Origin of the sequence: Burkholderia sp. AU33803, from assembly GCF_002223095.1 — a bacterium.
Taxonomy (GTDB): domain Bacteria; phylum Pseudomonadota; class Gammaproteobacteria; order Burkholderiales; family Burkholderiaceae; genus Burkholderia.
The window spans coordinates 55688-113358 of record NZ_NKFJ01000002.1; the positions used below are offsets into that span (position 1 = coordinate 55688).

The 57671-nt window shown below is 65.6% G+C and carries 49 protein-coding genes (2 of these 49 running past the window's edge); 39 read left to right on the forward strand and 10 right to left on the reverse strand.

The annotated features are described in order from the left end of the window. On the reverse strand, positions 1-2150 hold the 5' portion of the coding sequence (gene gspD, locus CFB41_RS00340) for a type II secretion system secretin GspD (RefSeq protein WP_089455323.1). Its footprint begins 163 nt before the window's first position; only the first 2150 of its 2313 coding nucleotides appear in the window; it begins with the start codon at positions 2148-2150; its stop codon lies off the left edge, out of view. 387 nt (positions 2151-2537) lie between these two features. Between gspD and CFB41_RS00345 the strand changes: the two genes are divergently transcribed. Then, positions 2538-2987 (forward strand): lytic transglycosylase domain-containing protein, encoded by a 450-nt coding sequence (locus CFB41_RS00345; RefSeq protein WP_069246751.1) that lies wholly within the window; start codon positions 2538-2540, stop codon positions 2985-2987. A 159-nt stretch (positions 2988-3146) separates the two neighbouring features. Continuing rightward, positions 3147-4460, forward strand: a complete 1314-nt coding sequence (locus CFB41_RS00350; protein ID WP_089455324.1) for a GTP-binding protein — start codon at positions 3147-3149, stop codon at positions 4458-4460. A gap of 118 nt (positions 4461-4578) precedes the next feature. On the opposite strand, the gene CFB41_RS00355 is transcribed toward CFB41_RS00350, so the two are convergent. Then, complete coding sequence (locus CFB41_RS00355; RefSeq protein ID WP_006401505.1) at positions 4579-4857, reverse strand: HU family DNA-binding protein; 279 nt, start codon at positions 4855-4857, stop codon at positions 4579-4581. 388 nt (positions 4858-5245) lie between these two features. Here CFB41_RS00355 and mnmC point away from each other — a divergent pair, with 388 nt between their 5' ends. The 7 genes from mnmC to CFB41_RS00400 all read left to right on the forward strand — a co-directional run bounded on the left by mnmC (position 5246) and on the right by CFB41_RS00400 (position 14135). Further along, positions 5246-7192 (forward strand): bifunctional tRNA (5-methylaminomethyl-2-thiouridine)(34)-methyltransferase MnmD/FAD-dependent 5-carboxymethylaminomethyl-2-thiouridine(34) oxidoreductase MnmC, encoded by a 1947-nt coding sequence (mnmC, locus tag CFB41_RS00360; protein WP_089455325.1) that lies wholly within the window; start codon positions 5246-5248, stop codon positions 7190-7192. A gap of 672 nt (positions 7193-7864) precedes the next feature. Further along, entirely contained in the window at positions 7865-9079 is a 1215-nt protein-coding gene (locus CFB41_RS00375) for a cation:proton antiporter (protein ID WP_089438900.1), read from the forward strand. A gap of 14 nt (positions 9080-9093) precedes the next feature. Beyond that, positions 9094-10209, forward strand: a complete 1116-nt coding sequence (locus CFB41_RS00380) for a YbdK family carboxylate-amine ligase (RefSeq protein WP_006490006.1) — start codon at positions 9094-9096, stop codon at positions 10207-10209. A gap of 508 nt (positions 10210-10717) precedes the next feature. Then, positions 10718-11356, forward strand: a complete 639-nt coding sequence (locus tag CFB41_RS00385; RefSeq protein ID WP_027788730.1) for a MarR family winged helix-turn-helix transcriptional regulator — start codon at positions 10718-10720, stop codon at positions 11354-11356. A 28-nt stretch (positions 11357-11384) separates the two neighbouring features. After that, positions 11385-12095 (forward strand): glutamine amidotransferase, encoded by a 711-nt coding sequence (locus CFB41_RS00390; protein WP_089455439.1) that lies wholly within the window; start codon positions 11385-11387, stop codon positions 12093-12095. 215 nt (positions 12096-12310) lie between these two features. Continuing rightward, the gene (locus CFB41_RS00395; RefSeq protein WP_089455327.1) at positions 12311-13423 is read left to right on the forward strand and encodes an NADH:flavin oxidoreductase/NADH oxidase; all 1113 of its coding nucleotides are present in this window, start codon (positions 12311-12313) and stop codon (positions 13421-13423) included. Between the two features lie 181 nt (positions 13424-13604). Further along, positions 13605-14135, forward strand: a complete 531-nt coding sequence (locus CFB41_RS00400) for an SET domain-containing protein (protein ID WP_089438902.1) — start codon at positions 13605-13607, stop codon at positions 14133-14135. Positions 14136-14271: 136 nt separating this feature from the next. Here CFB41_RS00400 and CFB41_RS00405 read toward each other — a convergent pair whose 3' ends face one another. Together CFB41_RS00405 and CFB41_RS00410 are read right to left on the reverse strand one after the other, a co-directional pair. Further along, positions 14272-15756, reverse strand: a complete 1485-nt coding sequence (locus tag CFB41_RS00405) for a sensor histidine kinase (protein WP_089455328.1) — start codon at positions 15754-15756, stop codon at positions 14272-14274. A gap of 119 nt (positions 15757-15875) precedes the next feature. Continuing rightward, entirely contained in the window at positions 15876-16568 is a 693-nt protein-coding gene (locus tag CFB41_RS00410) for a response regulator transcription factor (RefSeq protein WP_006401494.1), read from the reverse strand. Between the two features lie 122 nt (positions 16569-16690). Between CFB41_RS00410 and CFB41_RS00415 the strand changes: the two genes are divergently transcribed. Beyond that, on the forward strand, positions 16691-16921 hold the full coding sequence (locus tag CFB41_RS00415) for a DUF3717 domain-containing protein (protein WP_089455329.1): 231 nt from the start codon (positions 16691-16693) through the stop codon (positions 16919-16921). A 92-nt stretch (positions 16922-17013) separates the two neighbouring features. On the opposite strand, the gene CFB41_RS00420 is transcribed toward CFB41_RS00415, so the two are convergent. Together CFB41_RS00420 and phhA are read right to left on the reverse strand one after the other, a co-directional pair. Further along, on the reverse strand, positions 17014-17322 hold the full coding sequence (locus CFB41_RS00420) for a 4a-hydroxytetrahydrobiopterin dehydratase (protein ID WP_011350499.1): 309 nt from the start codon (positions 17320-17322) through the stop codon (positions 17014-17016). A 161-nt stretch (positions 17323-17483) separates the two neighbouring features. Further along, positions 17484-18377 (reverse strand): phenylalanine 4-monooxygenase, encoded by an 894-nt coding sequence (gene phhA / locus CFB41_RS00425; RefSeq protein ID WP_089455440.1) that lies wholly within the window; start codon positions 18375-18377, stop codon positions 17484-17486. A 139-nt stretch (positions 18378-18516) separates the two neighbouring features. Between phhA and CFB41_RS00430 the strand changes: the two genes are divergently transcribed. Beyond that, positions 18517-19002 (forward strand): Lrp/AsnC family transcriptional regulator, encoded by a 486-nt coding sequence (locus CFB41_RS00430; RefSeq protein ID WP_006408082.1) that lies wholly within the window; start codon positions 18517-18519, stop codon positions 19000-19002. A 65-nt stretch (positions 19003-19067) separates the two neighbouring features. Here CFB41_RS00430 and CFB41_RS00435 read toward each other — a convergent pair whose 3' ends face one another. After that, entirely contained in the window at positions 19068-19601 is a 534-nt protein-coding gene (locus tag CFB41_RS00435) for a class IV adenylate cyclase (protein WP_069246759.1), read from the reverse strand. A 236-nt stretch (positions 19602-19837) separates the two neighbouring features. Then, positions 19838-20737 (reverse strand): LysR family transcriptional regulator, encoded by a 900-nt coding sequence (locus CFB41_RS00440; RefSeq protein ID WP_089455330.1) that lies wholly within the window; start codon positions 20735-20737, stop codon positions 19838-19840. Positions 20738-20906: 169 nt separating this feature from the next. Between CFB41_RS00440 and CFB41_RS00445 the strand changes: the two genes are divergently transcribed. From CFB41_RS00445 to CFB41_RS00470, 6 genes are all read left to right on the forward strand, one after another. After that, on the forward strand, positions 20907-22592 hold the full coding sequence (locus CFB41_RS00445; protein ID WP_089455331.1) for a GMC family oxidoreductase: 1686 nt from the start codon (positions 20907-20909) through the stop codon (positions 22590-22592). A gap of 471 nt (positions 22593-23063) precedes the next feature. After that, positions 23064-23843, forward strand: coding sequence for an ABC transporter ATP-binding protein (locus tag CFB41_RS00450; protein WP_021160426.1), 780 nt, complete (start codon positions 23064-23066; stop codon positions 23841-23843). Next, on the forward strand, positions 23840-24595 hold the full coding sequence (locus tag CFB41_RS00455) for an ABC transporter ATP-binding protein (RefSeq protein ID WP_039351472.1): 756 nt from the start codon (positions 23840-23842) through the stop codon (positions 24593-24595). Before CFB41_RS00450 ends, CFB41_RS00455 begins: the two co-directional genes overlap by 4 nt. 77 nt (positions 24596-24672) lie before the next feature. Next, positions 24673-25872 carry an ABC transporter substrate-binding protein gene (locus CFB41_RS00460; protein WP_089438907.1) on the forward strand — a complete coding sequence of 400 codons (1200 nt, stop codon included), beginning with the start codon at positions 24673-24675 and terminating at the stop codon, positions 25870-25872. A 128-nt stretch (positions 25873-26000) separates the two neighbouring features. After that, a complete protein-coding gene (locus tag CFB41_RS00465) occupies positions 26001-26885 on the forward strand; it encodes a branched-chain amino acid ABC transporter permease (RefSeq protein ID WP_011350508.1) in 885 nt (294 codons plus the stop codon). Continuing rightward, the gene (locus CFB41_RS00470) at positions 26885-27859 is read left to right on the forward strand and encodes a branched-chain amino acid ABC transporter permease (RefSeq protein ID WP_039351467.1); all 975 of its coding nucleotides are present in this window, start codon (positions 26885-26887) and stop codon (positions 27857-27859) included. The genes CFB41_RS00465 and CFB41_RS00470 overlap by 1 nt, the downstream gene beginning before the upstream one ends. Positions 27860-28381: 522 nt before the next feature. Here CFB41_RS00470 and CFB41_RS00475 read toward each other — a convergent pair. Continuing rightward, entirely contained in the window at positions 28382-28666 is a 285-nt protein-coding gene (locus CFB41_RS00475) for a hypothetical protein (RefSeq protein WP_089455332.1), read from the reverse strand. Positions 28667-29001: 335 nt separating this feature from the next. On the opposite strand from CFB41_RS00475, the gene CFB41_RS00480 reads away from it, so the two are divergent. The 19 genes from CFB41_RS00480 (at position 29002) to CFB41_RS00575 (ending at position 50201) form a co-directional block, all read left to right on the forward strand. Continuing rightward, positions 29002-30159 (forward strand): ABC transporter substrate-binding protein, encoded by a 1158-nt coding sequence (locus CFB41_RS00480; protein WP_089455333.1) that lies wholly within the window; start codon positions 29002-29004, stop codon positions 30157-30159. Positions 30160-30366: 207 nt separating this feature from the next. Beyond that, a complete protein-coding gene (locus CFB41_RS00485; RefSeq protein WP_089455334.1) occupies positions 30367-31422 on the forward strand; it encodes a branched-chain amino acid ABC transporter permease in 1056 nt (351 codons plus the stop codon). A gap of 4 nt (positions 31423-31426) precedes the next feature. Next, complete coding sequence (locus tag CFB41_RS00490) at positions 31427-33211, forward strand: ATP-binding cassette domain-containing protein (RefSeq protein ID WP_089455335.1); 1785 nt, start codon at positions 31427-31429, stop codon at positions 33209-33211. Then, positions 33211-33966 (forward strand): ABC transporter ATP-binding protein, encoded by a 756-nt coding sequence (locus CFB41_RS00495; RefSeq protein ID WP_089455336.1) that lies wholly within the window; start codon positions 33211-33213, stop codon positions 33964-33966. The genes CFB41_RS00490 and CFB41_RS00495 overlap by 1 nt, the downstream gene beginning before the upstream one ends. A 590-nt stretch (positions 33967-34556) precedes the next feature. Beyond that, a complete protein-coding gene (gene mnmG / locus CFB41_RS00500; RefSeq protein ID WP_089455337.1) occupies positions 34557-36527 on the forward strand; it encodes a tRNA uridine-5-carboxymethylaminomethyl(34) synthesis enzyme MnmG in 1971 nt (656 codons plus the stop codon). Continuing rightward, on the forward strand, positions 36524-37210 hold the full coding sequence (rsmG, locus tag CFB41_RS00505; RefSeq protein ID WP_089424148.1) for a 16S rRNA (guanine(527)-N(7))-methyltransferase RsmG: 687 nt from the start codon (positions 36524-36526) through the stop codon (positions 37208-37210). The genes mnmG and rsmG overlap by 4 nt, the downstream gene beginning before the upstream one ends. A 56-nt stretch (positions 37211-37266) precedes the next feature. Beyond that, complete coding sequence (locus CFB41_RS00510) at positions 37267-38046, forward strand: ParA family protein (RefSeq protein ID WP_089438916.1); 780 nt, start codon at positions 37267-37269, stop codon at positions 38044-38046. Between the two features lie 31 nt (positions 38047-38077). Beyond that, on the forward strand, positions 38078-38971 hold the full coding sequence (locus CFB41_RS00515; RefSeq protein ID WP_089455441.1) for a ParB/RepB/Spo0J family partition protein: 894 nt from the start codon (positions 38078-38080) through the stop codon (positions 38969-38971). A 10-nt stretch (positions 38972-38981) separates the two neighbouring features. After that, complete coding sequence (locus CFB41_RS00520; protein WP_089455338.1) at positions 38982-40112, forward strand: SLC13 family permease; 1131 nt, start codon at positions 38982-38984, stop codon at positions 40110-40112. Between the two features lie 565 nt (positions 40113-40677). Further along, positions 40678-41202 (forward strand): ATP synthase subunit I, encoded by a 525-nt coding sequence (locus CFB41_RS00530; RefSeq protein WP_089438918.1) that lies wholly within the window; start codon positions 40678-40680, stop codon positions 41200-41202. A gap of 109 nt (positions 41203-41311) precedes the next feature. After that, positions 41312-42163 (forward strand): F0F1 ATP synthase subunit A, encoded by an 852-nt coding sequence (gene atpB / locus CFB41_RS00535; RefSeq protein WP_089438919.1) that lies wholly within the window; start codon positions 41312-41314, stop codon positions 42161-42163. A gap of 75 nt (positions 42164-42238) precedes the next feature. After that, entirely contained in the window at positions 42239-42508 is a 270-nt protein-coding gene (atpE, locus tag CFB41_RS00540) for a F0F1 ATP synthase subunit C (RefSeq protein ID WP_006482730.1), read from the forward strand. A gap of 129 nt (positions 42509-42637) precedes the next feature. After that, positions 42638-43108 carry a F0F1 ATP synthase subunit B gene (locus tag CFB41_RS00545; RefSeq protein ID WP_039351436.1) on the forward strand — a complete coding sequence of 157 codons (471 nt, stop codon included), beginning with the start codon at positions 42638-42640 and terminating at the stop codon, positions 43106-43108. A gap of 2 nt (positions 43109-43110) precedes the next feature. Then, entirely contained in the window at positions 43111-43650 is a 540-nt protein-coding gene (locus CFB41_RS00550; protein WP_089455339.1) for a F0F1 ATP synthase subunit delta, read from the forward strand. Positions 43651-43694: 44 nt separating this feature from the next. Continuing rightward, on the forward strand, positions 43695-45236 hold the full coding sequence (gene atpA / locus CFB41_RS00555; protein ID WP_021160444.1) for a F0F1 ATP synthase subunit alpha: 1542 nt from the start codon (positions 43695-43697) through the stop codon (positions 45234-45236). Between the two features lie 69 nt (positions 45237-45305). After that, a complete protein-coding gene (gene atpG, locus CFB41_RS00560; protein ID WP_089438921.1) occupies positions 45306-46181 on the forward strand; it encodes a F0F1 ATP synthase subunit gamma in 876 nt (291 codons plus the stop codon). Between the two features lie 66 nt (positions 46182-46247). Beyond that, on the forward strand, positions 46248-47642 hold the full coding sequence (gene atpD, locus CFB41_RS00565) for a F0F1 ATP synthase subunit beta (RefSeq protein WP_089455340.1): 1395 nt from the start codon (positions 46248-46250) through the stop codon (positions 47640-47642). A gap of 151 nt (positions 47643-47793) precedes the next feature. Further along, complete coding sequence (locus CFB41_RS00570; RefSeq protein WP_006477288.1) at positions 47794-48219, forward strand: F0F1 ATP synthase subunit epsilon; 426 nt, start codon at positions 47794-47796, stop codon at positions 48217-48219. 254 nt (positions 48220-48473) lie between these two features. Further along, entirely contained in the window at positions 48474-50201 is a 1728-nt protein-coding gene (locus CFB41_RS00575) for an AMP-binding protein (protein ID WP_089455341.1), read from the forward strand. 722 nt (positions 50202-50923) lie between these two features. Here CFB41_RS00575 and CFB41_RS00590 read toward each other — a convergent pair. After that, the gene (locus tag CFB41_RS00590; protein WP_089455343.1) at positions 50924-51724 is read right to left on the reverse strand and encodes a transporter substrate-binding domain-containing protein; all 801 of its coding nucleotides are present in this window, start codon (positions 51722-51724) and stop codon (positions 50924-50926) included. A gap of 149 nt (positions 51725-51873) precedes the next feature. Here CFB41_RS00590 and hemE point away from each other — a divergent pair, with 149 nt between their 5' ends. From hemE to putA, 3 genes are all read left to right on the forward strand, one after another. Beyond that, a complete protein-coding gene (gene hemE / locus CFB41_RS00595; protein WP_278190121.1) occupies positions 51874-52968 on the forward strand; it encodes a uroporphyrinogen decarboxylase in 1095 nt (364 codons plus the stop codon). Positions 52969-53422: 454 nt separating this feature from the next. Beyond that, complete coding sequence (locus CFB41_RS00600) at positions 53423-55684, forward strand: primosomal protein N' (protein ID WP_089455344.1); 2262 nt, start codon at positions 53423-53425, stop codon at positions 55682-55684. Between the two features lie 391 nt (positions 55685-56075). Further along, positions 56076-57671, forward strand: partial view of a trifunctional transcriptional regulator/proline dehydrogenase/L-glutamate gamma-semialdehyde dehydrogenase gene (putA, locus tag CFB41_RS00605; RefSeq protein ID WP_089455345.1) — the 5' portion only. Its footprint extends 2337 nt past the window's final position; the window shows 1596 of its 3933 coding nt (coding positions 1-1596); it begins with the start codon at positions 56076-56078; its stop codon lies beyond the right edge, outside the window.

Genomic DNA, 57671 nt, shown 5'->3' on the forward strand with positions numbered 1-57671 from the left:
TTGCCCGCGGCCGTGCCGCCCTGGCTCGGGCCGATCGGCATCGGCGGGACGACCGGATCGTCCTTGTCGCGGATCACGTTGTTGTCCGACTTGTACGCGCCCGTCACGCCCTGGATGTAGTCGTAGCGGTTGGCCGTGACTTCCTGCGCGGTGCCGCGATCGGCGATGATCACCGGGCGCAGGAACACCATCAGGTTGGTCTTCTTGCGCTGCTTGCTTTCGGAGCGGAACAGCTGGCCGATCCACGGGATGTCACCCAGCAGCGGCACCTTGCTGTTGGACACGTTGTACGCGTCCTGCATCAGGCCGCCGAGCACGATGACTTCGCCGTTGTCGGCGAGGATCGTCGACTGGATCGAGCGCTTCGTGAACGACGGGCCCGTCTGCGCATTCGACGTCGCGGTGTCGACCGCGGAATCCTCGGTATACAACTGCAGCTTCAGGATCCCGCCGTCGGTGATCTGCGGTTTCACGTGCAGCGTGAGGCCGACGTCGCGGCGATCGTAGGTGTTGAACGCGTTGCTCGTCGTGCCGCTCGTCAGGTTCGAATACGAACCGGTCGGAATCGGCACGTTCTCGCCGACGACGATCTTCGCTTCCTCGTTGTCGAGCGTGATCAGGTTCGGCGTCGACAGCACGTTCGCGTCGCTCACGCCCGCGAAGTACTGCAGCAGTGCACCGAGCCCCTGCACACCGAACATGTTGTGCAACCAGCCGATGTTGAGGCCCTGGTTCAGATTCGCGAGGTTCCCCGGCAGCCCGATCGCGGTGCTGCCCGCGGTGCCCGTCGTCAGGTTGATGATGCTGTTGCCGGCCACGGTGCCGGCGGTGGCCGCGAGGTTCGTGCCGGCGAGGAGCGCGCCGCTCGCGACCTGCCACTGGATCCCGAGCTGGCCAGCCGTCGTCGAGTTCAACTCGACGATCAGCGCCTCGATGTAGACCTGCGCGCGGCGCCGGTCGAGCTGGTCGATCACCGAGCGCAGGTTCCGGTAGACCGGATCGGACGCGGTGATGATCAGCGAGTTGGTCGCCGCGTCGGCCTGGATCATCCCGCCCGGCTGGTTGTCGTCACCGCTCTTGTCCTTGTCGCCGCCGAGCAGGCCGGCATTGCCGAGGCTGCCGCTGCCCGAAGCGCCACTGCCATACGAGGACGACGAGCCGCCGAGGCCGCCCGACGGCAGCGGCGGCGTGCCGGAGGTACCGGTCGAGAAGTTGCCGCTCGACGACGAGCCGCCGTTCTGGTTGAAGCTGTTCGCATCGTTGGACGACGCCGACGAGCCGCTGTCGCTGCCGCTGCCCTTGCCGAGCATCCCGCGCAGCGTCTTCGCGAGCTTCACCGCATCGGCGTTGCGCAGCGGCACGACGTGCATGTTGCCGGGCACCGCGCTCGGCGCATCGAGCTGCTGCACGAGGCGCTTCGCGGCCGCGAGGCGCGACGCGCTCGACGCGCGCAGCATCAGCGAGTTGGTCCGCGGGTCGGCCGTGACCGACACCTTCAGCGTCGCGTCGCTGTTGCCGATCGCGCCCGGGTCGAGCATTTTCTGCAGCTGCGCGGCAAGGTCGATCGCGTTCGCGTTGCGCAGCGCAACGACCTGCACCTGCGCGCCCGCGGCGCTGTCCACGCCGGCGATGATCTGCGCGATGCGCCGCACGTTGTCCGCGTAGTCGGTCACGACGATCGTGTTGTTCGCCGGATAGGCGGTGACCGTGTTGTTCGGCGAGATCAGCGGCCGCAGCACGGGCAGCAGGTTGTTCGCCGATTCGTTGTGCAGCTCGAACACCTGCGTGATCACCTGGTCGCCGCGCGCCTGCGGCGCATTGCCGACGTAGGTCGGCACGCCCTGCAGCTTCGCGTCGGCCTCGGGCACGACCTTCAGCACGCCGTGATCCTGCACGAGTGCGAAGCCCTGCATGCGCAGCGCCGACTGCAGCGTCTTCAGCGCCTGGTCTTCCGGCACCGGCCGTTCGGCCACGAGGTTGAGCTGCCCCTTCACACGCGGGTCGACGATGATGGTCTTGTTGGTTGCGGCGCCGATCGCCTTGGCGACCTGGTCGATATCCGCGTTCACGAAGTTGAGCGTGACCTGAGCGTAGGCGGCCTGCGAGACGATGATGCCGGCGACGATCAAGGTCGTGGCGACACGCCGCATAACGAAGCGATTTCTTGTCATGGATGAATGGGTCGATGCCGGCTCAGGCCACTTCCGGCGGTAGTGCTGGGATCCAAGTCCGAAAGAGGCGACATTAGCAGTTTTTCATGTCCGAAATATCACATTGATCCGAGGACTGTCTCACATACGACATGTGTCCGGCGAACCGTATGCAATCTGTAAGATTCGGCATTGTTTTCGGCGAGCGGCCATCGCCCCCGTTTCAAGATGAACCGACACGGAAGTGCGGTATAACCGGGCGGCCGTATTCCTGACTGTCGCAAGCTGACGGACTGTCGGTATGATACGGGCGGCACGATTCTCGTCGCACGAATAACAGGCACGGGTTTTCCCGACCCTCACGCAATTTCTTGTCGATTTCGCACCATGAACAGACGGTTCGTTTCGATCGTGTTGATCGCCGCCGGCGGGTATTTCGCCAGCGCGAACGCTCGCGCGGACTGTTTCGACGAGGCCGCTAAATATCAGCAGGTCAATCCGCTGATCCTGCGCGCGATTGCGTGGCAAGAGTCGCGCAACCGGCCCGGCGCGCTGAACAAGAACACGAACGGCTCGGTCGACTACGGCCTGATGCAGATCAATTCGATCCACCTGCCGACGCTGTCGCGCTATGGAATCGGCCGCGACACGCTGATGGAGCCGTGCAAGAACGTCTATATCGCCGCGTGGCATCTCAAGCAGAAGATGAACCGTTACGGCAACACGTGGCAGGCGGTCGGCGCCTATCATTCGGAAACCCCGTCGCTGCGCGACAAGTATGCACGGCAGATCGCCGGCATCCTGACGCAGTGGAAGCTGCTGCCGCCCGTGCAGTGACGCCGCGGCGCAGCGCGGCCGGATGCCGTACCGGCCGGCCGGCGCGCGTTTGATGCACAATGCGGATCTCACGCCGCAATTTCGCCCGTCCGCGGGACGATCGCGCCCCGGAAGGGCATCGCGGCCGCTTTTTCAATTTTTCCGTTGGTGCATATCGCTATGAATCCGGCAATGAACCAGCCGTTGCCCGTCACCGTGCTGTCCGGCTTCCTCGGCGCCGGCAAGACCACGCTGCTCAATCACATCCTCGCGAACCGCGCGGGCCTGAAAGTCGCCGTGATCGTCAACGATCTCGCGGCGGTCAACATCGATGCGTCGCTCGTGCGCGACGCGCAGGCGCTGTCGCACGTCGAGGAACGCCTCGTCGAGATGTCGAACGGCTGCATCTGCTGCACGCTGCGCGACGACCTGCTCGTCGAGATCCGCACGCTCGCGTCCGAAGGCCGCTTCGACGCGATCATGATCGAATCGACCGGCATCGCCGAGCCGATGCCGATCGCCGAAACCTTCACGTTCGTCGACGATGACGGCACGTCGCTGTCGACCATCGCGCGGCTCGACACGCTCGTCACCGTGGTCGACGCGTACAACTTCCTGCGCGACTACGGCTCGGACGATGCGCTCGCGACGCGCGGCATCGCCGCGTCGGAAGAGGACGACCGCACGCTCGTCGAGCTGCTGATCGAGCAGATCGAATTCTGCGACGTGCTGGTGATCAACAAGGCCGACCTCGTCGCCGCGGACGACCTTGCCCGCCTGCAGCACATCCTCGCGCGACTCAACCCGCGCGCGCACCAGGTCGTGTCGACGTTCGGCAACGTGCCGCTCGACGAAGTGCTGAACACGGGCCGCTTCGATTTCGACGAGGCCGCGAACGCACCGGGCTGGCTCGCGTCGCTCGATCACGATCGCACGCATTGCGACGACCCCGACTGCCATGACGAACATCATGCGCACGTGCACGGCGAAGCCGACGAATTCGGGATCGGCAATTTTGTTTACCGCGCGCGCCGGCCGTTTCATCCGGCGCGACTCTGGGCGCTGCTGCATCAGGAGTGGCCGGGCGTGCTGCGCAGCAAGGGTTTCTTCTGGCTCGCGACGCGCAACGACATCGCGGGTTCGCTGTCGCAGGCGGGCGGCGTATGCCGGCATGGCCCGGCGGGGCTGTGGTGGGCGGCGCAGGATCGTGCCGAATGGCCGGACGACGACGAGCTGCTCGGTGAAATCCGCGCCGAATGGCACGGCGACATCGATGATCGCGCAGTAGGCGACCGCCGGCAGGAACTCGTGCTGATCGGCATCGCGCTCGACGCGGAGGCCTGGCGCGCGAAGCTCGATGCGTGCCTGCTGACCGATGCGGAATTCGCGCTCGGCGCGGCCGGATGGCACGCGTTCGACGATCCGTTCCCGGCATGGGATATCGATTCGCACGACGACGACGATCACGGCGACACGCAGATCGTGCACGCGTAACGCGTTGTAAAAAGAACCGTTAAATCTTGCAAGAGGGGCGCGGACTGTGGCGAAAATGCTGCGCGCGCCCAACAAAAAACCCGCCGAAAGGCGGGTTTTTCTTGGAACAGGCGCTGGTTTAACGCTTGTTGACGGCGTCCTTGAACGCCTTGCCAGCCGTGAACTTGACCGTCTTGGCTGCCGGGATCTTGATGGTTTCGCCGGTCTTCGGGTTGCGGCCCGTACGTGCTGCGCGCTTGCCCGAACCGAAGCTGCCGAAGCCGATCAGCTGAACCGCATCACCCTTCGACACGGCCTTCTTGATGACTTCGAGCAGCGTGTCCAGCGTTTCGCCGGTTTGAGCCTTGCTGGCGCCCGTTTGGGCGGCGACGGCGTCGATCAGTTCCTGTTTGTTCATTAAGGTTCCTTTATCAGGTTAGGTTGACACGAACAGCGCGAACGCGCCGATTATACGTGCGCGAACCGTGCCGTCGAGAGTCAGACTCCGACGACACAGCGCCGAATCCTGGCCCGCGCGACGCGCCCTCCGGTGAGCCGGTGGCCACCCCGCGGTACGGCGTTGCTATGATAGCGCAGCGCAAACCCAATAACGACAAGGGTTTCAAAGATTTTCATCGGTATTTCGCCGAATGAATCATCGACTGCCCGTTTTTTGACCAGCGCCAACCGGACAGGATACGCAGCGCGGTCCGCCCGTGCGCCGCGCCGTTGGCTTTTTCCAACGACCGGTCGGACGGCCCGGCGCAATCCCTTGCCAGGCTTGGCTGCCACGCTTTTTGTTTCGCATGACCGACCGACTTGTTCCCGCCACGCTCGCGCTTCGCGACGACGGCACGCTCGTCTCGCCCGAGTTCGGCGATCTCCATCGCGGCGCATCCGGCGCGCTCGCGCATCGCGTGTTCGTCGCGGGCAACGGGCTGCCGGCGCGCTGGCAGGGCCGCCGCACGTTCACGATCGTGGCGACCGGATTCGGCGCGGGCGGCAGCTTTCTCGCGGCCTGGGCCGCCTGGCGCGACGATCCCGCGCGCTGCGAGCGGCTGCATTTCGTCGCAGTCGAACCGCATCCGTTTTCACGCGACGACCTGCGCCGTGCAGCTTCCCATATTGTTGCGGACACAACCATATCGGCGGATGTCGATGCACTAGCAGACGCGTGGCCGATGCGCGTACCGGGCCTTCATCGGCTCGAATTCGATGAAGGGCGCGTGGTGCTCACGCTTGCGTTCGGCGATGCGATCGACATGCTGGGGAAGATCGTCGCGCGCGCCGATGCGTTTTGTCTCGACCGCTTCGCGGCATCGAACGACGCGGATCTCCGATCGGTCGACGTGGTCCGCACGCTCTCGAAAATCGCCGGCGAACACGCCACCTTTGCAGCGCATGCGCGTTCGGACGCGTTGAAACACGCGCTCGACACATCGGGTTTCACGTATCGCGAGGTCGACGATCTGCTCGTCGGCGAATATGCGCCGCGCTGGCGCGCGCGCCGGCACGAGCCGCCGCTCCCACTGCCCGTTGCGACACGCCGTGCGATCGTGATCGGCGCGGGGCTGGGGGGCTGCGCGGTCGTCGAACGTCTGGCCGCGCGCGGCTGGGACGTCACGCTGATCGAGCGGCACGAGCGGATCGCGAGCGACGCGTCGGGCAATCCGGCCGGCGTATTCCATCCGCTGATGACACGCGACGACAACGTCGCGAGCCGGCTCACGCGCGGCGGCTTCCTGCACGCGATCGCACGCTGGCAGGCACTCGAACGCGCGGGCCACGCATTCGCGCGCAGCACGCGCGGGATGATCCATCTCGCCGAATCGGCTGGCGACTTCGAACGGATGCGCGACGCATTCGATGCGTTCGGTGCGCCGTCCGACTATGTCTCGCTGCTCGACGTCCAGGCCGCGCGCGCGCATCTGAACCTGCCGGTCGCGCAGGGCGGCCTGCTGTTTCCGCACGGCGGCGCCGTCTGGCCGGCCGGGCTGTGCGCGGCCCAATATGCGGCGGCCGGCGAGCGCGTACGCCTGCTCGCGTCCACCCGCGTTGCCAAGCTCGAACGGCGGGGCGACGCGTGGCATGCCCTCGACGATGCGGGCGGCACGCTGGCCGAAGCGCCCGTCGTCGTGCTCGCGAATGCCGGCGACGCCGCGCGTCTTGCCGGGCTGCAATATGTCGCGCTGCAACCGGTGCGCGGCCAGCTCACGTTGCTGCCGGCCGGCAGCACCGCACCGCTGCCGTGCCCGACGATCGGCAACGGTTACGCGGTGCCGCTCGACGACGGCACGCTGCTGATCGGCGCGACCTTCGAACCCGACGACGTCGATCCCGCGATGCGTGAAGCCGGCCACCTCGAAAACATCGAGCGCGTCCGGCATCTGCTACCGGGCCTGATCGGCGACCTGCCGGACGCCGCCACACTGCGCGGCCGCGTTGCGTTCCGCTGGGTCGTCGGCGACCGCCTGCCGCTGCTCGGCCCGCTCGCGGACGAAGCAGGCGCCGTCGCCCATGCCCGCGCGCTGAGCGGTGCGCAGGCGCGCGACCTGCCGCGCATGCCCGGGCTCTACGGCGCATTCGGGTTCGGCTCGCGCGGCCTCGTATGGGCGGCGCTCGGCGCGGAACTGATCGCGTCGCAACTCGAAGGCGAGCCTTGGCCGCTCGAGCGCGAACTTGCCGATGCCGTCGACCCCGCACGCTTCCTGATCCGCGCGTTGCGCGCGCGCCGCGTCGGCCAGGCCGGCTGACCGCTCACCCGAGTCGCTCACAGGTTCCCGACTTTTTCGCGCAAGGTTATCCACTCGACGCTGTGGATAACCGCGCGAAATCCGCGCGCACTTCGTGTGTAATCACAGTGGACGTAAACTGGGCAACTCGGCACAGCTGTGAGGCGGCCCCAAAGTTGCTCAACTCAAACCTCTGTGCACGAACAGTCTGTGCAACGGGTTATGGGTTCTGCAACACCTTGATCTGTCGACGTAAACCGAAGTTATCCACAGAACTGTGCGTCCTTTGTTAACTTCTACTACGTATATATACAAGTAAACCTTTGAAACTAAAGACCTGTGGTGCCGCACAGCGCCGCGAGTCGATTCAATGGGTTCCAGACCGAAAAAGCTGTGGCACAATCGGTTTCCTTCGCGTTCATCCGGCCAGGCGCCGGACATGCTTCAATGGAACGGTCGGCACGATTTCGAATCTGAATCTTCGAGACTGCGCAGTCCGTTCACACACCAGGCCGACAATCCAGATCGGCAACCTGAACGACTTTCCGCCCTGTGGTGGAAAAGGCGGATCCCATGTCCCGCCGTCGTCGACACAACAATCACATTCGGGGCGATACCCAGCCGGCGCGCATTCCATTTCTGACGCTTGACCCCGCGTCGCTGGCGGTCGCTTCCAAAGGAGAAGTCACCACGATGAAGTCGGCGTTCTCATTCCTGCCCAACTGGCCGCTCACGCCGGATGCCGTGTTCTGGGCCGGACTCGCGTTGTTCGCGGCCGGCCTGTGTGGCGAGCTTTGCTATCGCGCATGGCGTCTGCCTCGCATCACCGGCTATGCGGTGATCGGTCTCATCGCCGGGTCGTTCGGCTTCGGCGTGATCGATGCCAGCACCGACGAAACCTCCCGGTTGCTGATCGACGTCGCGCTCGGCCTCTTGCTGTTCGAGCTCGGCAGCCGTCTCGACCTGCGCTGGATCCGGCGCAATCCGTGGCTCATCGCGTCGAGCCTCGCCGAAGCCACGCTGACGTTCGTGCTGGTGCTGTTCGTGATGCTCGCGCTCGGGGTGTCGGGGATGGTTGCGTTGGTGTTGTCGGCGATCGCGATCGCGACGTCGCCGTCGATGGTGATCCAGCTGAAGACCGAACTGCGCGCGGAAGGGCAGGTGTCGCAACGCCTCATCACGCTCACCGCGCTCAACAGCGTCTATGCGATCGTGCTGACCAAGCTCGTGACGAGCTGGCTCCACCAGGAAGCGTACGGCAACGTTTTCGCGACGATCCTGCAGCCGCTCTACCTGCTCGCGGGGTCGTTCATCGTCGCGTATGTCGTCGCGCGTTCGTGCAACTACCTGTTCCGCCACATGACCGCGACGATGCGCGACGAGCATTCGTTCGTCGCGTTGTTCGGGCTCGTGATGCTCGCGATCGCCGTCGCCCAGGCGCTGAAGCTGTCGACACTGCTCACGCTGCTGCTCGCCGGCATCATCGTGAAGAACCTCGAGGCGCGCCCGCAACTGTGGCCCGAGCACTTCGGCACGGCCGGCTGGCTGCTGACGGTGACGCTGTTCGTGCTCACGCTCACGTCGTTCACGTGGGGTGACATCGCGCTCGGCGGGCTGCTCGCGATCGTGCTGATCGTCACGCGGCTCGTCGCGAAGCTGGCCGGCGTCGTCGCGTTCGCGAAGCCGAGCGGCATCGGCATGAAGCAGGGCGTCGCGCTCGGCATCGCGCTTACGCCGATGTCCGCGCTGTCGTACCTGCTCGTCGACGACACCTACCAGCTCTATCCGAATTTCGACCCGCACCTGCGCGCGATCGTGATGTGCACGATCGTGATCCTGCAGCTCGTCAGCCCGTTCATCGTGTACCGCTGCCTGTCGGCGGTCGGTGAACGCAGCGACGGCAACTGATTCCGGAACCTGCCATGGCACTCGAAACCTTCGTCAATTCCGAGCCGTTCACGTTCGGCGTCGAACTGGAGATCCAGGTCGTCAACACGCACAACTACGACCTGACCAAAGCGGCCTCCGACCTGATGCGCCTGATCCAGGGCGAGACCTTCCCGGGCAACATCACGCCGGAAATCACCGAGAGCATGATCGAGCTGTCGACCGGCATCTGCCATTCGCACGAGCAGGCGGTGAGCGAGCTGCATGCGATCCGCGACGTGCTCGTGAAGGCGGCCGACCAGCTCAACGTCGGGCTGGCCGGCGGCGGCACGCATGCGTTCCAGCAATGGAGCGACCGGCAGATCTACGATGCGCCGCGCTTCCAGTACATCTCCGAGCTGTACGGCTATCTCGCCAAGCAGTTCACCGTGTTCGGCCAGCACGTGCACATCGGCTGCCCCGATCCCGACAGCGCGCTGTTCCTGCTGCACTCGATGTCGCGCTTCATTCCGCACTTCATCGCGCTGTCCGCGTCGTCGCCGTTCGTGCAGAACGTCGACACCGGCTTCCATTCGGCACGCCTGAATTCGGTGTTCGCGTTCCCGCTGTCGGGCCGCGCGCCGTTCGTGCTGACCTGGGACAGCTTCGAGGAGTACTTCACGAAGATGGTGAACACCGGCGTCGTCAACTCGATGAAGGACTTCTACTGGGACATCCGGCCGAAGCCCGGCTACGGGACGATCGAGGTGCGCGTGATGGACACGCCGCTGTCGGTCGACCGCGCGGCGGCGATCGCCTGCTACATCCAGACGCTCGCGCGCTACCTGCTGACCGACCGGCCGCTGAAGCTGTCCGAGGACGACTACCTCGTGTACACGTTCAACCGTTTCGAGGCGTGCCGCTTCGGGCTCGAGGGCACCTGCGTGAATCCTCAGACGGGTGAGCGCCGCACGATCGCCGAAGACATCCTCGACACGCTCGACCGGATCGCGCCGCATGCGGCCGCGCTCGGTTCGCGCGCGGCGCTCGACGAGATCGGCGCGCTCGCGAAGGCGCGCGTGAACGACGCATCGTGGTTGAGAACCGTTTTCAAACAGGAAAAATCGCTCAATGAGACGGTCCGCCAGCAGTGCTTACGTTGGCGCGAGTGAAAAAATGTTTTGCAGATTACGGGGTCGACCGAGTCGCGATTCACTGAACGGCCGGCGGCCCCGATTGCCGCCGAAATCGTTGCCGGTTGTCCTGAAAATCTGTGGATAACCTGATATTCCGCTGCAAAGTCAACGATCTGTGCACGGGATAACCCGGTGGATCATTGCGGTTGACCCGATGGCCGATCCGAACAGGAAAATGCCCCGGCGCACCGCTTGGCGGTCGTTCGACATTGCTGGCACAACGAAAAATTCTGGTTATCCAGTGATTTTCCACAGAATGAAGGGGATAACTTAGCTGTGCGATTTTCCGCTCTCGCTTAGAATGTCGGCTTTGCGGACACCGGAACGTCGAGTGTCTTACCGGTCGCCGCGAACGCGACCGCCGCGTGTGCCCTCGCGACGGCCGTGCTGACATACTCGCAAGAGCATGTCTGTTTTGAGATAGACATTCGATCTCCACACTACGGCTGCTCGGCAAACCGGGCGGCGGCAAAGCGAAAAGACTATGAGCGAAGGCGTTTACGGGAATCAGGCTTCGGGACGTGTGACCCACAGCCTGCTGCGGTTGAGTACGGCCATGCGGAGCCAGGCATGGGATTGGGCGGAAGGCGCAGGCCTCACGCCGACGCAGGGCGAGATTCTCGTGCTGCTGCTGCAGCGCAAGGGCCCGATGCGGCTCGGCGAGATCGCGCGCGAGACGCAGCTGACCGCGGCGACCACGAGCGATGCGGTGAGCACGCTCGAAACGAAGGGTCTCGTCGAGAAGCGCCGTGCGCTGGACGACGGCCGCGCACTGGCCGTGCGCCTGTCGGCTCGTGGCCGGACGGCCGCGAAGAAGGCGCTGCAATGGCCTGAATTCCTGACGAAAGCGGTCGGCAAGCTCGGCGCGGACGAGCAGGGCGCACTGTATCGCGCGCTGCTGAAGACGCTGCGCGAACTGCAGGTGGCCGGTGCGACGCCGCCGCAGCGCATGTGCCTGACGTGCGCTCACTTCCAGCCGGGCAAGCTGTCGAAGAAGACCGTGCATCACTGCGCGGCGCTCGACATCTCGATGTCCGACAGCGATCTGCGTCTCGACTGCTCGGTGCAGGAAGAGGCCGACGCGGCAACGCAGAAGAAGACCTGGAAGATTTTCGCCGGCTGACGTCCGTCGATCGACCGGGAGGCCGATGATGAACGCTGAAGTCGTGGCGATCCGCCACGTGCATTTCGAGGATCTCGGGAGCTTCGAGCAGGTGCTCGGCGAACGGGGTCGGCGGGTGCGCTACGTCGACGTCGGGTCGTCGCGGGTCGAGGTGCTCGACGTGCTCGAGCCGTCGCTGCTCGTCGTGCTCGGCGGGCCGCTCAGCGTGTACGACGATGCGCAGTATCCGACGATCGCGCCGCTCGCGGCGCTCGTGCGCAAGCGCATCGACGCCGGGTTGCCGATCCTCGGGATCTGTCTCGGTTCGCAGTTCATCGCCCGGGCGCTCGGTGCGCGCGTCTATCCGGCTGCCCAGCACGAACTCGGCTGGACGCCGCTGACGCTCACCGATGCCGGCCGCGCGTCGCCGCTGCGCCATCTCGATGGTGCGGCGACGTCGATGCTGCACTGGCATGGCGACACGTTCGACCTGCCGGGCGGGGCGATTCATCTTGCGTCGACCCCGGCCTGCCGTCATCAGGCATTCGCTTGGGGCCGGCACGTGCTGGCGCTGCAATGCCATCCGGAAATCCGCACCGACCGTTTCGAACCGTGGCTGATCGCGAACGCCGGCGAAATCGCGGCGACGCCCGGCATCGACGCGCGCCAGTTGCGCGCCGATACCGTGCAGCACGGCCCCGCGCTCGAGGCGGCCGCGCGACGCATGTTCGCGGAGTGGCTCGACAGCGTCGGGCTCTGACGCCGTCAGCGGCGCCGCCGCTCGCCGCGAACGGGATGCCCGGCCCGCATTCGTTGCAGGCCGGCGCCTCGCCGTATGCGCCGCCTTTTCTCCATTGCCGGCAACCTGCCGCGCGCCGTACCTGACCATCCGCTTACTGCCGAACGCGCCGTCTGCACGCTTGCCGCCTGCGTGCTACGCTCGTTCGCTCTTTCCCTTCCAGGCGAGCGGCTTCCATGACTGCGCTGTTTTCCCCGTTCACGCTGCGCGGCGTGACCCTTCCGAACCGGATCGTGATCTCCCCCATGTGCCAGTATTCGGCCGAACGCGGTGAAGCGACCGACTGGCACATGATTCACCTCGGCCATCTCGCACTGTCGGGCGCGGGGCTGCTCTGCATCGAGGCAACCGCGGTGGAACCCGACGGACGCATCACGCATGGCGACCTCGGCCTCTGGGACGACGCGACCGAAGCCGCGCTGAAGCCGGTGCTGGCCGCGATCCGCAAGCATTCGCCGGTCCGCATCGCGATGCAGTTGTCGCATGCGGGGCGCAAGGCGTCGAGCGACGTGCCGTGGCAGGGCGGCCAGCTCGTGTCCGTCGCGGACGGCGGCTGGTTGCCGCATGCACCGTCGGCCGTGCCGCACAAGGATGGCGAGACGCCGCCGCTCGCACTGGATGCCGCGGGCCTGAACCGGATCCGTGAAGCGTTCGCGGCGTCGGCGAAGCGGGCCGCACGGCTCGGCATCGACGCGATCGAGGTGCACGCGGCCCACGGCTACCTGCTGCACCAGTTCCTGTCGCCGCTCGCGAACCAGCGCACCGACGAATACGGCGGCTCGCTTGAAAACCGCATGCGCTTTCCGCTCGAGATCTTCGAGATCGTGCGCGCGGCGTTTCCGGAAGACCGGCCGGTCGGTGTGCGCGTGTCCGCGACCGACTGGGTCGAAGGCGGCTGGGAGCTCGACGATACGATCGCGTTCGCGCACGAACTGAAGCGCCGCGGCTGCGACTGGATCGACGTGTCGTCCGGCGGCGTGTCGCCGCTGCAGAAGATTCCGCTGTCGCCCGGCTACCAGGTGCCGTTCGCGCAGGCCGTGAAGCGTGCGGTCGGCATGCCGACGATCGCCGTCGGCCTGATCAACGAGCCCGCGCATGCGAACCGGCTCATCGAGGCCGGCGATGCCGATTTCGTCGCGATGGCGCGTGCGATGCTGTACGACCCGCGCTGGCCGTGGCATGCGGCGGCCGAGCTCGGCGCGCAGGTGACGGCGCCGCCGCAATACTGGCGCTCGCAACCGCGCGAGCACAAGGCGTTGTTCGGCGACATCGCGTTCGGCCAGCGTTGAGCACCGCGCGCGCAATATTGCGCGTGATGTTGAACGAAGCAATCGTGAACGTGTAGGATGCGGGTGATTCGCCGCATGCCCCGACGCGGCACCCACCGGTGCCGCGTTTTTCGTTTTGCGCGGCGTCGGGCCGTGACCACGGCCGTCTTCCATTCAAGTCGTCTTCACAAGGATTCGTTCGATGAGTTCACGCAGGATCGCGGTGCGCCGCTCGGGAGTACACGGCAAGGGCGTGTTCGCCGTGGCGCCGATCAAGGCCGGTGAGCGCGTAGTGGAATACAAGGGCGAACGAATTTCGTGGAAGGAAGCGCTGCGCCGCCACCCGCACGACCCGAGCGAACCGAACCATACGTTCTACTTCGCACTGGACGAGGGCGGGGTGATCGACGGCAAGATCGACGGCAACAGCGCGCGCTGGATCAACCACTCGTGCGCGCCGAACTGCGAAGCCGAGGAAGTCAAAGGCCGCGTGTACATCCACGCGCTGCGCGACATCGGGCCGGAAGAGGAATTGTTCTACGACTACGGCCTCGTGATCGACGCGAAGCTGACGAAGAAGCTCAAGCGCGAGTACGCGTGCCATTGCGGCGCGGCGTCGTGCCGCGGCACGCTGCTCGCGACGTCCGACGAGGGCGGCAAGAAGAAAAAGAAGAAGGACAAGAAGGACGGCAAGTCCGAGTCCCGGTCGAAGGACAAGAAAAGCAAGAAGTAACGCAGGCGGCAGCGCATCGTGCGCTGCCGTTGTCGTTTCAGCGGATGGCTGCACGCGTCGCGCAGCCGTGTTTTTCGCTTCCCTCATCCGGCGCGCGGCCTGCTCAGCGGCCGCCCGCCGCGAGTCCCTCGGTCCCTCAGTGCGTCGACGCCGCGGCCGGTGTTTCGCTGGCCGGCTGCTCGATGTGCGCAACCAGCGGCACCCTCACCACGAAGCGCGAGCCGCCTTCCGATGCATCCTCGTACGAGACGGTGCCGCCGTGCATCGCGATGATGTCGTGCACGATCGCGAGGCCGAGCCCGGCGCCTGTCTCGACGCCGTTGCCGCTTTGCGCGTCGCCGCGGAAGAAGCGCTTGAACAGGTCGGCCTGCTGGTTGGCGGGCACGCCGGGGCCGTTGTCCTCGACGACGATCTCGGCGGCCGGCTGACCGTCCTCGAGTGCGCCGCGCGCAACGTTCACCGTGATCCGTGCACCGTCCGGCCGCGCGAGCGGCACGTACTTCAGCGCATTGTCGAGCAGGTTCGCGATCACCTCGCGCAACAGCACCGGGTTGCCGCGCACGACCAGCTTCTCGTCGTCACCCGGATCGTCGGTGCGCTGGAAGCCGAGGTCGACGTGCGTCGCAAGGGCGCGCGGCACCCACTCGGCGCCCGTCTCGAACGCCATCGCCGCGAGGTCGACGTCGACGAATCGCGCGGCCTGTTCGCCGGGCTCCGCACGGGCGAGCGACAGCAACTGGTTGGACAGCCGCACCGCGCGGTCGGCGGCCGCGCGCAGCTCGCGCACGGCGGCGAAGGTCTGGTGCGGGTCGCGCGCGACGGCTGCCTGCTCCGCGTGCAGCTTCACGGCCGTGAGCGGCGTGCGCAACTGGTGCGCGGCATCGGCGATGAACTTGCGTTGCGCGTCGAGCGCGGTCTTCAGGCGGCCGAGCAGCGCGTTCATCGCGCTCGTCAGCGGCCGGATTTCCAGCGGCACCTCGGTTTCGTCGACCGGTTCCAGCGACGTGTGGGTCTGCCGGTTCAGCGAATCGGCCAGGTGCGTGAGCGGGCCGAGCTGCTGGTTCACGACGCGCCATACGATGCCCCAGCCCGCGAGCAGCAGCAGCAGCAGCGGCATCATGATGGCGACGAGGAATTCAGCCGCGATCCGGTAGCGGTGCCGCACCGGCTGCGCGACCTCGACGACCATCGGCTTGCCGCCTTCGACGTCGTCGACGCGCACCTGCGCCACCCGCACCGCGCGGTTGTCGTATTCGGCCTCGAACACGTACGCGTGATGCATGCGGCGCACGTTGATGCCCTGCAGCGGCAGCTTCGGATCGCCGGCGAGTTCCTGTTCGCCGTCGCTGATCCGGTAGATCAGCGCTTCGGCGGGATCGGAGAACATCGCCTGCGCGAGCGGCGGCACCGTGAACGGCGCGTCGGGGCCGGCGATCTGGATCTGTTTGGAGATGGCGGTCGCGAGATCGGCGAGCGAGCGGTCGATCACGTGCTGCGTGTATTGCCACGCGAGCCAGTAGGCGATCAGGCCGCTCATCAGCGCGAGCATCGACAGCGGGGCGGCGAGGCGCCGAAGCAGCGAGCGGCGCAGGCTGGTGGTCACAGCCGGATCAGGAGACATTTCGACGGGCAAATGGATAAGCGCCGCTCACGGGGAGCGGCGCGGTCGTGCGCCGGGCGGCGACGCGGGCAGGGCGGCACGCCGGCGCACGAGGCCGGCCGGCGCGCGGGCACTGCCGCTCAGACGCTCGCCGTCTGGCGGATTTCCTGCAGCAGGTAGCCGAAGCCGCGCACCGTGACGATTTCGACACGGCACTGCTCGAGTTTCTTGCGCACGCGGTGGACGTAGACTTCGATCGCGGTGTCGCCGAGATCGCCGCCGAAGTGCGTGAGGTGATCCTGCAGCTGGGCCTTGCTGACCACGCGGCCGTGACGCAGCAGCAGCATCTCGAGCACCGCGAATTCACGCGGCGACAGTTCGAGCGGCTTGTCGTCGTTGAAGATGCGGCGGTCGACGCCCGACAGGCGGACGCCACCGAGCGACACTTCCGGACGCGGCATGTCGCTGTGCGGGCCGCTGCGGCGCATCACCGCGCGGATGCGCGCTTCGAGCTCGGCCGGCTCGAACGGCTTGAGCATGTAGTCGTCGGCGCCGGAGTTCAGGCCCTGGATCCGGTCGTTCAGCTCGTCGCGTGCGGTCAGCACGATGACGGGCGTGTGGCGGTTGGTCTGGCGGAAGCGCGTGAGCAGCGTCATCCCGTCGATGCCCGGCAGGCCGAGGTCGAGGATCACGAGTTCGTGGCGGTTCTGTGCCAGCGCCTGTTCGGCAAAGATGCCGTCATGCACCATGTCGACGGTGAAGCCAGCCTGCTCGAGGCTGCTCTGGATACCGCGTGCGATGGGGCGGTCGTCTTCGATCAGAAGGAGTCGCATGAAGTTCGCTCAAGTACAATGGGTTGGCGGTTCAGGCACGCGGACAGCACGACGCCGTTTCCACAGGGGCGCCGCAACACCTGACATCAAGCATGGCGGCCAGCGAACGTTTAAATCCAAACATGTCCGATATTTCGATCAACGACCTAGAAGCCGCGATCAATTTCTGGCGCGCCCGCTCGCCGTCGAGCGGCGACGAACTCAAACTCTGCGAAGAGGCCAGCGCGCTTTCCAAGCCGTATGCGCTGCTGATTGTACAGCGCCAAAGCGCGCTACGACTGGAAGGATTGGACCCCAAGGCACGGAATGCGTACGAGACTTACGTGCGCCTTAAGGATGGCTTGGAAAGCTGAAGGCTTTCGCTCACTACATCCTAGAAAACGTTCATCGAAATGAAAAGTTGACGCGCCGCGCATCGAAAGACGCGCGGCGGTAGAGGAAGGCCTCAGGCGGCCGGTTGCGCGTGCGCGCCGGCACGGTCGATGAACAGCGCCAGTTCGATGTCGCGTTCGGTCAGGCCGTCGGCATCGTGGGTCGACAGCGTGATGTCGACGCGGTTGTACACGTTGAACCATTCCGGATGGTGGTTCATTTCCTGCGCCTTGATTGCGACGCGCGTCATGAAGCCGAACGCTTCGTTGAAATCGGCGAAGCGCAGGCTGCGCTGGATCGCATCGCGGCCCGGGACGGCCGTCCAGAGCGGCAGGCCTTCGAGCCGGGTCTTGCGTTCTTCTGATGTGAGCTTGTGGATCATCTTGCACCTCTCGGTCGGTAACGGCGCCCGCGCGCGGCTTCGCCGCGCGGCGAAGCCGGCATCGGTCATTGTTTCATAGTTGTGGGACGGCCATCCGGCGACGGGCATCCGGGGACGGCCATCGGGAGACCGCCAGCGGCGCGTCCCGGCGCCCTCGAGCGTCACGCGTCCGCGTCGTCGGGCCAGCCGTCGCCCGTGCCGCGATGCAGCACGCGATCGGTATCGAGCACCGCGCCGGCCGCGAACTCCGGCAACGCCGCCAGCCGGTCGGCCAGCGCACGGCCGTCGACGTCGGCGAGCGCGAACAGCTGCGCGAAATCGTCGATCACGAAGTAGGTCTTCTGGAACGTGTCGATCCGGTACTTCGTGCGCATCACGCGCTCGAGGTCGAAGCCGAGCCGGTTCGGCGCCGCGCTTTCGAGGCTGTACAGGCTTTCGCCCTTGCTCGACACGATCCCGGCGCCATAGATCGACAGCCCGTTCGTGCCGCGCGCATCGCGAATCAGCCCGAATTCCACCGTATACCAGTAGAGCCGCGCGAGGCGCGCCAGCGCCGCTTCATCGTCGGCGACCGCGAGCGCGGTGCGGCCGTATGCCTGCATGTAGTCGGCGAACACCGGGTCGATCAGCAGCGGCACGTGGCCGAACAGGTCATGGAAGCAGTCGGGTTCCTGCAGGTAGTCGAGCTGGTCGGGGCGGCGCATCCACCAGGTGACGGGGAAGCGCCGGTTCGCGAGATGCTCGAAGAACACGCGATCGGGCACGAGGCCCGGCACCGCGACGATCTCCCAGCCCGTTGCCGGCTTCAACTGGCGGTTCACGTCAGCGAACGACGGTACGCGGTCGGCCGGCAGGTCGATCTTCCCGAGCCCCGTGACGAACGCGTCGCAGGCGCGCCCGCGCAGCAGCGCGGACTGGCGTGCATAGAGCTGCTTCCACACCGCGTGGTCGACCTGGCCGTAACGCGCGAGCGGCTGGTCGATGGTGAAATCGGCGCGGGTTTCGAGGCCCGCATCGAACTGCTCCTGCAGTTTCGCGGTGACGACGGTGGACATGATCTGGCTCTGCACGTGGCGGTTGGGAACCATGCAAGTGTAGAGCGGGCGGCGCGCGGAATGGGCGCATAGTTGGCGTTGATTCGCTCGATGATGCGATAATCTCGCATCAAATCACGAATCAATGCGGAGAATGCTCATGCTGGAACTCGATCACTTCGATCTCGCGCTGCTGGACGTGCTGCAGCGCTTCGGCCGCGCGACGCATCAGCAGCTCGGCGAGGAGGTGCCGCTGTCGCCGTCGCAGATCGGCCGGCGGCTGCAGCGGCTCGAGGCGGCCGGCGTGATCGAAGGCTACCGCGTGATGTTGCGCCCCGAAAAGCTCGGGCTCGGCGTCACCGCGTTCACGAGCCTCAAGCTCAAGCACCACGGCGACTCGATCATCGAGCAGTTCCAGCAGCAGATCGACGTGCTGCCCGAGGTGCTCGAATGCCATGCGGTGGTGGGCGATGCCGACTACCTGCTGCGGATCGTCGCGCCCGACCTGAACGCGTTGTCGCAGTTCGTGATGAAGAAGCTGATGCGCGTGCCGGGTGTCGACAGCGTGCGCTCGAACATCGTGCTGACGACCTTCAAGCGCAACGGCGCGCTGCCGCTCGCGCACCTGGCGCCCGGCGCCGCCTGACGCGGCCACCGCGCGGCGGCAGGGGGAAGGCGGCGCGGGGTGCGCCGCCTCGGGGCAGGGCCGGATCAGGCCGCTTCGTGCGGCGTGTCGGCGTTCAGCAGGTCGACGTACGCGACGGCGACGAGGTCGTCCTGCGACACGCCGAGCTTCGCGAACACGTCGTGCGCTTCGGCTTCGCCACCGGCTTCGTCGTCATCGGGGCCGAGCACGACTTCCAGTTCGATGAAATCGCCGAGGCCGTCGACGCGGTCGAGGTGGATGCGCGTGCGGCCCGCGAGGTATACGTGCCGTTCCTTCGTCACGATGCCGCGCGTGGTCAGCGCGGTGGCGAGCAGCGCGTGCATCGCGTCGGGGTTCGTCACCGGGCTGCGCGTGTAGTACGACGCCTTCGGGCCGTCGCGGTCGTCGCGCTGGTAGAAGATCAGTTCGGCCGGCGTGCCATCCTCGAAGCGGCGCAGCTTCAGCCGGCCGCGCGGCACGTCATAGAAGAAATCCTGCTGGCGATAGAACAGCGGCGCTTCGGTCGCGAGCCTGGCCGCCTGTTCGCGCAGCTGGTCGAATTCGCGGGCGCGGGCTTTGATCTCGATGTTGCGGGCCATGCGGGTCTCCTTCAATCGGGGTCTCGCGGTGTGCGAACGCACAATCTAGCAAAAAGCCCGCGAAGGTGGCGTGACGACCGGCGGGACGCGGCGACACGCCGCGGCCGGGAGGTTCGGCTTCCGTGATTTCCCCATTCCCGCACGCGTGAGGGCCCGCACGGTCGCCGGCTGCCGACCGGCGACGTGTCGGGCGTTGGCGCCAGGTGCGCGGCCGGCCCCCGCGCTATCAGCAGCCCTCATATCGCCCACTGCGCTTCGATCAGCCGCAGCGCCGCAGCGATCGCCGGTTCGTCGCGCCGCTCGGCGAGCGTCACGAACGTCAGCTCGGTGGGCACCGTCACCGGCTCGACGATCGTCAGCGCATGCGCATGCGCTTCGGCCAGCGCGGTCGAGTCGCGCGCGAGCGTCAACCCGATCCCCGATTTGACGAGGTCGAGCATCGACTGCTCCTGGTCGACCTCGGCCACCTTGAGCGGCTGCGCGCCGGCCTCCGTGAAGCGTCGCGACAGCAACCGGTGGTGCGCGGACGCCGGCGGCGTCCAGATCCACGGCAGCGCGGCAAGCGCGCGCCAGTCGTGGGCGCGCTGCACGCGCTCCTTCCAGCCGGCCGGCGCGAGCACGCGGTACTGGAAATGCGTGAGCGTGACGGTATGGAACAGCGCGCCGTCGAACGGATCGTCCTCGCCCGGCCGGCCGATGTAGTAGCCGACGTCGAGCGCCCGCGTGCGCACCTGTTCGATGACCCAGCCCGACATCCCGTGCCGCAGCGCCGTCTCGATCTGCGGATGGGTTTCGACGAGCGCGCGCAGGAAGCCGCCGAGCCGCAGGAAGCCCGGGTCGAGGATCGTGCCGATCCGCAGCCGGCCGCGTACCTCGTGCCGCAGCGCAGCAGCCGCGCGCTGCACGTCGGCGGCCGCGGCGAGCGCACGTTCCGCATGCGGCAGCAGCGTCTGGCCGTCGCGCGTGAGCGCGAGGCCGCGCGATGTGCGCGTGAACAACGTGACGCCGAGCGTTTCCTGCAGATGCTTGATCTGCAGGCTGACCGCCGGTTGCGTCAGGTGCAGCTGCACGGCGGCGCGCGTGAGGTTGCCTTCGCGCGCGACCGTCGCGAACGCGCGGAGCAGGGTGAGATCCATCGTCGTGATATGAGCGCCGCTTATAACGCAGTTCAGCATAACTCATTGGATCGGCGGCCGGCGGCCGGAGTACGCTTCATCGGTCGTGGCGCGGGGCCGCAAGCGCGGCTCGTGACGCACTATGCTGAAAATGACGCGCGGCGTTGCGCCGCGTGACAGGAGACAAACCGTGACCACCCAACGCACGCTAGAAGGCGAATTCGATTACGTGATCGTCGGCGCGGGCACCGCGGGCTGCGTGCTCGCGAACCGCCTGACCGAGGATCCCGACATCCACGTGCTGCTGCTCGAAGCGGGCGGCAAGGACGACTATCACTGGATCCACATCCCGGTCGGCTATCTGTATTGCATCGGCAACCCGCGCACCGACTGGCTGTACAAGACGCAACCCGAAGCGGCGCTCAACGGCCGTGCGCTGTCGTATCCGCGCGGCCGGGTGCTCGGCGGCTGCTCGTCGATCAACGGGATGATCTACATGCGCGGCCAGCGCGAGGATTACGACAGCTGGGCGCAGGAAACCGGCGACGCCGGCTGGTCGTGGGACAGCGTGCTGCCGATCTTCAAGCGCAGCGAGGATCACCATGCGGGCGCGAGCGATGCGCACGGCGCGGGCGGCTACTGGCGTGTCGAGAAGCAGCGGCTGCGCTGGGAGATTCTCGAATCGTTCGCGCAGGCCGCGCAGCAGACCGGCATCCCGGCAACCGACGATTTCAACCGCGGCGACAATGCCGGGGTCGGCTATTTCGAGGTGAACCAGAAGCGCGGCGTGCGCTGGAATACGTCGAAGGCGTTCCTGCGGCCCGCGATGGCGCGCCCGAACCTGACCGTGATCACCGGCGCGCAGGCGCAGCGCGTGATCTTCGACGGGCGGCGCGCGGTCGGCGTCGAATACCGCGGCGGCGGCACGGATTACGTCGCGCGGGCGCGTTCGGAGGTGCTGCTGACGTCCGGCGCGGTGAATTCGCCGCAGCTGCTCGAACTGTCGGGTATCGGCGACGGCCGGCGGCTGCAGGCGCTCGGTATCGACGTCGTGCAGGATCTGCCGGGCGTCGGCGAAAACCTTCAGGACCACCTGCAATTGCGGATGGCGTTTCGCGTCGAAGGCGTGCGCACGCTCAACACGCTGTCCGCGCACTGGTGGGGCAAGCTGATGATCGGCGCCGAATATGCGTTGCTGCAGCGCGGGCCGATGTCGATGGCGCCGTCGCAGCTCGGCGCATTCGCAAAATCCGATCCCGACGATCCCGCGCTCACGCGCCCCGATCTCGAATACCACGTGCAGCCGTTGTCGCTCGAGCGCTTCGGCGAGCCGCTGCACAGCTTCAACGCGTTTACGGCGTCTGTATGCCATCTGCGGCCGACGTCGCGCGGCAGCGTGCATATCGCGAGCGCCGATCCGGGCGCGGCACCCGCGATCGCGCCGAACTATCTGTCGACCGACCACGATCGCCACGTCGCCGCGAACGCGCTGCGGCTCACGCGCCGGATCGCGTCGGCGCCGGCGCTCGCGCGCTATCGGCCCGAGGAAATCCTGCCGGGCCTGCAGTATCGAAGCGAAGCCGAGCTGATCGAGGCGGCCGGCGCCGTCGGCACGACGATCTTCCATCCGGTCGGCACCTGCCGGATGGGGCGTGCCGACGATGAGCGCGCGGTGGTCGACAGCCGGCTGCGCGTACGCGGCATCGCCGGGCTGCGAATCGTCGATGCATCGGTGATGCCGTTCATTACGTCGGGCAACACCAATTCGCCGACGCTGATGATCGCCGAGCGCGCGAGCGACATGATTCGTGCCGATCGCCGTGCGGCGCGCGAAGCGACACCGGTGCGCACGGAGCCGGCGGTGACAGCCGCGTGACGGAACGCTGACACGTACGACAGCGGGCCGTCATGAGGACACCCGCTGATTCGATCTGCGAAACAAACTGCCGTTGCAGCAGCGGTGCCGAGGGGGCCGATAGAAGCGACTAACGCCGGTTCGTCCCGCAAGATCCATGCAAGCCGTGCAGCCGCACGGCTTTTTTGTTGCGTGCGTGCCGGACCGTGCGGAGGAGGTCAACGCACGATGATGCACGTGTCAAAAAAACGGCGTGTAAAACCGTGCACAGCCGCGTGCGACAGGGCGGCCCGCCCTATAAGTGCAAATCCCGATGATTGCACTGCACCAACGGCGAGACAATGTGGCGCAGTGTGCATACGCGTCGGCGCGGGAGACCACCCTCGAGGCGTAACACGGCGCCCGGGGCGGCCCGCTCATCCGCTGACCTGTTTCGCGGACGCTTCTCGCGAATTTTCCCGGTGCTTCGCCTGACTTCGTACGGAAGGGAACATGATTCTCGGCGACACGATTCTGGAAACACGCGGACTGACCAAGGAATTCAGGGGTTTCACGGCCGTCAACGGCGTGAACCTGCGTGTGCGTCGCGGTGCGATCCATGCGCTGATCGGGCCGAACGGCGCGGGCAAGACCACCTGCTTCAACCTCCTCACCAAATTCCTGACGCCGACGGCCGGCCAGATCGTCTTCAACGGCATCGACATCACCGACGAGCGGCCCGCGCAGGTCGCGCGGCGCGGCATCATCCGCTCGTTCCAGATCTCGGCCGTCTTTCCGCACCTGACCGCGCTGCAGAACGTGCGCATCGGGTTGCAGCGCGCGCTCGGCACCGAATTCCATTTCTGGCGCAGCGAACGCACGCTGAAGCGGCTCGACGACCGTGCGATGGACCTGCTCACGCAGGTCGGCCTCACCGATTTCGCGCAGGTGCCGACCGTCGAGCTCGCATACGGCCGCAAGCGCGCGCTGGAGATCGCGACCACGCTCGCGATGGAGCCCGAACTGATGCTGCTCGACGAGCCCACGCAGGGGATGGGCCACGAGGACGTCGATCGCGTGACCGCGCTGATCAAGAAGGTCGCGAGCGGCCGGACGATCCTGATGGTCGAGCACAACATGAACGTGATCGCGGGCATCTCCGACACGATCACCGTCCTGCAACGCGGCGAGGTGCTGGCCGAAGGCTCGTATGCGGAAGTGTCGAAGAATCCGCTCGTCATCGAGGCCTACATGGGCAGCGCCGACGCGGCGCTCGCGGGGGCGCACGCATGAAGCACAGCGAACGGGAGGAACGCGAATTGAGCGGCGTCGAAAGCGGTACGCCCGCGCTGGAGATCACGGGCCTGGAGGCCTGGTACGGGGAATCCCACATATTGCACGGTGTCGACCTGACGGTGCATCGCGGTGAAGTCGTCACGCTGCTCGGCCGCAACGGCGCGGGCCGCACGACGACGCTGCGCGCGATCATGGGCCTGACGGGCCGCCGCAGCGGGTCGATCAAGGTCGCGGGCAACGAGACGATCGGCCTCGCGACGCATCGCATCGCGCATTACGGCATCGGCTACTGCCCGGAGGAGCGCGGGATCTTCTCGAGCCTGTCGTGCGAGGAGAACCTCATGTTGCCGCCGTTGATCGGGCCGCGCGAGCACGCGATGCCGATCGACGAGATCTACGCGATGTTCCCGAACCTCGCGTCGCGCCGGCAGAGCCAGGGCACGCGTCTGTCCGGCGGCGAGCAGCAGATGCTCGCGGTCGCGCGGATCCTGCGCACCGGCGCGAACCTGCTGCTGCTCGACGAGATTTCCGAAGGCCTCGCCCCGGTGATCGTGCAGGCGCTCGCGCGGATGATCGTCGCGCTGAAGGCGCGCGGCTACACGATCGTGATGGTCGAACAGAATTTCCGCTTCGCCGCGCCGCTCGCCGACCGCTTCTACGTGATGGAGCACGGCAGCATCGTCGAGCATTTCCAGGCGGCCGAACTGGAAAGCAAGATGCCGACCCTGCACGACCTGCTCGGGGTGTGACGCCGCCCCGTTTCCCTTGCCGCTAGCCGTGGCGGCCTTCGAACAACCACAACGCATCAGAACAACAGGAGACGTCAATGAAAATGAAGACCCTCGCACAGGCCTGTCTCGCGCTCGCGACTGCCGCGTTCACCGCCGGCGCCGCACACGCGGCGGATACCGTGAAGATCGGCTTCATCACCGACATGTCGGGGCTTTACGCGGATATCGACGGGCAGGGCGGCCTCGAGGCGATCCGCATGGCAGTGGCCGACTTCGGCGGCAAGGTGCTCGGCAAGCCGATCGAGGTCGTCTATGCCGATCACCAGAACAAGGCCGACATCGCCGCGTCGAAGGCGCGTGAATGGATGGACCGCGGCGGGCTCGACCTGCTGGTCGGCGGCACGAACTCGGCCACCGCGCTGTCGATGAACCAGGTCGCGGCCGAGAAGAAGAAGGTCTACATCAACATCGGCGCGGGCGCCGACACGCTGACCAACGAGCAGTGCACGCCGTACACGGTCCACTACGCGTACGACACGATGGCGCTCGCGAAGGGCACCGGTTCGGCGGTGGTGAAGCAGGGCGGCAAGTCGTGGTTCTTCCTGACGGCCGACTATGCGTTCGGCAAGGCGCTCGAGAAGAACACGTCGGACGTCGTGAAGGCGAACGGCGGCCAGGTGCTCGGCGCGGTGCGCCACCCGCTGTCCGCGTCGGACTTCTCGTCGTTCCTGCTGCAGGCGCAATCGTCGAAGGCGCAGATCCTCGGCCTCGCGAACGCGGGCGGCGACACGATCAACTCGATCAAGGCCGCGAAGGAGTTCGGCATCACGAAGACGATGAAGCTCGCCGCGCTGCTGATGTTCATCGACGACGTGCACAGCCTCGGTCTCGAGACGACCCAGGGCCTGGTGCTGACCGACAGCTGGTACTGGAACCGCGATGCGGCGTCGCGCCAGTGGGCGCAGCGCTACTTCGGCAAGATGAAGAAGATGCCGTCGAGCCTGCAGGCGGCCGACTACTCGTCGGTGACGACCTACCTGAAGGCCGTCCAGGCCGCCGGCACGACCGATTCCGACAAGGTGATGGCCGAGCTGAAGAAGATCAAGATCAACGACTTCTATGCCAAGGGCTATATCCGCACGGACGGCAGCATGATCCACGACATGTACCTGATGGAAGTGAAGAAGCCGGCGGAATCGAAGGAGCCGTGGGATTACTACAAGGTGCTCGCGACGATTCCGGGCGAGCAGGCGTTCGGGACCAAGCAGGAAACGCGCTGCGCGTTGTGGAAGTAGGCAGGGCGTAGCGGCGCGCGCGGGCGCGCCGCTCGGTGGCGGCTGCGGCGATGTGCCCGCTGCGCCGCCCGCGCGTGCGACGCATGAAGGTTGCGCACGCAACGAAACTCATTCTGACGGCTAAGTCGATGGAAATCTTTGGCATTCCGTTGCCGGCGATGCTGAGCCAGTTGCTGCTCGGGCTCGTCAACGGCTCGTTCTACGCGATCCTGAGCCTCGGGCTCGCGGTGATCTTCGGGCTGCTCAACGTGATCAACTTCGCGCACGGCGCGCTGTTCATGCTGGGCGCGATGCTTGCGTGGATGGGCCTGTCGTATTTCGGGCTGCCGTACTGGGCGATGCTCGTGATCGCGCCCCTGGTCGTCGGCGCGTTCGGGATCCTGATCGAACGCTCGATGCTGCGCTGGCTGTACAAGCTCGATCACCTGTACGGGCTGCTGCTCACGTTCGGGCTCACGCTGGTCGTCGAAGGCGTGTTCCGGTCGATCTACGGCTCGTCCGGCCAGCCGTACGACGTGCCGTCGCAGCTGTCCGGCGCCACCAACCTCGGCTTCATGTTCCTGCCGAACTACCGCGCATGGGTGGTGGTCGCGTCGCTCGCGGTGTGTCTCGCGACGTGGTTCGTGATCGAGAAGACGCGCCTGGGCGCGTACCTGCGGGCGGGCACCGAGAACCCGAAGCTCGTCGAGGCGTTCGGCGTGAACGTGCCGATGATGATCACGCTCACCTACGGCTTCGGCGTCGCGCTCGCCGCGTTCGCGGGCGTGCTGGCCGCGCCGGTGATCCAGGTGTCGCCGCTGATGGGGCAGCCGATGATCATCACCGTGTTCGCGGTGGTCGTGATCGGCGGGATGGGCTCGATCCTCGGCTCGATCGTCACGGGCCTGCTGCTCGGCGTGATCGAGGGCTTCACGCGCGTGTTCTACCCCGAAGCGTCGGCCACGGTCGTGTTCGTGATCATGGCGATCGTGCTGCTGTTCCGCCCGGCGGGCCTCTTCGGCAAGGAAAAATGATGCAGAGAAAAGTGCTCTACGGCGTGCTGCTCGCCGCACTGCTCGCCGCGCCGTTCATCGGCGCGTATCCGGTGTTCGTGATGAAGGTGCTCACGTTCGCGCTGTTCGCGGCCGCGTTCAACCTGCTGATCGGCTATACGGGGCTGCTGTCGTTCGGCCATGCGATGTTCCTCGCGACCGCCGGCTATGCGACCGGTTATTCGATGCAGACGCTCGGTTTCACGCCGGAGCTCGGCGTGCTGGTCGGCACCGTTGCCGCGACGCTGCTCGGGCTCGTCGTCGGGCTGTTCGCGATCCGGCGGCAGGGCATCTACTTCGCGATGATCACGCTCGCGTTCGCGCAGATGGTCTACTTCATCTACCTGCAGGCGCCGTTCACGCACGGCGAGGACGGGCTGCAGGGCGTGCCGCGCGGCCATCTGTTCGGGCTGCTCGATCTGTCGAACGACGTCGCGCTGTACTACGTCGTGCTCGCGGTGGTGGTCGCCGCGTGCGCGTTCATCGTGCGGGTCGTGCATTCACCGTTCGGCCAGGTGCTCGTCGCGATCAAGGAGAACGAAGCGCGCGCGATCTCGCTCGGTTACGACACCGACCGCTTCAAGCTGCTCGCGTTCATCCTGTCGGCGGGCATCGCGGGGCTGGCCGGCTCGCTGAAGGTGCTGGTGCTCGGTTTCGAGACGCTGTCGGACGCGTACTGGACGATGTCGGGTCTCGTCGTGCTGATGACGCTCGTCGGCGGGATGGGCACGTTGTTCGGGCCGCTGCTGGGCGCGGCACTGATCGTCGCGCTGGAAGACCGGCTCGGCGACATCGGGGAATGGCTTGCATCGACGACGGGCGTCGCGTGGTTCCATTCGCTCGGCGAATCGGCGACGATCGTCACGGGACTGATCTTCATCGCGTGCGTGCTGGCGTTCCGGCGCGGCATCGTCGGCGAGATGGTCGCGCGGATCAAGCCGCTCAGGGCGTCCTGAATGCGTGCTGCGCGCGTCGCCGCGCATTGATGCGAAGCACCATCCGGCATGCTCCGGAAGGACGCAGGAGCGGGCTCGGGCCGGTGCCGAGCGGCAGGCTAGTGCCCCATTTTCGTGCGGCGATGCACCATAGGGGTAAATGCTAAGTTGCCGTGGTGCTTAAGCCTCTTTAAGATCCACTTTAGTTCTGATGCACCGCGAAACGAATTTGCAGGTGGAGAACGAGGAGACAATCGAGGCACAAAGTGCCCGAACCCCAAAGCGCTGTTGGACGGAATCCAACAGCGCTTTTTCATTTGCGTGCACGGATTTCCGCTGTTGGTGCATCGGCCTGTGCGGCGGCCGTATTCCACGCCTGCGTTCGCCCCGCGCTTCACCGCGTCCCCCGTTTTCCCGTTTTCCGTTTTCCGCTTTCCGCTTTCCGCTTTCCGCTTTCCCTCGATTCGTTCGCAGACGATGCTCAGCCGTGCCCCGGCCGTTCGGGCTAACCCGGTTGGCGTGCGCAAAACGCGTCCGTTACACTCAGCTTTCGCCGACCGCGCGGTCGGGAAAATCGGTCGGCAGTTCTCCTACAAGCAGAATGCAGAAGAGGGAGTACGGTTGGATGAGCAGCGCAGCACGATGGATCGGGGCAGGAAGGGCGGCAGGTGCCGTTCGTTCGTCGTGGGGTTGGGCTGCTGTCGCCGCGGCCTTCCCGAGCCGTTCTGCGGCCGGTAGACGCGTTCCGGCGCCATTGCCGGTCGTTGCGTGCGCATCCGTATCGATATTCGCAACCGTATTCGCATGAGCGGCCGGCTTTCCGATCATGTGCCGCGCGTGGGCCTGGCCGCATCAGGCCGGATCGACGTGCCTTTCCTTGATCGTTGCGCATGCATCGATTGCGCACACGATTGCACCTTTCTCCGCTTTCTTCATCCAGACGACACCGCCGCTGCGCATCGTGACGGTCGAACGACCGTTTCGACTGCCGGCCGGTGCGTCCGTGCGTGGTTCCGTCCGGGTGCCGTTGAAGATGAGGTGTTTCACGGGAAAACGAGCGTAGACGCGGTATGGCGAGATAGTTAATTTATTAACTTGTTTGAGGACCGGGAGCCGCCCGAGCGACCCGCGGATTTTTCGAGCAGCGTTTGGAGACAACGTAAATGAAGATGAATCGATGGATGGAGGCCGTGCTCGCCGCGGGCCTCGTGTGCGCGGCGGCAACGGCGTCGGCGCAGGTGAAGATCGGCGTGACGCTGTCGGCCACCGGGCCGGCCGCGTCGCTCGGGATCCCGGAGAAGAACACGATCGCGCTGCTGCCGAAGGAAATCGCCGGCAAGAGCGTGCAGTACATCGTGCTCGACGACGCCTCCGACACGAGCCGCGCGGTGCAGAACGTGCGCAAGCTGATCGATGAAGATCACGTTGACGCGATCATCGGCTCGTCCGTCACGCCGAACTCGCTGGCAATGCTCGACCCCGTGTCGCAGGGCAAGACGCCGACGATCTCGCTCGCGGCGAGCGCCCAGATCATCTCGCCGATTGACGCGAAACGCGCATGGATGTTCAAGGTGCCGCAGAACGACCAGCTGATGGCCGACGCGATCGCCGGCTACATGGCGAAGCACGGCGTGAAGACGGTCGGCTTCATCGGTTTCGCCGATGCGTACGGCGACAGCTGGTACAAGACGTTCGATGCGGCGGCCGCGAAGAACGGGCTGAAGCTGGTATCGAACGAGCGCTACAACCGCACCGACGCGTCGGTGATGGGGCAGGTGCTGAAGCTGATGGGCTCGAATCCGGATGCGGTGCTGATCGCCGGCTCCGGCACGCCGGCGGCGCTGCCGGCGAAGACGCTGAAGGAACGCGGCTACAAGGGCAAGGTGTACCAGACGCACGGTGTCGCGAACAACGACTTCCTGCGCGTGTGCGGCAAGGATTGCGAAGGCGAGATCCTGCCCGCCGGCCCGGTGCTCGTGACCGACCAGCTGCCCGATTCGAACCCGGTGAAGAAGCCGGCGCTCGGCTACAAGGCCGCGTACGAGAAGGCGTACGGCGCGGGCTCGCTGGCGACGTTCGGCGGCCATGCGTGGGATGCCGGGCTGCTGCTGCAGCGTGCGATTCCGGACGCGCTGAAGAAGGGCCAGCCGGGCACCGAGGCGTTCCGCGAGGCGCTGCGCGCGTCGATCGAGAACGTGAAGGACCTGCCCGTGTCGCACGGCGTGATCAACATGACGCCGACCGACCACAACGGCTTCGACACGCGTGCGCGCGTGATGGTGCAGATCGTCGACGGCAAGTGGAAGCTGCAGGCCGAGTAAGCATCATGTGAAACCGGCGTGCGCGGCGCGACAGGCGTCGTGCATGCCGTCGGCAGGGCGCCGGGCCCGACGGGCCGCGACCATGCCCATGTCGTGTGGAACCGCAGGGGCTCGCTGCGTGGCGCCCGACGCGCCGATCTTGCGGCCCGTGCGCCCCGGCCGTTCCTGTCTTTCGTTTCTCCGCAGCCTTCTCGATACACGAAACGTATGGATCTCTCGATTGCAGCGATCCTCGCGCAAGACGGCATCACGACCGGCGCCATATATGCATTGCTGTCGCTGGCGCTCGTGCTGGTGTTTTCCGTCACGCGGGTGATCTTCATTCCCCAGGGCGAATTCGTCGCCTACGGTGCGCTGACGCTTGCCGCGTTGCAGGCGCAGAAATTTCCCGCCACCTGCTGGCTGCTGTTCGTGATGGGCATCGCGTGCTTCCTGCTCGAAGTCGGCGGCCTGATCCGGCATCGCGAACGGCGCCATCAGCTCGGCCGCACGCTCGCGACGCTCGGCAGCCGCTACGTCCTGCTGCCGCTCGCGGTGTTCGCGATCACGCGCAGCTTCGCGATGCAGCCGCTGCCGATGCTCGCGCAGATCGCGCTGACGCTCGCGATCGTCGTGCCGATGGGGCCGTTCGTCTACCGGCTCGTCTACCAGCCGATCGCCGAAGGCACGACGCTGCTGCTGCTGATCGTGTCGGTCGCCGTCCACTTCGCGATGGTCGGGTTGGGGCTCGTGATGTTCGGCGCCGAAGGCTCGCGCACCAATGGCTTCTCGGATGCGTCGCTGTCGATCGGCAGCATGACCGTGTCGGTGCAGAGCATCCTGGTCGTCGTGACGGCGCTCGTGCTGATCGGCGCGCTCTACGTGTACTTCGGCCGCACGATCGCCGGCAAGGCGCTGCGCGCGACGTCGGTGAACCGGCTCGGCGCGCGGCTCGTCGGCATCGGCACGACCGAGGCCGGGCGGCTCGCGTTCACGTTCGCGGCGGGGCTCGGCGTGCTGTCCGGGATCCTCGTCGGCCCGTTGACGACGATCTACTACGACTCGGGCTTCCTGATCGGCCTGAAGGGTTTCGTCGGCGCGATCATCGGCGGGCTCATCAGCTATCCGCTCGCGGCCGCCGGCTCGCTGCTCGTCGGCGTGCTCGAATCGTATTCGTCGTTCTGGGCGAGCGCCTACAAGGAGGTGATCGTGTTCACGCTGATCATTCCGGTGCTGCTGTGGCGGAGCTTCGCCACGCCTCACGCGGAAGACGAAGAGGAGTGACACGATGAAGACGATGGTACGCAACAAGACCTTCTGGGTGTTTCTCGTGGTGCTGTTCGCGCTGCCGGTGCTGCCGGGCGCGCTGCAGGTGCCTGAATACTGGATCACGCTGCTGAACTACATCGGCCTCTACGCGATCGTCGCGATCGGGCTCGTGCTGCTCACGGGCGTCGGTGGGATGACGAGCTTCGGGCAGGCCGCGTTCGTCGGCATCGGCGCCTACGCGACCGCGTTCCTGACGACGCGCTATGGCGTATCGCCGTGGCTCGCGCTGATCGTCGGCGTCGTGCTGACGGCGCTCGTCGCGCTCGTGCTCGGTGCGGTCACGATGCGGCTGTCCGGCCACTTCCTGCCGCTTGGCACGATCGCGTGGGGCCTCGCGTTGTTCTACCTGTTCGGCAACCTTGAACTGCTCGGCAAGTACGACGGGATCAACGGGATTCCGGCGCTGAACCTGTTCGGCATCACGCTCGACAGCGGCCGCAGCCTGTATTTCCTGATCTGGGCCGTCGTGCTGGCCGCGATCGTGTCGGTGCAAAACCTGCTGAACAGCCGTCCGGGCCGCGCGATTCGTGCGCTGCGCGGCGGCGGCGTGATGGCCGAGGCGATGGGCGTGAACACCGCTTGGATGCGCGTCGTGATCTTCGTCTATGCGGCCGTGCTCGCGGCCATCTCGGGCTTCCTGTACGCACACCTGCAGCGTGCGGTGAACCCGACACCGTTCGGGCTGAACCACGGGATCGAGTTCCTGTTCATGGCTGTGGTCGGCGGCGTGTCGCACGTGTGGGGCGCCGTGCTCGGCGCGGCGATCCTGACCGTGCTGCAGGACTACCTGCAGACGCTGCTGCCGAAGCTGCTCGGTTCGGAAGGCAACTTCGAGATCATTGTGTTCGGCGTGCTGATGGTGCTGCTGCTGCAGTACGCGCGCCAGGGCGTGTGGCCGTTCGTCGCCAGGCTGTTCCCGCGCGGGCCGCGTGCGCATGTGCCCGAGCACGCCGATCCGTTGCCGCAATGCGCGAAGCCCGTGGCTGGCGAGCCGCTGCTCGTCGTCGACAACGCACGCAAGCAGTTCGGCGGGCTCGTGGCCGTCAACGACGTCAGCTTCGACGTGAAAGCGGGGCAGATCATCGGGCTGATCGGCCCGAACGGCGCGGGCAAGTCGACCACGTTCAACCTCGTGACGGGCGTGCTGAAGCCGACGGGCGGCACGATCACGTTCCGTGGCGAGCGCATCGACGGGCTCACCTCGCGCCAGATCGTCCGCCGCGGCATCGGTCGGACGTTCCAGCACGTGAAGCTGTTGCCGGCGATGACGGTGCTCGAGAACGTCGCGATCGGCGCGCACCTGCGTGGCCATACCGGCGTGTGGCGTAGCGTCGCGCGGCTCAATGCCCACGAGGAGGCGCAGCTGCTCGCCGAGGCCGCCCAGCAGATCCGCCGCGTCGGGCTAGAGAAGCACATGTACGACGAAGCGGGCAGCCTCGCGCTGGGCCAGCAGCGGATTCTCGAAATCGCGCGGGCGTTGTGCTGCGACCCGACGCTGCTGCTGCTCGACGAGCCGGCCGCCGGGCTGCGTTACCAGGAGAAGCAGCAACTCGCCGACTTGCTGCGGCGGCTGAAGGCGGAGGGCATGAGCGTGTTGCTCGTGGAACACGACATGGATTTCGTGATGAATCTCACCGACCGGCTGGTGGTGATGGAATTCGGCACACGGATCGCGGAAGGGCTGCCGCAGGACGTGCAGCAGGATCCGGCGGTGCTCGAAGCGTATCTGGGCGGGGTGGAGTGATGACGGACACGACGATGCCAATTCTCGACGTGCGCGGGCTGGCGGTCCGGTACGGGAAGGTGGAGGCGCTGCACGGCGCGGCGATCAGGGTCGGTGCGGGGCAGATTGTCAGCGTGATCGGGCCGAACGGCGCCGGCAAGTCGACGCTGCTGAACGCGATCATGGGCGCGCTGCCGGTGACCGGGCATGCGTCGGGCGCGATCGTGTATCGCGGTCACGATGTCGGTGCATTGCCGGTCGAGCAGCGCGTCGCACGCGGGATGTGCCTCGTGCCGGAAAAGCGTGAGCTGTTCAGCACGATGACGGTCGAAGACAACCTCGTGCTGGGCGCGTATCGGCGCAAGCTGGCAGGTGAAGCGAACTTCCTCGATCAGCTCGATCACGTGTTTGCGCTGTTTCCTCGGCTGAAGGAGCGGCGCAAGCAGGCGGCCGGCACGCTGTCCGGCGGGGAGCGGCAGATGCTCGCGGTTGGCCGGGCGCTGATGGGAAAGCCCGACCTGCTGATGCTCGACGAGCCGAGTCTCGGGCTGGCGCCGCTGATCGTGAAGGAGATCTTTCATATCATCAGCGCGTTGCGTGGGACGGGCGTGGCGACGCTGCTGATCGAGCAGAATGCGCGGGCGGCGCTGCAGATCTCCGACTACGGCTACGTGCTGGAGACGGGCGAGTTTGCGCTGGAGGGGCCAGCGGCCGACCTCGCACAGAATCCGCGTGTGATCGAAACCTACCTCGGGCTGGCGAAGAAAACGGCTTGATCGGTGGCTCGGTGGGAGGGAAACGGGCGGCGTGTTTCACGTGAAACACGCCGCTTTTGTTTTTGAGTCGAGATCCGACCTCCAATGCATCGGCGGTTAGCAATCAGGGGATAAGTACCGGAGGAACAATCAAAAGCGCTGTGCAGTGGCGGCAGGTGGAGGCATCCAGCGTGCAGATGGCGATCTGGTTTGTCGATCGGGGTAGGTTGCCACGCGTTCCACAGAACGATGATGTGCCGGGTCACAGGGGATAAGTGCCGAGCGAACCGATGGAAATTCTGTGAGGAAGAGATGTAGGGTGCTTCGCTGGGGCGTTGGGCGGGCACAGGCCTCGAACGGGTTGTATGTTCCACGTGAAATTTCCCGGCACATGGATCTCTGCACAGGCGCAACGATGTGCGGCGGGATGGCCTGGAAGCTTCGCAGGCATGGGCGCTGAACCACAGATTCATCGGTCCGACATCGAAAAATCGACGAAATGCACAGACCCTACCATTCGGACGGCATTCGGGTGAAAAGCGAACCCGCTATAATTCGCCCCATACATTTCTCAGATAGGTTCGTGCGCAGTCCTGCGTACGGAATCCACCATGCTTTTTCCCACAGAATTTGACGTCATCGTCGTCGGTGGCGGTCATGCCGGCACCGAAGCTGCGCTGGCGTCCGCCCGCATGGGCGCAAAGACACTGCTGCTGACCCACAACATCGAAACGCTTGGGCAGATGAGCTGCAATCCGTCGATCGGCGGCATTGGCAAGGGCCATCTGGTCAAGGAAGTCGATGCGCTGGGCGGCGCAATGGCAGCCGCGACGGACGAGAGCGGTATTCAGTTCCGGATCCTCAATTCGTCGAAGGGTCCGGCCGTGCGCGCGACGCGTGCGCAGGCCGACCGTATCCTGTACAAGGCCGCGATCCGCCACCGGCTCGAGAACCAGCCGAACCTCTGGCTGTTCCAGCAGGCCGTCGACGACCTGATGGTCGAAGGCGACCGTGTGGTGGGCGCCGTCACGCAGATCGGCATCCGCTTCCGCGCCCGTGCGGTCGTGCTGACCGCCGGCACGTTCCTCGACGGCAAGATCCACGTCGGCCTGAACAATTACACGGGCGGCCGCGCGGGCGATCCGGCAGCCGTGTCGTTGTCGTCGCGCCTGAAGGAGCTGAAGCTGCCGCAGGGTCGCCTGAAGACCGGTACGCCGCCGCGTATCGACGGCCGCTCGATCGATTTCTCGCAGCTGACCGAACAGCCCGGCGATCTCGATCCGATCCCGGTCTTCTCGTTCCTGGGCCGCGCGGAGCAGCATCCGCAGCAGCTGCCGTGCTGGGTCACGCACACGAACGAGCGCACGCACGACATCATTCGTGGCGGTCTCGACCGTTCGCCTATGTATACAGGCGTGATCGAAGGCGTCGGGCCGCGCTATTGCCCATCGATCGAGGACAAGATTCACCGGTTCGCGTCGAAGGAATCACACCAGATCTTCCTGGAGCCGGAAGGGCTGACGACCAACGAGTTCTATCCGAACGGGATCTCGACGAGCCTGCCGTTCGACGTCCAGCTCGAGCTCGTGCATTCGATGCGCGGCCTCGAGAACGCACATATCCTGCGCCCCGGCTACGCGATCGAGTACGACTACTTCGATCCGCGTGCGCTGAAGGCGTCGCTCGAGACGAAGGCGATCAACGGTCTGTTCTTTGCGGGCCAGATCAACGGGACGACCGGCTATGAAGAAGCGGCCGCGCAGGGTCTGCTGGCCGGCCTCAATGCGGGCCGCTATGTGCAGGAGAAGGATGCATGGTGCCCGCGCCGTGACCAGGCCTACCTTGGCGTGCTGGTCGACGATCTCGTGACGCGTGGCGTGGCCGAGCCGTACCGGATGTTCACGAGCCGCGCCGAGTATCGCCTGAGCCTGCGTGAAGACAATGCCGACATGCGCCTGACCGAGATCGGCCGCGAACTGGGGCTCGTCGACGACGTGCGCTGGGATGCATTCAGCCGGAAGCGCGACGCTGTTTCACGTGAAACCGAACGCCTGAAGTCGACGTGGGTTACGCCCAAGACGTTGCCGCCGGAAGAGGCGACCGCGCTCCTCGGCAAGGCGATCGACCACGAATACAGCCTCGCCGAGCTGCTGCGTCGTCCGGGTATCAGCTATGACGGCGTGTGTGGCTTGAAGGGCGGCGAATGCGGCCCGGCAGAGCCGCTGGCCGACGATCCGGTGATGCTCGAGCAGATCAAGGAGCAGGTCGAGATCGGCATCAAGTATCAGGGCTATATCGAGCGCCAGGCCTCCGAGATCGAACGCAACGACGCGAACGAGAACACGCGCCTGCCGGACGGTATCGATTACCGCGAAGTCCGCGGCCTGTCGTTCGAGGTGAGCCAGAAGCTCAACGAGTTCCGGCCGGAAACGATCGGGCAGGCATCGCGCATCTCGGGCGTCACGCCGGCTGCGATCTCGCTGCTGATGGTGCACCTGAAGCGCCGCGGCCTGGGTCGCCGTAATGGCACTGCCGCAGAGGCAACGGCGCAGGGGGACGGCGCCGTCCCGACGCAACAATGACGGCGCGTCGCGCGCCGGCGGTTAATCGGGACGTACTGGAACAGATGCTCGTCGAAGGCACGACGGCGCTCGACCTCACGCTGACGGATGCACAACTCAACCAGCTGCTCGACTACGTCGCGCTGCTCGGCAAGTGGAACGCGGTCTACAACCTGACCGCGATCCGCGACCCGAAGCAGATGCTGATCCAGCACATCCTCGATTCGCTTTCCATCGTCCCGCATCTGCGCGGCCGTGCATCGGCCCGCGTGCTCGACGTGGGCTCGGGCGGCGGGTTGCCGGGTATCGTGCTGGCGATCGTCGAGCCGGACTGGCAGGTCACGCTGAACGATATCGTGCAGAAGAAGTCTGCCTTCCAGACTCAGATGCGCGCGGAGCTGAAGCTCGCGAACCTGTCGGTGGTCACCGGTCGGGTCGAATCGCTTCAGCCGGGCGTCGAAGTGCCGGAAAAATTCGACATGATCGTATCCCGCGCTTTCGCGGATCTATCCGACTTCGTTAAACTTGCTCGTCATCTGGTCGCGCCGGGCGGATCGATCTGGGCGATGAAGGGCGTTCATCCGGACGACGAGATTGCGCGATTGCCGGAAGGCAGCCGCGTGAAGCAGACGATACGGCTGGCGGTTCCGATGCTCGATGCCGAACGGCATCTGATCGAAGTGGCCGTCGACGAAGCGAATTGAAGGGCAGGCGCGCAGTAGCGCGCCGTTTGTTTGAAGGTAAAGGGAACACACCAACGATGGCAAAGATCTTCTGCGTTGCGAACCAGAAGGGGGGCGTCGGCAAGACGACGACATCGGTCAATCTCGCCGCAAGCCTTGCAGCGCAGGAGCAACGAGTCCTGCTGATCGATCTCGACCCGCAGGGTAATGCGACGATGGGCAGCGGGATCGACAAGGCTGCTTGCGAAGCGACCGTGTACGAGGTGCTGGTCGACGGCGTGTCGGTGACCGACGCGCGCATCCGTCCGGACGGCGTCACGTATGACGTGCTGCCCGCGAATCGCGAGCTGTCCGGCGCCGAGATCGAACTGATCAGCATCGACAACCGCGAGCGCCGGCTGAAGGCTGCGCTCGAGCACGTGTCCGACGACTACGACTTCGTGTTGATCGATTGTCCGCCGACGCTGTCGCTGCTGACGCTGAACGGACTGTGCGCGGCGCACGGCGTCGTGATCCCGATGCAGTGCGAGTACTTCGCGCTGGAAGGGTTGTCGGACCTCGTCAACACGATCAAGCAGGTTCACGCGAACATGAACCGCGACCTGAAGATCATCGGCTTGCTGCGCGTGATGTTCGATCCGCGCATCACGCTGCAGCAGCAAGTCTCCGATCAACTGAAAGCGCACTTCGGCGACAAGGTGTTCGACGCGGTGATTCCGCGTAACGTGCGCCTAGCGGAAGCGCCGAGTTACGGGCTGCCGGGCGTGGTGTTCGACCGCAGCTCGCGCGGTGCGCAAGCGTATCTCCAGTTCGGAGCCGAGATGATCGACCGCGTTCGCGCGTTCGAGGTGTCGTGATCCGGACATGAGCGAAGCGAGGAAGAAAGACATGAACGCGGTACCAAAGAAGAAGGGCTTGGGACGTGGCCTCGAAGCGCTGCTCGGCGGCAGTGCCGATATCACCGAAGCGGTGAAGATCGAAGGGGCACCGAACACGCTCGCGCTCGGCAAGCTGCAGGCCGGCAAGTACCAGCCGCGTACGCGGATGGACGAAGGCAGCCTGCAGGAGCTCGCGGCAAGCATTCGCGCGCAGGGCGTGATGCAGCCGATCCTGATACGGCCTATTTCGTCAGATAAATACGAGATCATCGCGGGCGAGCGCCGTTTCCGAGCGGCGCGCCTGGCGGGTCTCGATGAAGTGCCGGTGCTCGTGAAGGACGTATCGGATCAGGCCGCCGCGGCGATGGCGCTGATCGAGAACATCCAGCGCGAGGATCTGAACCCGCTCGAAGAAGCGCACGGCATCCAGCGCCTGCTCGACGAGTTCGGTTTCACGCACGAACAGGCGGCCGAATCGGTCGGCCGTTCGCGCAGCGCGGTGTCGAACCTGCTGCGCCTGCTGAACCTGGCTTCGCCGGTGCAGACGATGCTGCTGGCCGGTGATCTCGACATGGGGCATGCGCGCGCGCTGCTCGCCGTCGATGCGGCCACGCAGATCACGCTTGCCCATCAGGTCGTCAACAAGCGCATGTCGGTGCGTGAGACCGAGAAGCTCGTCACGCACACGACGAAGGAAGCGCCGGCGGTGAAGGCGCGCGCGAAGGACGATGGCGGTCGCGATACGCGCCGTCTCGAGGAGGAGTTGTCAGACCTGCTCGCGTCGACGGTGAAGATCAAGCTTGGCCGCCGCGGGCGAGGGCAGGTGACGATCGACTTCGGCAACCTCGACGCACTCGAAGGCATTCTCGTGCGACTGCGCGGCAACGTCGCAACCGAAGAGTAAAGGGCGGCGCATGGCGGAGACGGACGCACCGGCGCCGCGCCGGTGGTTGGGATGGCTTGCGCAGGAGCCCGTGCTATCGGTGCTCGTGGTTGGGCTGATTGTGCTGCAATGGGTGCGTCCGCAACCATTTTCCGTTTTGGCCGATCGCGTGGACTGGCAGACGGTCGCGACGCTCGCGGGCCTGCTGATGCTGACCAAGGCGCTCGAGTTGTCCGGCTGCCTGATGTGGCTCGCACACCGCATCGTGCATCACGTGCACTCCGAGCGCGGGCTCGCGATGCTGCTCGTCGGATTCGCCGCGTTGCTGTCGATGTGGCTCACCAACGACGTCGCGCTGTTCGTCGTCGTGCCGCTGATGGTGTCGCTGCGTGCGCTGACGCCGCTGCCGTTCCGGCGGCTCGTGATCGTCGTCGCGCTGGCCGTCAACGCGGGGTCCGTCGCGACGCCGCTCGGCAATCCCCAGAATCTTTTCCTGTGGCAGTTGAGCGGCGTGTCGTTCGGCCGCTTCGTGGTCACGCTCGGGCCGCTCGCGATCGCGCTGATGGCGCTGCTGCTCGTGCTGACCGCGTGCGCGTTTCGCGCGAAACCGCTCGACCTGTCCGGCGACGTCGTCGCCATTCCCGTACAACGCCTGCACGCGCTGATCGCGGCGGTGCTGTTCGCGGCCTTCGTGCTGCTCGCCGATGCGCACCATCCGCTGCCGGGCCTGCTTGCCGTCGCGATCGTGCTGCTCGTCGTCAAACGTGACGCAGTCCTGAAGATCGACTGGCTGCTGCTGCTGATCTTCGTGCTGATGTTCGTCGTGCTGCGCAGCGCGGCTGCGCTGCCCGTCATTCATGACGCGATTGCGCATGCGAATCTCGATTCACCGCTGCGCATCTTTGCGGCCGGCGCCGTGCTGTCGCAGGGCATCAGCAACGTGCCGGCCGCGATCCTGCTGTCGGAGTTCACGCATGACTGGCGCGCGCTCGCGTTCGGCGTATCGGTCGGCGGCTTCGGTTTCGCGATCGGCTCGCTGGCGAACCTGATCGCGGTGCGTCTCGCGAAGGAGCCGCGCATGTGGTTGCCGTTCCACCTGGTCTCGATTCCGTTCGCGCTCGTGAGCGCGGCACTCGGCGCGTGGCTGCTCGTTCACGGTTGAACGACGTGATGCGTGTGGCACAGGCGTGCCATTCGGGTGGTGGGGAGGGCGCACAGCATTCGCGCTGGTGCGGGCTGTTGATAAGTGCCGCAATCCACAGTCGATCGACTGTGGTGGCATGACAACTGATTGGATAATTCGCCGCGTCAGCGTCAGTCCGGATTTCGTGCATCGGACGTGGCCGGGTGATCACAGTGTTTCGGCTGTTCGGGGCTTCGTGCCGAGCCTGAGGTCGGAGCCGCGTCACGGCGCGGGTTCTGGGTGGTGATCGTGCCGCCTCGACGGCGCCCGCGCCGGGCGTCGTTTCCTCGCCATTCCGTCGTCGCCGGATTTTTCGGGCAAGAAATACCGGTGCAAAAAAGCGACCTTACAACTGTCATCGTACGTCGTCGAATCGCCCGTTTTTTCACATGATGAGGCGTCGTTTTACGCAGGTTTTTGTCGCGTCTAAAGCCTTGAATCACTTGCAACTATCGCTTACAATCGCCCGGATTTGTTAGCTAGGCACCCCTGAAAGCTTTCAGAAAGCTTGGGGCCGGGTTCAAGGATTTTGCGGAAGATTGCGATGGCGGGTCAGGCGCCGGACGACAGGCACGATGATCAGCGCACGCAACGCACCGCTTCAGCGGCCGGCGAGCGGCGCGAATTCGACGATGACTGGGATGCCGAGCAACAAGATAACAACATCGTTCCGCTCACGCGGGCAGACGCCGAAAAGCTGTTCGGCCCGAACGTGAGCAAGCCCTCGCGCGTGACCCCCTATAAGGTGGTCCTCGCGCAAGTGGTTCTGTCCCTGGTTGCAACGCTGGCGTGGTGGCTGTTTTCAAAGTCGCCGGGCGCCGCTGCGCAATCCGCGTTTCTGGGCGGAGCGATCGGCTGGGTGCCCAGTGCGGTATTCGTGGCACGACTGAAGGCAGGTGGCTCGGCCACCGTGATGAGCTGGGTGATGGGCGAAGCCCTGAAGCTCGCTCTGACGATCGGGATGTTCACTGCAGTGGCGTTCGGCTGGTCCGGCGTGCACTGGGTGCCGTTCCTCGTCACGTACCTCGTCGTGCTGAAGACGTACTGGATCGCGCTGGCCTGGCGGTAAGGAACAAGCAGCGTGCGGTTTCGACAACGAACCGCACCAGCCCGTTCCCGCAATAGCGTGTTGCGGAACAGGCAAAACGATTTTCGACAATTTGGGTGGCATTAACGATATGGCAGCTAGCGAAGGCACGCGCGGTCCGGATCCGTCCGAGTACATTGCGCACCACTTGCAGAATTTCTCCACCTCGCATCAGACGTCGATTTTCGACATCCACGTCTGGAATCTCGACACGCTGTTCTGGTCGATCGTTTGCGGCATCGTGACGATCATCGTGCTGCGTCTGGCCGCCCGCAAGGCGACGTCGGGCGTGCCGGGCCGTTTCCAGTGCGCGATCGAGATGCTCGTCGAGATGGTCGAAGACCAATCGAAGGCCATCGTTCACGGCAATCGTGCCTTCATCGCCCCGCTCGCACTCACGGTGTTCGTGTGGGTCGCGCTGATGAACTCCCTCGACTTCCTCCCGGTCGACCTGCCGGGCCGCGTGATCGGCCTGCTTGGTCTGTCGGACGTGATTTCCCACCATCGCATCGTCCCGACGGCCGACCTGAACGGCACGCTCGGCATCGCGCTCGGCGTGTTCGTCCTGATGATCTACTACAGCATCAAGATCAAGGGCGCGGGCGGCTTTGTGCATGAGCTGCTGTCGGCACCGTTTGGCGCCCACCCGCTGCTGTGGATCCCGAACCTCGCGCTCAACATCGTCGAATATCTCGCGAAGACCGTCTCCCTCGGTATGCGGCTGTTCGGCAACATGTACGCGGGTGAGCTGTTGTTCCTGTTGATCGCCCTGCTCGGCAGCATGTGGAGCTTCGGTGGCGACGCAACGTTCCTCGGCTTCGTTGGTCATGTGATCGCGGGTAGCGTCTGGGCAATCTTCCACATTCTGATTGTTCTGTTGCAGGCATTCATTTTCATGATGCTGACGCTGGTGTATCTCGGCCAGGCGCACGACAAGCACTAAGCGCGGCGTGCAACAAAGAGTTTCCGTTTTAGTTTTTTAAATCTCAGTTCCAAGTCTTTTCACAAAGGAGTGATCATGCAAGCTTACATCGCCAACATCCAGGGTCTGACCGCCATCGGTATCGGCATCATCATCGGCCTGGGTGCAATCGGCGCCTGTATCGGTATCGCGCTGATGGGTGGTAAGTACATCGAAGCCTGCGCACGTCAGCCGGAACTCATCAACCCGCTGCAAACGAAGATGTTCCTGCTGGCTGGTCTGATCGACGCGGCATTCCTGATCGGCGTGGGTGTTGCAATGCTGTTCGCGTTCGCGAACCCGCTCCTGTCGAAGCTCGCAGGCTAAGGTTCCTCGGAAATATGCGTCCGGCGCAAGCCGGCGCAGGGCGGAACGGAGACTTGGGGCGCTGATCGAATGCAACTCGATGAGCGCCTTACCGTTTCATTTTTCCGGAATAGCAGATAAGGAAACACCGTGAATCTCAACGCAACTCTGTTTGCGCAAATGGTCGTGTTCCTGGTCCTCGCGTGGTTCACGATGAAATTCGTGTGGCCGCCGTTGATCAACGCCCTCGACGAACGTTCGAAGAAGATCGCCGACGGCCTCGCCGCCGCCGAGAAGGGCAAGGCAGAACTCGACGCAGCGCACAAGCGCGTGGACCAGGAACTCGCGCAGGCCCGCAATGACGGCCAGCAGCGCATCGCCGACGCTGAAAAGCGTGCCCAGGCGGTCGCCGAGGAAATCAAGGCCAACGCCCAGGCTGAAGCCGCCCGCATCATCGCCCAGGCGAAGGCGGAAGCAGAACAGCAAATCGTGAAGGCGCGCGAAGCGCTGCGTGGTGAAGTCGCCACGCTGGCCGTGAAGGGCGCCGAGCAGATCCTGAAGCGCGAAGTCGATCAAACGGCCCACGCCCAACTGCTGAATCAACTGAAAGCCGAGCTCTGATCATGGCCGAACTTGCAACCATCGCCCGCCCTTACGCAGAAGCGCTGTTCCGCGTGGCCGAGGGCGGTGACATCGCCGCCTGGTCCACGCTCGTGCAAGAGCTGGCCCAGGTTGCGCGTCTGCCGGAAGTCCTGTCGGTCGCGTCGAGCCCGAAGGTGACGCGCACGCAAGTAGCCGAGTTGCTGCTTGCTGCGGTGAAGTCGCCGCTCGGAGCTGGCGCCGAAGCGAAGAACTTCGTGCAGATGCTGGTCGACAATCATCGCATCGCGCTGCTGCCGGAAATCGCCGAGCAGTTCGAGGCGCTCAAGAACGAACGTGAAGGTGCAGCCGACGTCGAGATCGTGAGCGCGTTCCCGCTGAACGGCGCGGATCTCGAGAGTCTCGTCTCGGGCCTCGAACGCAAGTTCAAGCGCAAGCTGAAACCGACGGTCGCAGTCGATTCGTCGCTGATCGGCGGCGTGCGCGTGACGGTCGGCGACGAAGTGCTCGACACCTCGGTTCGCGCGCGCCTCGCATCGATGCAGGCTGCGTTGACCGCCTGAGCGCCACGCCGGCACGCAACAGAATTGACTATCAGGAGCGAATAATGCAACTCAATCCCTCTGAGATCAGCGAGCTGATCAAGAGCCGGATCCAGGGCCTTGAAGCGAGCGCAGACGTTCGCAACCAGGGCACCGTGATCTCCGTGACCGACGGTATCGTGCGTATCCACGGCCTGTCGGACGTGATGCAGGGCGAAATGCTCGAGTTTCCGGGCAACACGTTCGGCCTCGCGCTGAACCTCGAGCGCGACTCGGTCGGCGCGGTGATTCTCGGCGAATACGAACACATCTCGGAAGGCGACATCGTCAAGACGACGGGCCGCATTCTCGAAGTCCCGGTTGGTCCGGAACTCGTCGGCCGCGTGGTCGATGCGCTCGGCAACCCGATCGACGGCAAGGGCCCGGTCAACGCCAAGCTGACCGACGCGATCGAAAAGATCGCCCCGGGCGTGATCTGGCGTAAGTCGGTGTCGCAGCCGGTGCAGACGGGCATCAAGTCGATCGACGCAATGGTGCCGATCGGCCGTGGCCAGCGTGAGCTGATCATCGGCGACCGTCAGTGCGGCAAGACCGCGGTGGCGCTCGACGCGATCATCAACCAGAAGGGCAAGGACCTGATCTGTATCTACGTCGCGATCGGCCAGAAGGCTTCGTCGATCATGAACGTGGTTCGCAAGCTCGAAGAAACGGGCGCGATGGAATACACGATCGTCGTCGCCGCTTCGGCTTCGGATTCGGCAGCGATGCAGTACCTCGCACCGTACGCCGGCTGCACGATGGGCGAATACTTCCGCGACCGCGGCCAGGACGCGCTGATCATCTATGACGACTTGACCAAGCAGGCTTGGGCATACCGTCAGATCTCGCTGCTGCTGCGCCGCCCGCCGGGCCGTGAAGCGTACCCGGGCGACGTGTTCTATCTCCACTCGCGTCTGCTCGAGCGTGCTGCTCGCGTGTCGGAAGAGTACGTCGAGAAGTTCACGAACGGCGAAGTGAAGGGCAAGAGCGGCTCGCTGACGGCACTGCCGGTCATCGAAACGCAGGCTGGCGACGTGACCGCGTTCGTTCCGACGAACGTGATCTCGATTACCGACGGCCAGATCTTCCTGGAAACCGACCTGTTCAACGCAGGCATCCGCCCGGCAATCAACGCCGGCGTGTCGGTGTCGCGAGTCGGTGGCGCCGCGCAGACGAAGGTCGTGAAGAAGCTGTCGGGCGGTATCCGTACCGACCTCGCGCAGTATCGTGAACTGGCGGCATTCGCCCAGTTCGCATCGGACCTCGACGAAGCGACCCGCAAGCAGCTCGAGCGCGGCCGCCGCGTGACGGAACTGCTGAAGCAGCCGCAGTACCAGCCGCTGCAGGTGTGGGAACTGGCCGTGTCGCTGTACGCCGCCAACAACGGCTACCTCGACGACCTCGACGTCAAGCAAGTGCTGTCGTTCGAGAAGGGCCTGCGCGAAAACCTGAAGACCAGCCACGCTGACCTCATCAAGCGCATCGAAGACACCAAGGATCTCTCGAAGGACGACGAAGGCGCACTGCGCTCGGCGATCGAATCCTTCAAGAAGTCCGGTGCCTATTGATCCGCGAGTGACACACTGAGGCCGCGCGGGTGCTGATGCGCCCGCGCCGCTTCGGTCAAGGAGCAAGCTATGGCTGGAATGAAGGAAATTCGCGGCAAGATCAAGAGCGTGCAGAACACGCGCAAGATCACGAAGGCGATGGAAATGGTGGCCGCATCGAAGATGCGCCGCGCGCAGGAACGCATGCGCGCCGCTCGTCCGTATGCGGACAAGGTCCGTGCCATCGCCGCGCACATGAGCCGCGCGAACCCGGAGTACCGCCACCCGTTCATGGTGGCGAACGAAGATGCGAAGACGGCCGGCATCATCCTCGTCACGACGGACAAGGGGCTGTGCGGTGGTCTGAACACCAACGTGCTGCGTGCGACGGTGCAGAAGTTCAAGGAGCTGGAAGAGAAGGGCCAGAAGGTCGAAGCCACCGCGATCGGTAGCAAGGGCCTCGGGTTCCTGAACCGCTTCGGCGCGAAGGTGATGTCGCAGGTCGTGCACCTCGGCGACACCCCGCATCTGGACAAGCTGATCGGCGCCGTGAAGACGCAGCTCGACCTGTACTCGGAAGGCAAGCTGTCGGCGGTTTATATCGCTTACACGCGCTTCGTCAACACGATGAAGCAGGAAGCCGTGATCGAGCAGCTGCTGCCGCTGTCGTCGGAACACTTCGAAGCCGACGATGGTACGCCGGCCACGTCGTGGGACTACATCTACGAGCCGGACGCGCAGGCAGTCGTCGACGAACTGCTCGTGCGTTACGTCGAGGCGCTGGTGTACCAGGCCGTCGCGGAAAACATGGCGTCCGAGCAATCGGCGCGCATGGTCGCGATGAAGGCCGCGTCCGACAACGCGAAGACGGTGATCAGCGAACTGCAGCTCGTATACAACAAGAGCCGTCAGGCCGCGATCACGAAAGAACTGTCGGAGATCGTCGGCGGCGCAGCCGCTGTTTAAGCGCGCGCCCGGGACGACAACTGCGCCTTTGCGCGAGTAAAGAATCAGGTATTTAAAGGAAAAGCGATGAGTACTGCTGCTTTGGTAGAAGGCAAGATCGTACAGTGCATCGGCGCCGTTATCGACGTGGAATTCCCGCGCGACAGCATGCCGAAGATCTACGACGCGCTCATTCTCGATGGCTCGGAACTGACGCTCGAAGTCCAGCAGCAGCTGGGCGACGGCATTGTCCGTACCATCTGTCTGGGTGCATCCGACGGCCTGCGCCGCGGCCTGACCGTGAAGAACACGGCAAAGCCGATCTCGGTGCCGGTCGGCAAGCCGACCCTCGGCCGAATCATGGACGTGCTTGGCCGTCCGATCGACGAAGCTGGCCCGATCGAAAGCGAAACGACGCGTTCGATCCACCAGAAGGCGCCGGCGTTCGACGAACTGTCGCCGTCGACCGAACTGCTCGAAACGGGTATCAAGGTCATCGACCTGATCTGCCCGTTCGCAAAGGGCGGCAAGGTTGGCCTGTTCGGCGGTGCTGGCGTGGGCAAGACCGTCAACATGATGGAGCTCATCAACAACATCGCGAAGGAACACGGCGGTTACTCCGTGTTCGCGGGCGTGGGCGAGCGTACCCGTGAAGGGAACGACTTCTACCACGAAATGAAGGACTCGAACGTTCTCGACAAGGTCGCGCTGGTGTACGGCCAGATGAACGAGCCGCCGGGCAACCGTCTGCGCGTCGCGCTGACCGGCCTGACGATGGCCGAGCACTTCCGTGACGAAGGCCTCGACGTGCTGTTCTTCGTCGACAACATCTACCGTTTCACGCTGGCCGGTACCGAAGTGTCGGCACTGCTTGGCCGTATGCCGTCGGCAGTGGGCTATCAGCCGACGCTGGCTGAAGAAATGGGCAAGCTGCAAGAGCGCATCACGTCGACCAAGAAGGGCTCGATTACGTCGGTCCAGGCCGTGTACGTCCCTGCGGATGACTTGACCGACCCGTCGCCGGCTACGACCTTCGGCCACCTGGACGCAACCGTCGTTCTGTCGCGTGACATCGCTTCGCTGGGTATCTACCCGGCGGTCGACCCGCTCGACTCGACGTCGCGCCAGATCGACCCGAACGTGATCGGTGAAGAGCACTACTCGATCACCCGTCGCGTTCAGCAGACGCTGCAGCGCTACAAGGAACTGCGCGACATCATCGCGATTCTGGGCATGGACGAACTGTCGCCGGAAGACAAGCTGTCGGTCGCGCGCGCGCGTAAGATCCAGCGTTTCCTGTCGCAGCCGTTCCACGTTGCTGAAGTGTTCACGGGCTCGCCGGGCAAGTACGTGCCGCTGAAGGAAACGATCCGCGGCTTCAAGATGATCGTCGACGGCGAGTGCGACCACCTGCCGGAACAGGCGTTCTACATGGTCGGCACGATCGACGAAGCCTTCGAAAAGGCCAAGAAGATCTCGTAAGGGTCGGGTGTAACGCAGCGGGTGCCGTTGGCCGTTGATTCTCCTATAGCGCTGGCGATAGGAGACACGGCACCCACGCACTATGCTCAATCCGCCGTGCATGGGATCGAAGTGGGCGTTTTAGCGCCCGCTCCGATCGACAGGAGTCGATATGGCAACCATCAAAGTAGACGTCGTCAGCGCGGAAGAGCAGATCTTCTCGGGCGAGGCGAAATTCGTCGCGCTGCCGGGCGAAACGGGTGAGCTGGGCATTCTGCCGGGCCACACGCCGCTGATCACGCGGATTCGTCCGGGTGCGGTGCGCATCGAAGTCGAGGGCGGCAACGACGAATTCGTGTTCGTCGCGGGCGGCATTCTCGAAGTGCAGCCGGGCGCCGTGACGGTGCTCGCCGATACCGCGATCCGCGGCAAGGACCTCGACGCGGCGAAAGCCGAGGAAGCACGCAAGCGTGCCGAGGAAACGCTGCAGAACGCGAAGTCGGATCTCGACCTCGCGAAGGCGCAATCCGAGCTCGCGACCGCGATGGCGCAGCTCGAGGCGATCCAGCGTCTGGCGAAGATTCGCAGCCGGCACTGAGCCGCGCCGCGTATCCCGCGAAAGAAAGCAGCCTTCGGGCTGCTTTTTTTTCGTCCGTCGGGTTCGTCTGATTTTTGCGGGCCGGATCATTCCGTCCGGTCGTGCTATTTCATCCGTTCGCCGTGATTTGATGTCAGAGTGTCGTCAGCCACGCGCGTCATCATCCGCGTGGAGGCCGTTCGTCGCGAGTGCGCGGCGGAGGCGGGCGCCGAAGGCGCGCGCAGGCCGACCAGACAAAAAGGACGGAGACATTCATGGCAGCAGACCTTGGCGTAGGCGCGCTGATCGCGCCCGAAAACGGCTTGTCGTATGTGCGCGGCACGACCGACGTGCCGCTCTCCGAAGCGACGATCGGCCGGTTCCTGCTCGACACGGCCGGGCGCTTTCCCGATCGTCCGGCCGTCGTGTTCCGCGAGCAGCAGGTGCGCTGGACCTGGCGCGAGTTCGCGAACGAGGTCGACGTGCTGGCCGCGGGCCTGGCCTCGCTCGGCATCGTGAAGGGCGATCGCGTCGGCATCTGGTCGCCGAACCGCAGCGAATGGCTGCTCACGCAGTTCGCGACCGCGCGGATCGGCGCGGTGCTCGTCAACATCAATCCGGCCTACCGGCTGTCGGAGCTCGAATACGCGCTGAACAAGGTCGGCTGCAAGGCCGTGATCGCTGCCGAGCGCTTCAAGACGTCCGCGTACGTCGAGATGCTGCAGACCATCGCGCCGGAGCTCGCGACCGCGACGCCGGGCGATCTCCATGCGGCGCGCGTGCCGAGCCTGCGCACGGTCGTGTCGATGGGCGACGTCGCGCCGGCCGGCATGTTCCGCTTCGCGGACCTGATGGCGAGCGGCCGCCAGGCCGTCGATCCCGCATTGCTCGATGCGATCGGCGCGACGCTCTCGGCCAACGAGCCGATCAACATCCAGTTCACGAGCGGCACGACGGGCAGCCCGAAGGGCGCGACGCTCACGCACCGCAACGTCGTCAACAACGGGCGCTCGATCGCGACGGCGATGCGTTTTACCGAGCAGGACACGCTGTGCATCCCGGTGCCGCTGTATCACTGCTTCGGGATGGTGCTCGCGGTGCTCGCGTGCGTGTCGAAGGGCGCGGCGATGGTGTTCCCCGGTGAAGCGTTCGACCCGGTCGCGACGCTCGCGGCGGTGGCCGAAGAACGTTGCACCGCGCTGCACGGCGTGCCGACGATGTTCATCGCCGAGCTCGATCACCCCGAGTTCGCGAAATTCGACCTGTCGACGCTGCGCACCGGGATCATGGCCGGCTCGCCGTGCCCGATCGAGACGATGAAGCGCGTCGTGTCGCAGATGCACCTGTCGGAGATCACGATCGCGTACGGGATGACGGAAACGAGCCCCGTGTCGTTCCAGAGCTCGACCGACGATCCGCTCGAGAAGCGCACGACGACGGTCGGGCGCATCCAGCCGCACCTGGAAGTGAAAATCGTCGATCCGGGCGGCGCGATCGTGCCGCTCGGCACGACGGGCGAGCTGTGCACGAAGGGCTATTCGGTGATGCTCGGCTACTGGGACGACGACGCGAAGACGCGCGAGGTGCTGGTGGACGGCTGGATGCATACGGGCGACCTCGCGACGCTCGATGCGGACGGCTACTGCAACATCGTCGGCCGGCTGAAGGACATGGTGATTCGCGGCGGCGAGAACGTCTATCCGCGCGAGATCGAGGAATTCCTGTTTCGGCATCCGAAGATTCAGAGCGCGCAGGTATTCGGCGTGCCCGATGCGAAGTACGGCGAGGAGCTGTGCGCGTGGATCGTGCTGCGCGCGGACGAGCAGATGACGGAGGACGACGTGCGTGCGTTCTGCCACGGGCAGATCGCGCACTACAAGATCCCGCGCTACATCCGCTTCGTCGACGAGCTGCCGATGACGGTGACGGGCAAGGTGCAGAAGTTCGTGATGCGCGACCGGATGATCGAGGAATTGAAGCTCGACGTGCAGAAGACCGCGTAGCGCGGCATGAAGGCGGGAAAAACGCGGCAGCCTGCGGGCCGTTGCGTTTTCGATGGACGAAAAAAAGCGGGCTTATTAGCCCGCTAAAAACCACACGCTACGGGGTTAGCGCGAGGAGACCAAAGATGAAACCGAATCCGGCGGGGGGCCGGAAACGACTCCAACAGGGATGCCCCTCGGAAGGGCTTCGGTACGTGACCGACTGGCTCGCAGCGCTTCGCGTCCGCTCACACTTGGCACACGAGACCGCATCCGTGTTGAAACCGTTGCGGCCATTGTGGGCGAATTAATGACCCGTCGCGGTAACAAAGTGTTTCAGGTTGTAACGCCCGCCAGATAAGGCTTTCCGGGATTTTTTGCTGTTTTTGAGGGCCTGAAAAAGGTCATTTTTACCCATATTTTCCGCAGCGTTTTCAGCGCATGCGCACGATGCGTTTTTCACGCGTATCAGGCTCGACGAATTGCCGATTTGCACGCGAGAAAATGCGCCGTCCGGCCGATACCGCGCATGACGATTCATTCGTCAGAAAGATTTTGAAACGTGATTGGCAGGCGCGGAAGTCGGCCGTTCGGCCAATTCGGTGGCACCGGGCCGATTTTCCGGGCGTCGGCACACCGCAGCGAAGTGTAACGGCGGTGATGAGGCCACCGCCGCGCAGCGATTTTTGCGGGCGTCGGAGGCGGGGTCGGTGCCCGCTATCTGCCGCCACGCACGAGCCTGCTTACTTCAACCATTTATCCGAAATCGCCTGATATTCGCCGGTCGACAGCGCGAGATGCAGCCACTGGTCGACGTACTGCTGGAACGCGACGTCGCCGCGCGGCACCATGTACGCCTTCTCGCCGAACTGGAACGGCTTGTCCGGGTGCACCGAGCACAGGCCCGGATTCAGCTTTTGCTGCAGCAGCGTCTCGGATGCATCCGTCACCATCACGTCCGCCTTGCCGGCGAGGATCTGCTTGAAGATCGTTACGTTGTCCGGATAGACGGTGAGGTTCGCGTGCGTGAAATACTGCTTCGCGAAACGCTCGTTGGTGCCGCCCGGGTTCACGATCACGCGCGTTTCCGGCCGGTCGATCTGCGCGACGCTCTGGTATTTGTCGGCGTCCGCGCAGCGCACGATCGGCGTCTTGCCGTCGACGACGTACGGCTGCGTGAAGAACACGCGCTTCTGGCGCTCGAGCGTCGTCGACACGCCGCCCACCGCGATGTCGCATTTCGCGACGAAATCGCCGGTCAGGTTCGGCCAGCTCGTCTTCACGTAGTCGGCCTTCACGCCGAGCGACTTCGCGAGCGATTCGGCCATGTCGATGTCGATGCCCTCGAAGCGGCCGTCCGCGCGGTAGTACGAATACGGCTTGTAGTCGCCCGTCGTGCACACGCGCAGCGTGCCGCGCGCGAGCACGTCGTCGAGCCGCGAGCCGGCGCCCGGTGCGGCGGCAGCGGCGAGCGTGGCGGTCTGCGCGTGCGCGGCGGTGCAGCAAAGCAGTGCGGCCGCGGCGAGCGTGGCGAGTGTCTTCATCGGTCTCCTCCTTCGTTTCGTTCGATATGAGCGTCCGATCATAACGGAGCCATCGCGCGCGTCATATGGCCGCCATCGCGTCGGCATGCGCAGCCTGAGGGCGGCTGTCCGGTAAAATGCCGCTTTGCCCTCGCATCGTCGCTCCTACCGTGGCCCATACCCTGCTCAACGACACCTTCCTGCGTGCGCTTCTGCGCGAGCCGACCGACTACACGCCGATCTGGCTGATGCGCCAGGCGGGCCGCTACCTGCCCGAATACAACGCGACGCGCGCACGCGCCGGCAGCTTCCTCGGTCTCGCGAAGCATCCCGACTACGCGACCGAAGTGACGCTGCAGCCGCTCGAGCGCTTTCCGCTCGACGCCGCGATCCTGTTCTCGGACATCCTGACGATTCCGGACGCGATGGGGCTCGGCCTCGACTTCCAGGTCGGCGAAGGGCCGAAGTTCGCGCATCCGGTGCGTACCGAGGCCGACGTCGCGAAGCTTGCGGTGCCGGACATCGAGGAAACGCTCGGCTACGTGACGGGCGCCGTGCGCGAGATCCGTCGCGCGCTCACCGACGGCCAGGGCCGCCAGCGCGTGCCGCTGATCGGTTTTTCGGGCAGCCCGTGGACGCTCGCGTGCTACATGGTCGAAGGCGGCGGGTCGGACGACTTCCGCACGGTGAAGTCGATGGCGTATTCGCGCCCCGACCTGATGCACCGGATCCTCGACGTGAACGCGCAGGCGGTGGCCGCGTACCTGAACGCGCAGATCGAAGCGGGCGCGCAGGCCGTGATGATCTTCGATACGTGGGGCGGCGCGCTGGCGGACGGCGCGTACCAGCGCTTCTCGCTGGACTATATCCGCCGCGTGGTGTCGCAGCTCAAGCGCGAGCACGACGGCGAACGCGTGCCGGTGATCACGTTCACGAAGGGCGGCGGGCTGTGGCTCGAGGAGATCGCGGCGACCGGCGTCGACGCGGTGGGGCTCGACTGGACGGTCAATCTCGGCCAGGCGCGCGAGCGCGTCGCGGGCAAGGTCGCGCTGCAGGGCAACCTCGACCCGACGATCCTGTTTGCGCCGCCGGCCGCGGTGCGCGAGCAGGCGCGCGCGGTGCTCGACAGCTATGGCAACCATCCGGGCCACGTATTCAACCTCGGGCACGGCATTTCGCAATTCACGTCGCCCGATCACGTCGCCGAACTCGTCGACGAAGTGCATCGCCACAGCCGCGCGATCCGTAGCGGAGCCGCCGGCTGAACGCAAGCGCTGTCATGCTGCACTGCGGCGTGACGGCGTTTCGCTATCGGCACTAAACAGGGCGCAACCCCGCACCGGTTGCCGATTCAGTGCTTGTCAAGACTTGACTTATACACATTTTCCACGTTGCAGCGCGGTAGAGCCCTGTATCGGTCAATTTGTCTCGCTATGGTTCGGTAATTTGAATAGCAGCCTTATGGCATAAGGCTTCGCGGGGCACCGCAACAAGCGGGCAAAATCAGCGGAAAGCGCGGCCCGGCGCGCGTTGCGGCCGTCGAGCGGCGAGTTCTCAACAAAGTTATCCACAGGCTGGGCAGGGTATACGGCGATTCCTAATGCGAATCCAAAACTTAGCGCCGAATCTGAAGTTTTACTTTAAGTTTGCTGCCCCGATGCGGGCGCGGATGTCGGCCGTCCATGCCCATGCGGCGCATCCCGCCGCCGGAGCGCCGCGATGAGCGGCACCTATCTGCGCGTCGCGCTCGACCATCCGCTCGCCACCCTGTTCGACTACCGCTGCGACGCGCAACCGGCGCCGGGGCCTGGCACGCTCGTGCAGGTGCCGTTCGGCAAGCGGCAGGCCGTCGGGCTCGTCTGCGAAGTGACGACTCACACCGACGTGCCGCCGTCGCGGCTGCGCGCGATCGACGCGATCTGCACCGACCTGCCGCCGTTGTCGCCGGACTGGCTCGCGCTCGTGTCGTTCGCCGCGGATTACTACCAGCGCGGGCGTGGCGAGGTCGCGCTGCCGGCGTTGCCGCAGGCGCTGCGCGATGCCGGGCGCTGGGGGCGGCTGCTCGCGCCCGAGGTGCGGTACCGGCCGACGGAGGCGGGCCGCGCGGCGCTGCCCGATGCATTGCCCGCGCGCGGCGCCGCGCTGCGTCGGCTCGCGCAGGCGCTGGTCGACACCGGCTCGCTGGCGCTGCCCGACGCGCGCGCGCTGCACCCGAAGGCCGCGGCCACGCTCGACGACTGGGCGGCGCGCGGCTGGGTCGACATCGAGGAGATCGGCTGGGCCGATGCGCCTGTGCCCAAAGCTGTGGATAACCTGTTGGCAGCCGGTGGACGAACTGTGCCGCCGGCGCTCACGGACCAGCAGGCCGAGGCGCTCGACGTGATTCGCGCCGCGCAGGGCTTCGCGCCGTTCCTGCTGCACGGCGTGACCGGCAGCGGCAAGACCGAGGTCTATCTGCATGCGCTCGCGTCGCTGCTCGACGCGCGGCCGGATGCGCAGGCGCTCGTGCTCGTTCCCGAAATCAACCTGACGCCACAGTTCGAGGCCGCGTTTCGCGCGCGCTTCGCGGGGGCGCTCGCCGACGACGCGATCGTCACGCTGCACAGCGGGCTCGCCGAGGGCGAGCGTGCGCGCAACTGGCTCGCCGCGCATACGGGCCGCGCGCGGATCGTGCTCGGCACGCGCCTCGCGGTGCTCGCGTCGATGCCGACGCTCGCGCTGATCGTCGTCGACGAGGAGCACGAGCCCGCGTACAAGCAGCAGGAAGGGCTGCGCTACTCGGCGCGCGATCTCGCCGTGTGGCGCGCGAAGCAGCTCGGCATCACGGTCGTGCTCGGCTCGGCGACGCCGTCGCTCGAAAGCTGGTGGCAGGCCGAGCAGGGCCGCTACACGCGGCTCACGCTGTCGCGCCGCGCGGTGGCCGACGCGACGCTGCCGACCGTGCGGCTGATCGATCTCGAAGAGGAACGGCGGCGCGGGCGCGCGTCGATGGGCGGGCTGTCGGGGCCGCTCGTCGCGGCGCTGAAGGCGCGGCTCGAGCGCGGCGAACAGAGCCTCGTGTTCCTGAACCGGCGCGGTTACGCGCCGCAGCTCGCGTGCGACGCCTGCGGCTGGGTCGCCGGCTGCCCGCGCTGCAGCGCGTACGTCGTGCTGCACAAGCCCGAGCACGCGCTGCGCTGCCATCACTGCGGCTGGGAAGCGCGCATTCCGCGGTCGTGCCCCGAGTGCGGGAACGTCGACATCGCGCCGCTTGGGCGCGGCACGCAACGCATCGAGGAGGCGCTCGCCGAGGCTGTGCCGGGTGCGCGCGTGCTGCGGATCGACGCGGACAGCACGCGTCGCAAGGGCAGCGCGCAGGCGCTTTTTTCCGATGTGCACGCGGGTGAGGTCGATATCCTCGTCGGCACGCAGATGATCGCGAAGGGGCACGACTTCCAGCGCGTGTCGCTCGTCGGCGTGCTCAATGCCGATACCGCGCTGTTCTCGCATGACTTTCGCGCGAGCGAACGGCTGTTCGCGCAGCTGATGCAGGTGAGCGGCCGTGCGGGGCGTGCCGGGCTGCCGGGCGAGGTGCTCGTGCAGACGCGTTACCCGCGCCACGCGCTGTACCACGCGCTCGGGCGGCAGGATTACGTCGGCTTCGCGAATTCGACGCTCGGCGAGCGCCGCGACGCGCACCTGCCGCCGTTCGTTTACCAGGCGCTGCTGCGCGCCGAAGGGCGCACGCTGGACGCCGCGCTCGCGTTCCTGCTGCAAGCCGCGGCCGCGTTGCCGGGGCTGCCGGGCGCCGATCGCGTGACCGTCTACGACGCGGTGCCGATGACGATCGTCAAGGTCGCGAACGTGCATCGCGCGCAGTTGCTGCTCGAAAGCGCGTCACGGGCGGCGCTGCAGCATGCGCTGCGCGCATGGCAGCCGGAGCTGCGCGCATTGAAAGGCGTGCTGCGATGGAGCGTCGAGGTCGATCCGCTGGATATCTGAGCTGAGCGGCGGCGCGGCATGCGGCCGTCGTGCTGCGTGCCGCTGCGTTGCATTCCCAACCGCCGGGCCGGGTACCCCCGAACCGTCTCTTGCCGCCCGGCCGCACCGTGGCGTTTCACCTTCCGTCGCACCCAGTGCAACCCGTTTTCGTCCGCCGCGACCCGCGCGGAAGGTTGCGCACGCCTGTCAAACCGGCCCGCTCAGGGAAAACACCGATCCTCCGACCACGGGCAACCCCTAGGTTGCAACCGCATAAGTGGCTGATTATATTGAGTAACTTATGGGTGCAACCTATCTCGCAATTTGGTTGCACCTTTTTATTGCGTGCCGTAGGATTTCGCGCATCCTCTCACACCACATTGCCGGGCTCGCACCGGCGCACGAACCCACCATGGCAAGCACGACTCTCGGCGTCAAAGTCGACGACCTTCTCCGCTCGCGCCTCAAGGACGCCGCCGCGCGTCTCGAGCGCACTCCCCACTGGCTGATCAAGCAGGCGATCTTCGCGTATCTCGAGCGGATCGAGCACGGCCAGCTGCCGCCCGAGCTGTCGGGCCACAGCGGCGTGACGGAGCTCGCCGACGGCCAGTCGGCGGACGGCGACGACGACAACTCGCCGCATCCGTTCCTCGAGTTCGCGCAGAACGTGCAACCGCAATCGGTGCTGCGCGCGGCGATCACGGCGGCGTACCGCCGCCCCGAGCCGGAATGCGTGCCGTTCCTGCTCGGCCAGGCGCGCCTGCCCGCGAACCTGCAGGCGGACGTGCAGGCGCTCGCGACGAAGCTCGTCGAGGCGTTGCGCGAGAAGAGCTCGGGCGGCGGCGTCGAAGGGCTGATCCACGAATTCTCGCTGTCGAGCCAGGAAGGCGTCGCGCTGATGTGCCTCGCCGAAGCGCTGCTGCGCATTCCCGATCGCGCGACCCGCGATGCGCTGATCCGCGACAAGATCAGCAAGGGCGACTGGCGCTCGCACGTCGGCCACGCGCCGTCGCTGTTCGTGAACGCGGCCACGTGGGGGCTGATGATCACCGGCAAGCTCGTGACGACCAACAGCGAAGCGGGGCTGTCGTCGGCGCTGACGCGCCTGATCGGCCGCGGCGGCGAGCCGCTGATCCGCAAGGGCGTCGACATGGCGATGCGCCTGATGGGCGAGCAGTTCGTCACCGGCGAAACGATTTCCGAAGCACTGGCGAACAGCCGCAAGTACGAAGCGCGCGGTTTCCGCTACTCGTACGACATGCTCGGCGAAGCGGCGACGACCGAAGAGGACGCGCAGCGCTACTACGCATCGTACGAACAGGCGATCCACGCGATCGGCAAGGCGGCCGGCGGCCGCGGCATCTACGAAGGCCCGGGCATCTCGATCAAGCTGTCCGCGCTGCACGCACGCTACTCGCGCTCGCAGCAGGACCGCACGATGAGCGAGTTGCTGCCGCGCGTGCGCGCGCTCGCGCTGCTCGCGCGCCGCTACGACATCGGCCTGAACATCGACGCCGAAGAGGCCGACCGCCTCGAACTGTCGCTCGACCTGCTCGAGGCGCTGTGCTTCGATCCGGATCTCGCGGGCTGGAACGGCATCGGCTTCGTCGTGCAGGGCTACCAGAAGCGCTGCCCGTTCGTGATCGACTACCTGATCGATCTCGCGCGCCGCAGCCGCCATCGCCTGATGATCCGCCTCGTGAAGGGCGCGTACTGGGATACCGAGATCAAGCGTGCGCAGGTCGACGGCCTCGAAGGCTATCCGGTCTACACGCGCAAGATCTACACCGACGTGTCGTACCTCGCGTGCGCGAAGAAGCTGCTCGCGGCGCCGGATGCCGTGTACCCGCAGTTCGCGACGCACAACGCGTACACGCTGGCCGCGATCTACCAGCTCGCGGGCCAGAACTACTACCCGGGCCAGTACGAGTTCCAGTGCCTGCACGGGATGGGCGAGCCGCTGTACGAGGAAGTCACCGGCCGCGACAAGCTGAACCGCCCGTGCCGC

What these genes read in the sequence shown, in the direction of transcription:
- atpG (WP_089438921.1), top strand. Translation starts at nt 45,306, where the DNA reads ATGGCTGGAATGAAGGAAATTCGCGGCAAGATCAAGAGCGTGCAGAAC.
- CFB41_RS00590 (WP_089455343.1), bottom strand. Translation starts at nt 51,724, where the DNA reads ATGAAGACACTCGCCACGCTCGCCGCGGCCGCACTGCTTTGCTGCACC.
- CFB41_RS00550 (WP_089455339.1), top strand. Translation starts at nt 43,111, where the DNA reads ATGGCCGAACTTGCAACCATCGCCCGCCCTTACGCAGAAGCGCTGTTC.
- atpA (WP_021160444.1), top strand. Translation starts at nt 43,695, where the DNA reads ATGCAACTCAATCCCTCTGAGATCAGCGAGCTGATCAAGAGCCGGATC.
- atpE (WP_006482730.1), top strand. Translation starts at nt 42,239, where the DNA reads ATGCAAGCTTACATCGCCAACATCCAGGGTCTGACCGCCATCGGTATC.
- CFB41_RS00355 (WP_006401505.1), bottom strand. Translation starts at nt 4,857, where the DNA reads ATGAACAAACAGGAACTGATCGACGCCGTCGCCGCCCAAACGGGCGCC.
- CFB41_RS00415 (WP_089455329.1), top strand. Translation starts at nt 16,691, where the DNA reads ATGTCCGATATTTCGATCAACGACCTAGAAGCCGCGATCAATTTCTGG.
- CFB41_RS00430 (WP_006408082.1), top strand. Translation starts at nt 18,517, where the DNA reads ATGCTGGAACTCGATCACTTCGATCTCGCGCTGCTGGACGTGCTGCAG.
- CFB41_RS00390 (WP_089455439.1), top strand. Translation starts at nt 11,385, where the DNA reads ATGAACGCTGAAGTCGTGGCGATCCGCCACGTGCATTTCGAGGATCTC.
- CFB41_RS00475 (WP_089455332.1), bottom strand. Translation starts at nt 28,666, where the DNA reads ATGATCGGAAAGCCGGCCGCTCATGCGAATACGGTTGCGAATATCGAT.
- CFB41_RS00420 (WP_011350499.1), bottom strand. Translation starts at nt 17,322, where the DNA reads ATGATCCACAAGCTCACATCAGAAGAACGCAAGACCCGGCTCGAAGGC.
- CFB41_RS00575 (WP_089455341.1), top strand. Translation starts at nt 48,474, where the DNA reads ATGGCAGCAGACCTTGGCGTAGGCGCGCTGATCGCGCCCGAAAACGGC.
- atpB (WP_089438919.1), top strand. Translation starts at nt 41,312, where the DNA reads ATGGCAGCTAGCGAAGGCACGCGCGGTCCGGATCCGTCCGAGTACATT.
- CFB41_RS00570 (WP_006477288.1), top strand. Translation starts at nt 47,794, where the DNA reads ATGGCAACCATCAAAGTAGACGTCGTCAGCGCGGAAGAGCAGATCTTC.
- atpD (WP_089455340.1), top strand. Translation starts at nt 46,248, where the DNA reads ATGAGTACTGCTGCTTTGGTAGAAGGCAAGATCGTACAGTGCATCGGC.
- phhA (WP_089455440.1), bottom strand. Translation starts at nt 18,377, where the DNA reads ATGTCCACCGTCGTCACCGCGAAACTGCAGGAGCAGTTCGATGCGGGC.
- CFB41_RS00460 (WP_089438907.1), top strand. Translation starts at nt 24,673, where the DNA reads ATGAAAATGAAGACCCTCGCACAGGCCTGTCTCGCGCTCGCGACTGCC.
- CFB41_RS00395 (WP_089455327.1), top strand. Translation starts at nt 12,311, where the DNA reads ATGACTGCGCTGTTTTCCCCGTTCACGCTGCGCGGCGTGACCCTTCCG.
- CFB41_RS00520 (WP_089455338.1), top strand. Translation starts at nt 38,982, where the DNA reads ATGGCGGAGACGGACGCACCGGCGCCGCGCCGGTGGTTGGGATGGCTT.
- CFB41_RS00510 (WP_089438916.1), top strand. Translation starts at nt 37,267, where the DNA reads ATGGCAAAGATCTTCTGCGTTGCGAACCAGAAGGGGGGCGTCGGCAAG.
- CFB41_RS00385 (WP_027788730.1), top strand. Translation starts at nt 10,718, where the DNA reads ATGAGCGAAGGCGTTTACGGGAATCAGGCTTCGGGACGTGTGACCCAC.
- CFB41_RS00530 (WP_089438918.1), top strand. Translation starts at nt 40,678, where the DNA reads ATGGCGGGTCAGGCGCCGGACGACAGGCACGATGATCAGCGCACGCAA.
- CFB41_RS00375 (WP_089438900.1), top strand. Translation starts at nt 7,865, where the DNA reads ATGAAGTCGGCGTTCTCATTCCTGCCCAACTGGCCGCTCACGCCGGAT.
- CFB41_RS00480 (WP_089455333.1), top strand. Translation starts at nt 29,002, where the DNA reads ATGAAGATGAATCGATGGATGGAGGCCGTGCTCGCCGCGGGCCTCGTG.
- CFB41_RS00440 (WP_089455330.1), bottom strand. Translation starts at nt 20,737, where the DNA reads ATGGATCTCACCCTGCTCCGCGCGTTCGCGACGGTCGCGCGCGAAGGC.
- CFB41_RS00515 (WP_089455441.1), top strand. Translation starts at nt 38,078, where the DNA reads ATGAACGCGGTACCAAAGAAGAAGGGCTTGGGACGTGGCCTCGAAGCG.
- CFB41_RS00380 (WP_006490006.1), top strand. Translation starts at nt 9,094, where the DNA reads ATGGCACTCGAAACCTTCGTCAATTCCGAGCCGTTCACGTTCGGCGTC.
- mnmG (WP_089455337.1), top strand. Translation starts at nt 34,557, where the DNA reads ATGCTTTTTCCCACAGAATTTGACGTCATCGTCGTCGGTGGCGGTCAT.
- rsmG (WP_089424148.1), top strand. Translation starts at nt 36,524, where the DNA reads ATGACGGCGCGTCGCGCGCCGGCGGTTAATCGGGACGTACTGGAACAG.
- CFB41_RS00350 (WP_089455324.1), top strand. Translation starts at nt 3,147, where the DNA reads ATGAATCCGGCAATGAACCAGCCGTTGCCCGTCACCGTGCTGTCCGGC.
- CFB41_RS00455 (WP_039351472.1), top strand. Translation starts at nt 23,840, where the DNA reads ATGAAGCACAGCGAACGGGAGGAACGCGAATTGAGCGGCGTCGAAAGC.
- CFB41_RS00405 (WP_089455328.1), bottom strand. Translation starts at nt 15,756, where the DNA reads ATGTCTCCTGATCCGGCTGTGACCACCAGCCTGCGCCGCTCGCTGCTT.
- CFB41_RS00465 (WP_011350508.1), top strand. Translation starts at nt 26,001, where the DNA reads ATGGAAATCTTTGGCATTCCGTTGCCGGCGATGCTGAGCCAGTTGCTG.
- CFB41_RS00345 (WP_069246751.1), top strand. Translation starts at nt 2,538, where the DNA reads ATGAACAGACGGTTCGTTTCGATCGTGTTGATCGCCGCCGGCGGGTAT.
- CFB41_RS00400 (WP_089438902.1), top strand. Translation starts at nt 13,605, where the DNA reads ATGAGTTCACGCAGGATCGCGGTGCGCCGCTCGGGAGTACACGGCAAG.
- mnmC (WP_089455325.1), top strand. Translation starts at nt 5,246, where the DNA reads ATGACCGACCGACTTGTTCCCGCCACGCTCGCGCTTCGCGACGACGGC.
- CFB41_RS00490 (WP_089455335.1), top strand. Translation starts at nt 31,427, where the DNA reads ATGAAGACGATGGTACGCAACAAGACCTTCTGGGTGTTTCTCGTGGTG.
- CFB41_RS00410 (WP_006401494.1), bottom strand. Translation starts at nt 16,568, where the DNA reads ATGCGACTCCTTCTGATCGAAGACGACCGCCCCATCGCACGCGGTATC.
- CFB41_RS00450 (WP_021160426.1), top strand. Translation starts at nt 23,064, where the DNA reads ATGATTCTCGGCGACACGATTCTGGAAACACGCGGACTGACCAAGGAA.
- CFB41_RS00435 (WP_069246759.1), bottom strand. Translation starts at nt 19,601, where the DNA reads ATGGCCCGCAACATCGAGATCAAAGCCCGCGCCCGCGAATTCGACCAG.
- CFB41_RS00495 (WP_089455336.1), top strand. Translation starts at nt 33,211, where the DNA reads ATGACGGACACGACGATGCCAATTCTCGACGTGCGCGGGCTGGCGGTC.
- CFB41_RS00470 (WP_039351467.1), top strand. Translation starts at nt 26,885, where the DNA reads ATGCAGAGAAAAGTGCTCTACGGCGTGCTGCTCGCCGCACTGCTCGCC.
- CFB41_RS00485 (WP_089455334.1), top strand. Translation starts at nt 30,367, where the DNA reads ATGGATCTCTCGATTGCAGCGATCCTCGCGCAAGACGGCATCACGACC.
- CFB41_RS00600 (WP_089455344.1), top strand. Translation starts at nt 53,423, where the DNA reads ATGAGCGGCACCTATCTGCGCGTCGCGCTCGACCATCCGCTCGCCACC.